The following is a 57,671-nucleotide window of genomic DNA, read 5'->3' as shown; positions in this document are numbered from 1 at the left end:
GGCGGGCCTCGTCAGATCGACAGCATCGCGTGGCAACGGTGGCCACCGCGGCCACCAAAGCCGCCACCGAAATCGGGACCGCGGTGAATGCGGCGGCAAACACCATCAACAAGACGATCGTGATCGCGGTCCAAGCACGTTCCGGTCGCCGGACGGCCCCCTGTTCGACCTGGCTGACCAAATAAAAATCGCGTGAAGTCTGTTGGCGATGCAGAAACGACGGCGAAGCTTCCAGCAACAGCACGTCGCCGACTTCCAAGCGGATATCCCCCAGTTTGCCTTCCACCCGTTTCCCGCCCCGTGCGACGGCGACCACGGCAGCGTTGTAACGCGATCGAAAACGACTTTCGCGAATCGATTTGCCCAGCGAACTGCAACGCGGACTGACGACCGCTTCGACCAAGGTCCGCCGCCAAGCGGGAACCTGTAGCTTGCGGGCCTGGTCATCGGGCGTGATCAAACCGCGGATTTTTTTCAGGTCGACAACGCTTTCCAACGCACCGACCAGAATCAAAACATCGTCGGCCCACAACCGTTCGCCGGGCCGTGCGGCGACGATCCGGCTTTCGCCCTGTTCATCGACACGCTGAATTTCCGCGACATACAAACCGGGCAGCCGACGCAATCCAGCCTGTTCAATCGTTTTGCCGACCAAGTTGCCGCCGCGTTCAACCTGCATTTCGACGGTGTATTGCTGCGGGTCATCGGCCAGGCTGACGCCGGGTTTGCGGTCGGGCAACAGCCGGCTGCCAAAGATCAAGTACACCAGGCCCACCAGCGTGGCGGGAACACCGATCCAAGCGGGCGAAAAGAATCCCAACTGTTGTCCGGTTTGGCCGACGTACAAATCGCGGATCACCATGTTGGTGCTGGTGCCGATCAGCGTGCACATCCCGCCCAGAATCGCGGCGTAGGACATCGGCATCAAAAATCGGCTGCTGCTGTCGCCAATCTTCTTCGAAAGGTCATTGACCACTGGCAGCATGCCGGCAACCACCGGCGTGTTGTTCAGAAATCCGCTAACCACAGCGACGGGAACCAGCAAACGCATCCGAGCGTCGACGGGTTTTCTTGCGCCGTTCAAAAACCAACCAGTCGCCAATTCGGCACCGCCGGTCAGTTCCAATCCCGCCACGACCACAAACAGCAACGCGATCGTGACCAGACTTTCACTGCCGAATCCCTGGAACGCTTCGGCCGGGGTGGGCAGGGCCGCCCCGGGAACCAAACTGCCCGCGACGACCAGAACCGCCAACGCAGCCAACGCCAACAACTCGGCGGCGGCGACGCGGAGCGCCAAACCGGCCATCAAGCCGATCACGACGGCGACGGTCAACAGGGATTCCCAATTCTGCATCGCTGAAGCCTAATTTCGCCGCCCTGACGACTCAACTACACTGCGGTTCCTTCCCCTGCATCCCTCGCCCCGGTATCCCCAACGGTGTCAGTCAATGGCGGATTCTTCCCCTCAGCCTTCGGGCCCGGATTCTTCCGGAACAACATCCAAAGGCCCGTGGATCATCACAGCCCTGGTGGTTTTGCTGTTGATCATCCATCAAGACAACTGGTTTTGGGACGACGACACGTTGGTTTTTGGGTTCATGCCGATCGGATTGCTTTACCACGCCTGTATTTCGATCGCGGCATCGGCGACTTGGTTTTTGACAACCAAGATCGCTTGGCCGCTGGATGATGCGGCTGAACTGACCGGCAAAGCTGATCAAGACGGAGGAACCCACTGATGCACCAGGGATTGCCTCAGCTGATCATCATCATCTGCTACCTGAGTCTGCTGTTGTTGCTGGGCGTGTTCTCCAGCCGCCTGTTCAAAGGCACGCGTGAAGATTACCAGGTTGCCAGCCATTCGATCGGCCCTTTCTTGCTGTTGATGAGTCTGTTCGGGACCACGATGACCGCGTTCGCGTTGGTCGGCAGCAGCGGCGAAGCTTTCAAGGAGGGCATCGGCGTTTATGGGATGCTGGCCAGCAGCAGCGGCATCGTTCATTCACTGTGCTTTTTCCTGATCGGGGTGAAAGTTTGGAAACTGGCCCGTCGGCACAACTACACAACCCAGATTGAATACTTTCGCGATCGCTTGGACAGCGATTTCGTCGGCCTGTTGCTGTTCCCGATCTTGGTCGGACTGATCATTCCCTATTTGCTGGTCGGTGTGATCAGCGCCGGTTCGGTGGTCCAATCGCTGACCGCGGGACTTTCGCCCGAATGGTTCCCCGCGACCGATGCGTCGGGCGAAATCAACCGAGCCCTGCATGGCGGGATTCCGCCGTGGCTGGGGTCGCTGGTGATCTGCATGGTCGTGCTGGTTTACGTGTTCTTTGGTGGCATGCGTGGCACCACCTGGGCCAACACCTTTCAAACCCTGGTTTTCATGGTCTTGGGCGTCGTGACGTTTTACGTCATCGCCAACCGACTCGGCGGCCAGGACAGCTTCTTGGCCAACCTGCAAGCCCTGGGCGAATCGGTTCCGCTGAATAAAGTCACGCGGATCGAGATGAGCCAGACGAAGTTTTTCACGTACCTATTGATTCCGCTGTCGGTGGGCATGTTCCCGCACTTGTTTCAACACTGGATGACGGCCAAGAGTGCCAATTCGTTCAAGGTGCCGGTCGTCTGTCACCCGCTGTTCATCATGATCGTTTGGGTGCCCTGCGTCTTGGTCGGAATCTGGGCGACCGGCAATTTGATCCCGGCCAAACCGCCGCTGCCCAGCAACCCGAATGCGATCCTGGCATTCCTGGTGAAAACCCAGACCGGCCAGATGCTTGGCGGTTTGCTGGCGGCGGGAATCCTGGCCGCAATCATGTCCAGTTTGGACAGCCAGTTTTTGTGCATCGGTACGATCTTTAGCAACGACGTGTACTGTCACTACAAGGGCGACGTCAGCGACAAGGAACAAGTGTTCCTGACACGCGTATTCATCATCGCCATTGTTGCGGTGACGTATTTGTTAAGCCTGGGTAATCCGACCAGCGTGTTCGCCCTCGGCGTCTGGTGTTTCAGTGGTTTCAGCGCCCTGTTCCCGATCGTCTTTGCGGCCCTGTACTGGCGTGGTCTGAGCGCCGCGGGAGCCATCAGCGGCATCTTTGCAGCGATCATCAGCTGGTGCATTCTGTTCTGGAACGGCCTGCAAACACCGGGCGGTCTGCGTGAATTTCACCTGGAATTGCCGCTGGGCGACCAGCGGTACGAAATCATGCCGGTCGTCGTGATGGTTGCCAGTTCGCTGGTCACCATGATCGTCGTTTCGTTGGTCACGCCCAAACCATCGGATGAACACCTGAAACGCTTCTTCTGAGCGGCGACTTTTCCTGATTGGCCCCCAAACCGTCACGAAACGAGGCGTCTCCGCCGATTCCCCCGACCGGCTGACCATCCGACCTAACCGACACTTGTTGTTCCCGAAGTTGATTGTCCGCTACCGTGATAGGACTTATCGACTTCTCTTCGGCGACAGGGTTTCGGGTTGGCGTGATGCAAAAGCACTTTCGATGGAGCTCATCCTCGCTGGGGTGGGTCCTGGCGATTCTCGGTGGACTGTTCGCGACGGACATTCCGGCGACGGACTGGCTGCAGTGGCGCGGCCCGACCAGCGATAACCACGCGCAACAGGACTGGACCTTGCCACTGCGGTGGAACGTCCAAACGGGCCAGAACATCCAATGGAAGACCGCGATCGACGGACGTGGACACAGCACACCGATTGTTGTCGGCGATTGGATCTATCTGACCACGCATGACCCATCAGCTGATGTCCAGGCCCTGGTTCGGCTGGATCGCAACACGGGCAGAATCCTGAATAAGTGGGCGATCCACCGAAACGTTGGCCCGATCCAAATGCATTCGAACAATTCCGGCGCGTCCCCCAGCCCCGCGTCCGATGGCCAGCACGTCTATGTCAGTTTTCACAACCGCAATGCGATCCACGTCACGGCGGTGACGCTGCAAGGCCGGCAAGTTTGGCAACGCCGGGTCTGCGATTTCGCACCCCAAGCGTTTGAATTCGGCTACGGCGCCAGCCCAATCATCGAAGGCGAACTGTTGATCGTTGCTGCGGAATTCGATGGCGACGACAGCGGCATCTATGCCTTGGACTTGGACACGGGCAAACCGGTCTGGAAAATCGAACGCCCGATCAACCTGAACTTTGCTTCCGCCATCGTCGCACCGATCGCCGGCGAACGTTTGCTGGTCATTGCAGGTGCCGAAACGATGGATGCGTACGATCCGGTCACCGGGCAACGCCGATGGAGTGTCCCGACGACAACCGAAGCGATCTGCGGAACGATCGTTTGGGACGATCGCCGTTTGTTGATCAGTGGCGGCAATCCGACACCGGGGACTTGGTGCATCAATGCCGCCGGCGAACATCGCGAACTGTGGTCCAACCGAGTAATGTGTTACGAACAATCGCTGCTGGCCAACAACGGCTATGTCTATGCCGTCGCTGACAGCGGCGTGGCGTACTGCTGGCGGACCCACGACGGCCGCGAGATGTGGAAAGAACGCCTGTTCGGCGGGGGCATCAGCGCATCGCCATTGCTGGTGGGCGACGAACTGCTGGTGGCCAGCGAACGAGGCGAGGTGTACGTGTTGGCGGCGAATCCAGACCGATTCGAAATGCGTGCCCAGAACCAGACCGGTGAATCGATCTTTGCCAGCCCGGTCGCGGTGGACGACACGCTGTACATCCGCAGCGGGATCCAGGAAGACGGCAAACGCCAAGAATATCTGATCGCGATCAGCGAGAAACCTTAGGGATGGGAAAGGGCCAAGAAAGCCATTCCCAGCGGGCGACCAGAACGCCGGAAAATCAACGGCGTCATAGAGACTGACAACCGGGCGGGACCAACACAGCGTGGACCGGCCCGGCGATCATGAATCGTCGATCAAGCGGAGATTTCTTCGACCTTGATCCGCGTGTGAACTTGGCGGTGGCCGGTACGACGACGGCTGTTCTTACGACGACGGAACTTTTGGACGTAGATCTTCTTGTCCTTGTGCGTTCCCAGGACCGAAGCGGTCACTTTGGCACCGTCGACCGTCGGCGCGCCCAGCTTCAACCCGTCGTCACCGCCGACGGCCAGCACCTTGTCAAAGGTCAGCGTTTCGCCTTCGGCAATTTCACGATAATCGACGTCCAATTCCATGCCGGGTTCGACGCGATATTGACGGCCGCCGTCGGTAAAGATGGCGTACATGTTCGTTGACTCCACAATTTTGCTGAATTTCGAGTCGCGTAAGATAGCGACCGGTCGCGTCGACCGATAGGGCTTTGTGGTCGTTTTTTGGCCGATCGGGCGGATCGCCCCACGCTCCGAGTCGTCATTTCCGACCGGGACGCAAATGTCGCCGCAAAAACCCGTCGGTCAGCCGGTTCAGGTGCCAACTTTGGTGGGGATCATGCACACTATGGGCGGCCCCGGGATAGATCATCAAATCAAACTGTTTGCCCGCCTTTTGTAGGGCGTGAGCCATCCGCATGGTGTTCGACGGATGCACGTTGTCGTCGACCTCGCCGTGAATCAGCAGCACGCGGCCGGTCAACTGGTCGGCTTTGTCCAACAAACCGTGCTGGGTATAGCCGTCGTCGTTTTCATCCGGCAGCCCCATGTACCGTTCGGTGTAAAACGAATCGTATTCACGCCAATCGGTCACCGATCCGCCGGCGATTCCCGCGGCGAAATCCGAACTGTGGATCATGCTGTACAGGGTCAGAAACCCTCCAAAACTCCAGCCGCGAATCGCCAAACGGTCGGAATCCACCCACGCCTGTTGCTTCAACCAATCGACCGCCGCCTGGACGTCGGCGAATTCGACTTGGCCCAATCGGCCGCGGACCGCCCAGGTGTCGGCGATCCCGCGTCCGCCGCTGGCCCGGTTGTCGACCATCAGCACGCTGATGCCGTCGCGAGCGAGCAATTCGTGGTACAGCGAACGATTGCCCGCCCATCGGTCGCGAACGATCGGTGCCCGAGGTCCGCCATAGACCTCGATGACGACCGGTCCCGGCTGAGCATCCGTCGCGGCAGGCGACCGTTTCAGCTGAGCCGGCAACTTGACACCGTCTTCGGTTTCAATCTGGAAAGTTTTGGGACGAATCCAATCGCCGGGCAAATCCAGTTGGCTTTCGTGCAAGGCAACCCTGGTGACCGGGCCGGCAGTGTCAGCGAGCGACCACAGCGATAAAGACGCCGGACGCTGGGCCGTGCTGTGGCTGACGACCACTCGCTTTCCCTGGGCATCCGCTTGGAAGTCGTACCATCCGTTGCCGTCGGTCAAGCGATGCAGCGTCGGCCCCTGATCGTCGGAACTCTGGCCTGTGTTGGGGTCTTCCGCATTGCCCCGCGAAGTCAATTCGGTGTGATAGATATCCTGGTGCCAAGTCGCGCCGTCTTGACCGGCGGTCAACCACAACGAACGTCCGCTCGGATCCACTTTGAATTCGTTGACGTTCATTGCCTGAGGCGTCAGCGGCGTCACTGTCTTGCCGCCCAAGGCCAGTCGAAACAGACGCGCCCTGCCGGTGGGCAGGTTGCTTTTCCAGATAATTCCGCCATCGGCCATGAACCCAGGCTTCTCCGGCGGTTCAACCCACGCGGGGCTTTCTTCGCGCAGCCAGCGTTTCTGGTTCTGGGTCCCACCAAACAGGTACCGGTGATCGACATACCGCAGTTCGCGCCACGTCTGCAGCCGATTGCTAATGCTGTAGACGAAACACTGGGAATACGGGTGCCACCACATCCCGGTGATGATCTGTGGATCCTGCTCGGTCGATTTGGCCAGCAAACGTGGCGGCGGCCAAACCCCGCGATCCATTTCCCGCAAATCCCACAAATACAGCTCCGCATGGGGAATCGGATCACCCGCTTTGCTGTACCGCCGGACCAAACCCGATCCGCGCTGGGTCCGCGAATCGCCCAGCGTGTAGGGCTGGATCGAATCAATGTGGATCCGCAACATTGCCAGCCAATTTCCGTCGGGACTGAACCGAAACCCTTTGTAGTTCCCGCGACCGAAGATCTCTTCTTGGTAAGTCCAATCCAATCGGCCATCCAAAATGGTCTCCGACGCGTCGTCGGTCATCCGGTGGGATCGCCCGCTGGACACATCCACGACGAACAAATCGCCGTCCTGGGTAAAAGCGACACGGCGATGACTTTGGTCCAGTGTTGCATCGTTCCAAGACGTTGCATCGCGAGTCAGCAACCGCGTTTCGCCTTGAGGATCCACGACGGCCAGTGATCCACCGACTCGCACCAAAACGGTCTGGCCGACATAGGACGTCGACCGCACGGCTTGGTCGACCGCCGAGTCGATCTGTTTGTCGGTGGCGGCATCGATCTGGGCGATTCGCTCACGCAGTCGTTGGGGATATTCCCACGGTGATTCGGTCCCATCGTCCGAACAAATCTTCCATTCGTCTTTGCGGCGAACGATCAGACGGCTGTCGCTATCGGTTCCGGGCCCCGCTTTGACCCAACGATAAACGGGCATTTTGCCGTCGTAGTCGTGCTTATCGTCGGGGTGAAACAGACTGCGCAGCGACAATTCCGGTGGCTGTTGCTTGCGTTCCACCGCGGTCTGGTCGTCTTGGCCCATCGACGTGTTGGCAGCACCGATGGCCAGCACCATGACGATTGCCATTCCGGCCGGCCAAACGCAGCGACCGAGCGATCCCGAAATCGTTCGACGCGACGTCGTTTCGGGACGACAGTTACAATACGTCCGGCGTTTTGTACGTCCCCGTCTTGCCACCCGTTCACCCAACATCACCAACCGACACCATGGATCGTTCATCTCGGATCGTTGCCTCACTGACTCGTTTGACTGTCTGTCTTGCATGCGGATGGATCACGCTGGGGATCACGTCGCGACCCGCTGGGGCAGAATCGTCTCGCCCAAACATCGTTTGGATTATGTCCGAGGATAACTCCAAACACTACTTGCGGCACTTCGACGATGACGGTGCACCGGCCCCCCACATCGAATCGATGGCCCAGCATGGCATCACATTCGACCGAGCGTTTTCCAACGCTCCGGTTTGCAGCGTTGCCAGAACAACGCTGATCACGTGCTGTTACGGTCCTCGTATCGGAACGCAGTACCATCGCCGCAGCAAGTTGGCCCAGTTGCCGACGGACGTCGAAATGTTTCCAGCTTATTTGCGTGCGGCGGGTTATTTCACGACCAATAACGCAAAAGAAGATTACAACGCCCAGCGACGCGACGAACCGTGGGACCAATCGGGACGCAACGCCAGTTGGAAAAACCGTCCCAACGCCCAGACGCCCTTTTTTCACGTCCAAACATTCACCGATTCGCATGAAAGTCGCTTGCACTTCAGCAAGTCCGACATGCAAAAGCCGAATCAGACGGCATCCGACGCGGTTCGCCTGCAACCATACTTTCCCGACACGGATCTGTTTCGCTACACCCGCGCCCGCTACCACGACCGGATGATGATCATCGATGACCTTGTCGGTGGCGTACTGGAGGAATTGAAGACGGCGGGAGAACTGGAAAACACCTTTGTCTTCTACTTCGGTGATCACGGCGGCGTCCTGCCACGTTCCAAAGGCTATGCGTATGAATCGGGTCTGCATGTGCCGCTGGTGGTTCGCGTCGGTGAAAACGTCCAATCGTTGGCCGGACGTGCCATAGGCACCCGCACCGACGGCTTTGTCGAATTCGTCGATTTCGGCGCAACGGTTTTGGCATTGGCGGGCGTCAACGTTCCCGATTCGATCGACGGCAAACCTTTCTTGGGCCCCGGTGTTGATGCAGCCGCCGTCGACCGTCGCGACGAAGCCTTCGGTTACGCCGACCGCTTTGACGAAAAATACGAGATGGTGCGGACGCTGCGTATCGGCGACTGGAAATACATGCGTTGCTTCGAAGGCTATTTGCCCGACGGATTACAAAACAACTATCGCTACAAGCAGTTGGCGTTCACCCAGTGGCGTCAATTGCATCAGGCCGGAAAACTGAACGATGTCCAGTCGCAATTTTTCGCCGCCAAACCTGCGGAGTTGTTGTTCGACCTGAGCCAAGATCCGCACGAGATCCAAAACCTGGCTGCGTCGCCAGAGCACCAAACCAAGCTGGCGGAAATGCGATCGCGATTGATGCAGCGTTTGACATCGATGCCCGATCTAAGCCTGATGCCCGAAGCGGTTTTGTATGAACAGGCGATGGACGCGCCGGTTCCGTTCGGCCAAGAACACCGGTCGGAAATCGCTTCGTTGTTGGACACCGCCAACTTGGCCCTGCAACCCTTTGACAAAGCACAGCCGTTGCTGGAGCAGCGCATGGCCGGTGACAACCCATGGCAGGCTTACTGGGCGTTGACGGCGGCATCCCAGTTTGGCAAGACGGCAGCATCGCTGGCCGACGCCGCCCGACCGTTGCTGAATTCCGATCAGCCGCTGGTGCAAACAAGAGCCGCGGAATTTTTGGCCATTGTCGACGACGGATTCAATCCCTGGCCGACACTGCGCGACGCTTTGGCCTCGGCGGATAACGATCCGGAAGCATCATCGATTCTGAACACGGCCGTCTACGTTCGCGACTTTTTGAATCGCCAAGACGGATCCGACGCGAAGCTCCGGGTGGGCTACAAAGTCGGCAAATCCGACCAAGCCCAGCGACGCTTGGACTATCTGAACGATCAGCTGTAAGCGACCGTCGATATCGTCAACATCTGAATTGGATCGGCCGCCACGACAGGTGCGCGGCCGATCCTTTGCTTGAGGCTATTTTTGCCGCACCGCGATCAACTGCTTTGGATGATGTCGTTGGCAAAGACAAATATCATCAATGCCAGGATCGCCAACACCCCGGCCAAGGTCAGCTTCATTTCCAACTGTTCGTCGACGCGTTTGCCGCGAATCAGTTCGGCCGTCAAAAACATCATGTGGCCGCCATCAAGCGCGGGGATCGGCAAGAAGTTCAGGATGGCCAAGTTCATGCTAAGCATCGTCAGGAACAACAGCTGTTTGGAAATGCCTTGTTCCGCTTGGGCACCAGCCATCTGAACAATGCGGATGGGACCGCCGACGTATTTGGCTTTGACCTTGCCTTGCACCAGCAAGCCCAGAAATCCAAACACGTCTTTCAAGCGTCGGCCGCCTTCACGCATCCCTAACTGAAACGCGCTGGCGATACCATCGGCACGTTGAACACCGGCGGTGGGCTGAAACACCAACCCGCGTTCATGCCAAAACAGATCGGTGGGGCCGACGACCAATTCCGTTTCAATGACTCGGCTGTCCTGAGCGGTTTTGGCGAACGCTTGGAAACGCGTGCCTTCGGGTAACCACTGGACCAGGGTGACGAAACTATTCAGCGAACTGGGGCTACCGAATTCCCAGCCTTCGGTCAGTCGCAACAACGCTTCATCGGACAACTGTTGCTGAACCGATTCCGGAACCTTGCCACCGGCCCACTGCACGCGGACCTCCTTCAATTCGTCGCCCGGTTTCAGTTGTTCATCGGCATCCGTTTGATCGGCGGACGCGACGAACGGGCGTGGCCGAAAGGCAATGCCCAGCGAACCGCTGGCAATGTCGCTGGCGGCCGGCGAAATGGGTGCCAAGCCGGCCGCATCGGAGTCGGCCTGCAATTCGAATTCCAAGGTTTCTTCGGCGGCACCCTGGCCGCGAACCACCGTCAGCGTGATCGGCGTTTGGATGACCGAATCCAAGGACGATCGCAACACCAAGTCATAGGCGTCGACGTTTTCGTTCCCGTCGACTGCGGTGATCACGTCGCCCACTTTTATGCCCGCCTTTTCCGCCGGACTGTCTTTGCGGACCGCGGTGATCGGCCCGGGACGGAACGAAACGCCAACTCCACGCATCGGCTGCGGCGCCAAAACCACATCGCGGGGTGAATCGTCACCGACCGGTTGCAACGTCAACTTCACGTCCTGGTCGGCATGCCGCAGCAACAATTGATCGATCAAGGTCGCCGGAGCAACGCTTTCCGAATCAACCGCTTGGCCATCGATCGCGACGACCGTCGCGCCGGCCAAGTCATCATCGATCACATCGGCGGCGACTGAACCGGGATAAACGGATTGGCCGGGCATCAACTGAGCCGACGATGCGTTGCTGATCCCGATCATCCGCATGTCGGGGTCGTCGGGGTAGGGCTGTGGCACCAACTTGTATTCGTTGACGTCATCGCCATAGCGGATCTGAACGCCGACGGCTTGATCGGGGTCGTCGAACGACTGTTCCATGATCTCCAACTTCATTTCGTTGAAATGCAGTTGGTCTTCGGATCGCAAATCCGCCACCGCGATCACTTCACCGCCGGGGCGAACCCCCGCGGTCCAGGCCGCGCCGCCGGGCGTCACGCCACCGACCACCGCGGGCGTGTAGGGAACCCCAAAGCCGTAGGCCATCGCGGCAAACAAGATGCCCGTGATGACGTTCACGATCACGCCGGCACTGATGATGATCATCCGCTGCCAAACCGGCTTGGCCGGATAACTGCGGGGATCAAACTGTGGTTCGGTCGCTTCGTCATCGCCGTCGACTTTGATTCGTTCGGCTTCCTTTTCCGCGTTCCGTGGATCGTCATCCTGGCCCAGCATTTTGACATAGCCACCCAGCGGCAAAATTCCGATGCCGTACTCCGTTTCACCGTACTGGAACTTGCCCAGCGTTCGGGGCAACTTGATCGGCCCCAATTGAATCGGGACGTCGAAACCGACATAGAACTTTTCGCACTTCACACCAAAGAACTTGGCCGCCAGAAAGTGGCCAAGCTCGTGCACGAAAATCACCAGCCCGATCCCGATCGCGACTTTGACCCACAACCAAACCTGAGACAACAGACCGGCCAAAAACCCGGGATCTTGGCCAGCAGCCAGCATCAACGACCAAGCATCGCAAAGTTCGGTCACGCTTATTCCTGTGAATGAAAACATCAAAGTCTCCGTGCCGCGGCATCGCCGACGGCGGGATCCGTTTCGGTCCGTCTTGCCCCTAAATCACTGGGACGCGGCGACGGGCCGGAAACGGGCATCAATTTGGATCGTGGGGGATGGGAACGGAAATCACGATAGCGGCGGGGCGACGGATCGCATCATTCCCCGGCGGGGGAACGGTCCAATCGCACGGTCCTTTCGTCAACCGCCGGTCGAATTCCTGGGATTGGTTTCGTGGTGTTCGATTTAGGTGTCAAAGCATCGGGTGTCATCGCATCGTCACTACGGTGCCGCGGGCCCCGCGGTTTCGGCCGGACCCGCGGGGCCTGCGGCACCACGTCGACGAAACGAATCACAGATCCGGCATCCGTCCCTTGTTAGCAACGGAAATATTAGCAACGCATATCACCCATGGTCGATTCGGCACACACCAGCCACCGGCCCGGCAACCGTTGGATCCGATTCACAGACCATCGGCAAACCGCAACGTTTCCCGACGGGCCCATTGGTCGATTTGAACCAGATCGGCCAGCGTCGGTGACGCGTCAAACTGGTGATGCTGAAGGACTTGGTGACAACTCTTGACGATGTCAGTAAAGCGAATTTGGCCGTCCAAGAACAGACCGACCGCCACCTCATTGGCCGCATTGACCACCGCCCCGGCGGTCCCCCCGACCCTGGCGACTTCGAAGCCCAAGTCCAGAGCGGGAAAACGTTCTCGGTCGGCCGGCAACATGTCCAGCTGACAGGGTTGTTGCCGGTTCCAACGTTTGGCCACGCCCGGCAGCCGACGCGGATAGGTCAGAGCGTACTGAATCGGCAACCGCATATCGGGCGGGCTCCACTGGCTGATCACGCTGTGATCGCGAAATTCCACCAGCGAATGCACGATCGACTGGGGGTGCACCACGACTTCGATCGTCTCGGCGGGCACATCGAACAGCCACCGGGCTTCGATGATTTCCAACGCCTTGTTCATCATCGTGGCCGAATCGATGGTGATTTTGGCCCCCATGTCCCACGTCGGATGATTCAGTGCCGACTGGACGCTGGCCTGACGCATCTGTTCGGTCGACCAGTCGCGGAACGGGCCACCGCTGGCGGTCAGGATCAGCTTTTCAACGTCGTCGGGGCGATCCCCCAGACACTGGAATAATGCGGAATGTTCGCTGTCGACCGGCAGCAATTCGGCTCCGCTTTTCTGAGCCGCTTGACGAACGATCGGCCCGGCGACGACCAGCGTTTCCTTGTTGGCCAACGCAACACGCTTGCCTTCCTGGACCGCCGCCAAAGTGCTTTCCAGCCCCGCACGTCCGACGATGGCCGCGACCAAGACGTCGATTTCGGGGTCCGTGGCGACACGCACCAATGCGTCGGGTCCGGCCAGAATTTCACCGCTGAATCGTGCAAGCGGCGATTCACCATTGCCACTGACGCGGGCGTGCGTCTGGGCACACGATGCGACCAGGCGGCGAGGCACCGGATCGGCCGACAAGGCGACTTCGGCCAAGGTGTCCAGGTTTCGATGCCCCGATGCCGCCCAGACTTGCCAACGGTATTCCGGGTCGACTTTGCGCAAGTGGGCCACCACCTCCATGGTGGATCGGCCGATGCTGCCGGTGGCCCCCAAGATGCAGACCCGGCGGGCGGGCGGATCGGAGGCTTCGCATTGCGTCGCGTCGATCATCGTGGCGGAATCAGGTTCTGAAAAAGCCATCGATCCTTACGGGGGAAAGTCTGGGCAAGTTGAAAATGCAGTGCGATCGCGGTCGTTTCCGATCGACCGGACGTCCACCGCCGGGCAAACTTTGGCCGAGATCGGTGAACGAACGCTTTGCGGCGCGGAAGTTGCCGACACCATCATGAACGATCGCCAAGACCGCTACGACCGTCCACCAAAAATCCGTGACGGCGGAATCGCTTGCCGATCGGGCCGTCCAGGCAAACAATGCCGGGTCAAAATGAAGACCGACCGGCGCCCCCGGCGTCCCCACCGATTCTGAACCTCTTGATCGCATCGCCCCAGAGTAGCACGCCATGGCCGACGACAAACGCCGCGGAAAGAACGATCGCAAGAACCAATCCAACGTCTGGCTGGTTCTACTGACGGTCACCGGGGCCATCCTGCTGAGCGCGATGCTGTTCGGCAATTCGCAGCATCAGATGAGCTATCGCGATCTGATGGAACTGCTCAGCAAGCAAGTCGCCCCGCCGGTCGATGCCGGCCAGGAATCGCAGGATGGACCGATTTCGATCCAAGCCAAACGCCCCAGCGGCGACCTGGTCGAATACAGCCAACTGCGTGAAATCAACGTGGCCGACGAAGAAATCACCGGCACGGTGCTGTACCGGTCACTGGGCGCCGACGGCAGTGATACCCAAAGCCAAGCCAAACGTGTCGACTTCGTCACCAACCGGACGCTGGACAGCGATGAAGAACAGGCGCGACTGATCTCCTTGCTGAACGACAGCGGCGTCGTTTGGACGACCGAACGCCCCAGCCGTTTCCTGGAAAACCAGTGGCCTCAACTGTTGATCCTGGGCGTGCTGATCGTGATGGGCATCATGATGCTGCGACGCGTCAGCGGGGTGGGGTCACCGATGCAGTTTTCACGTAGCAAGGGCAAGCTGTACGGCGAAGAAGAATTGCCGATTTCGTTCGAGGACGTCGCGGGGATCGACGAAGCCGTCGAAGAAGTCCGCGAAGTCGTCGACTTTCTGAAGAACAGCGAAAAATACCAGGCCTTGGGCGGACGCATTCCCAAAGGCGTGCTGTTGGTCGGGCCCCCCGGAACCGGCAAAACCCTGCTGGCTCGGGCGATCGCGGGCGAAGCCGGGGCACCGTTCTTCAGCCTGTCCGGCAGCGATTTTGTGGAAATGTACGTCGGCGTCGGCGCCGCCCGCGTCCGCGACATGTTCAGCCAAGCCACCAGCCGCGCGCCGTGCATCATTTTCATCGACGAACTGGACGCCCTGGGTAAAAGCCGCAGCGGAAATATCGTCGGCGGGCACGATGAACGCGAACAGACGCTGAACGCGCTGCTGGTCGAAATGGATGGTTTCGATTCCAACAGCGGCGTGATCGTCGTCGCGGCGACCAACCGGCCGGAAACCTTGGACCCGGCACTGCTGCGTCCCGGTCGTTTCGACCGCCACGTCTTGGTCGATCGCCCCGACGTCGCCGGTCGTGAAGAAATCTTGAAAGTCCATGTCAAATCGGTCCGCCTGGACGACAGCGTTGAACTGAAAGAAATCGCGTCGATCACCCCGGGCTTCGTCGGTGCCGACTTGGCCAACCTGGTCAACGAAGCCGCGTTGCTGGCGGCCCGAGCCGGAAAGACGGCCGTGGGACTGGAACAGTTCAACGAGGCTGTTGAACGGGTCACCGCCGGACTGGAAAAGAAGAAGCGGGTGATGAACGAGGACGAAAAGATCCGCGTCGCCTATCACGAAGCCGGCCACGCGCTGGTCGCCGCCGCGTTGCCCAACACCGATCCGGTTCACAAGGTCAGCATCATCCCCCGCGGCCTGGCCGCCCTGGGATACACGATGCAACGTCCCGAATCGGAACGCTATCTGATGACCAAGAGCGAATTGGAAAGTCAGATGCGGGTGCTGTTGGCCGGCACGCTGACCGAGGAAATGATCTTTCAAGACATCAGCACCGGCGCCCAAAACGACCTGGAACGCTGTACCGAAATCGCCCGCAGCATGGTCATGGATTACGGCATGAGCCGGTTGGGACGCATCAACCTGCGTCGCAGTACCCGGTCGCCGTTCCTGGCCGGTGGCGGTAACGACGGCTATCAGTCCAGCCACAGCGATGAAATGTCCAAGATGATCGACAAGGAAGTCTCGCGAATCATCGAGGACGCGCTTTCACACACCCGTGATATCCTGGAACAACGCCGCGAAGTCCTGGAAGCGGTCACCCAACGGTTGCTAGAAGTCGAATCGATCGACAACGAAGAACTGATCCGGTTGATCAAAGAAAACGCCACCGGACCATGGTTGGTGCCCGGCACTGTTTCCGAAAAGCCACGAGCCAAGCTGGCCCCGGCCAACCCCGGCGTCGACATCGCCCCGACCGGCGATAACCAGATCTAGTCCGACCGGTCACACCCCAAGCCCGCCAGCATGGCGGGCGAAGAAAAATTCCTGCAAGCCCGCCGACGCGCATTCCATTTGATGGCGCACCGAATCATCATGTTTTCCATCGGCTGCGGTTAGCCGAAGAGTCCGATCGTTAACCCTTAACGTTCTTTTGATGAAGGGCTACAAAATCGCTGGGCGGTGTTCGGCCCAAGTACGTGCTTCGGGAGGGAGTGCGAGGAAAGAACAGGAACGCAGCCGTTAATTGCATCCTCTCTAGACTCCTGCGCACCCCGTCCCGAAGCACGGACTTCTGTACATCGGTGTACCCAGGCAAGCCTAGTTCACCAAACTGCCTAGGCTACCCGTTGCATCACCAATTCGAGCGTCTTTCTTAATGACGCGCCGCTTTGTCGCAAGCCCTGGACTTCTTTCGGCCAAAGATCGATCTCCATCCGATCGACCACACCCTGACGTCCCAGGACCGTCGGCACCGAAAGAGCGACATCACGTATACCGTAACAACCATTTTGAATGCTGCTCACCGGCATGACGCGGTTTTGATTCAAAATGACCGCATCGATGCAGTCACGGATGGCAATCCCCACTGCGAATCCCGCGCCACCTTTTCTTTTGATCACTTCCGCGCCGCTGCCCCGGGTGCGTGTGAACAACTTGTTCGCCAACGCGGGGTTCCACCCCGGGTACTTGTCCAGCGGCAATCCGGCGATCGTCGCACTACTCCAGATCGGCACCATGGATTCGCCGTGTTCACCCAAAATCAGCGCCCGGGTCTGGGTCGGCGGTGCGTTCAATTCTTCTGCGATCAGACTGCAGAATCGAATCGTGTCCAGTTGCGTACCCAGCCCGATGACTTGTGATTCGGGCAGGTCCAGCATCTGAGCGGCGACGTAGGTCAGGATGTCGACCGGATTGCTGACGACCAACACGATGGCCGATGACTTGGGGCCGGCCGCCTTCACATCACGAACGATCTGGACGAACAGATCGGTGTTGCGATTGATCAGGTCCAAACGCGATTCATCGGGCTTTCGGCGCAAGCCCGCGGTGATGCAGATGATGTCGCTGTCGGGAATGTGCTCATAGCCTCCGCCGGCGATCCGTTGATCCGCCACGCTGGGGCCGCCGTGTTGCAGGTCCAACGCCTGACCAACCGCCAATTCTTGGTTGACGTCCAGCAAAGCGATTTCGCTGGCCAGGCCGCCGCATTGCAGAGCATACGCGGCGCAGGAACCGACCAAACCGCCGCCACCGATAATCGAAACTTTCATGGATACGTTGTGGGGGAATCAAAAGGATGAATGGATGCGACCGGGGCCGCGGATGGCATGCGCCGCCGCGAGCAGATGAACGATGCCACGACGCAGCCGGTGGCCGCGCGGCAGCACCGTGAATGTGACTAGGAAGCCGACTGCAATTGGCGGACAACTTCGTTGGTGATCAGTTGCACCAACTGGTCTTCGTCCATGCCGTTGGCATCGGCGACTTGTTTGGTCGTTTCCTTGATCGCCGGCGGTGCGGGGAACGCGCGACGCTGGACGTCGGATGCCGCCCACGATTCACGGAAGATGTCGTTGGCGCAAATGTCACAGTCTTTGTACTCGTCGGTGTTCCGTGGATCGGAGAACCCCCATTTGCCCTTCAGATCCAACAGTTCTTGGCTCTTGCCGGCGGTCAAGAACGAAACGTTGCCCAGTTGCTTGGCCAACATCAACATCCGGCAATAAGAATCCAAGATCTCAGTCCACCAGTAGGCCTGTTCGACCGTTTCGCCGTAGCTGACCGTACCGTGGTTGGCCAAGATGATGACGTTGGTCTTGCTGACGAACGGGATGATCGTGTCGGCAAACTCTTGACCACCGGGCGTTTCATACTTGGTGATCGGAACGTCACCCAGGAAGACTTCGACTTCCGGCAGGATGCACTGTGGAATCGGTTCGCGAGCGATCGCAAACGCGGTGGCGTGTGGCGGGTGACAGTGCACAACGCTCTTGATATCCGGACGGTTTTTATAGATTTCGATGTGCAACAACGCTTCGCTGGACCGCTTCTTGCGACCGGAAATTTGTTTGCCCGTCATGTCGACCGTGGCAATGTCATCAGGTTTCAGAAAACCTTTGCAGTGCAACGTCGGTGTACACAGCACTTCGTTTTCGCTGATACGCACCGTGATGTTGCCGTCGTTGGCCGCGGCGAATTGGCGGTTGTAGATGCGACGACCGATGTCGCAAATGTCTTGCTTGATTTTGTGAACGTTTTGCATGACGGGTGCCGGGGGTTGGTGAAACTCAGTGGTCAGTGATGATTGATTGGTATTGATGTGCGTCTACAAGTCGACTTCATCCAGGATCGCGACGATCGATGCGTCCAGCGGTTTGACGTCGGGCCGAAACGGCTGGGCGGCTTCGGGGCCTTCGGCCAGGGCGACCAGATCGCCGTCGCCACAGCCACATAAATCCCAAGCCACCACGGTGTCGCCACCCAGGGGCTGCGTTTCAATCCGCTGGACCGAATCGACGATCTCCACACAGCGAAGCCGCGCGGCCTTCATCGCCGGATGAGATCGCGAAAGCGTGACAGTGCCGATGGTTCGTGCCAGCTTCATGACGTCGCCTTTGCCTGATTTCCATTGGACGGGTCGCAACGGACCAGCTGTATCTGACGCTGCCGGGCGGTGTCTTTGGCCAGCGGTGTCAGGATCGCGTCGGGTCGGATGACCAATGTGGTTCCCACGGGTCGGGCGGCCACCGTTTCATCGGTGACAATCTTTTGATCGCACGAGGCTTGCGGCGGCGGGGCGGGGCGTGACGCGTCCGCAGCCGGCGCCGTCATGTCGGCCAACTGCATTTGGGCCAACCGACGAATCACCATCTGGGCGACCCGCTGTATGAACGCTTCGTCGATCGTGTTGACATGGGATTCAGTCATCGCAGATCCCCATCACGGTCCAGCGTGCCGGCGTCTGTTCGTGTCCGGTCACTTCGCGGGCATAGCTTCCGTCGCTGCAAATGATCACGCGATCGCCTTTGCGCGTCCCCATCGAATCGACCACCAACAGCGGCGGGCCGTCGCTGTCGCCGCCCGCTCCCAACGGCTGGACGATGACCAAACGCCGACCGGTCAAGCTGGAATGCTTGATCGTCGCGTGGGTCGATCCGAGGACGTTGGCGGTTTGCATATGGGTGGCAATTCAGGATGGCGTGGAACGGCTTGATCAGATGACGCGAAGTTCGTCGATCATGCTGCAGCGGCGCTCGCGGGTGAACGTGTTCGGGTTCGTGACGCCTTCGCCGGTCGGACCGGCAATGCTGAACGACAGATAGCCTTCACCGCCCAGTCCCAGCGAAGCCATGCTGGGGCCGTTCTTGATGTACAACGTCGTGTCCAGTTCGCGGCCCATCTTGGTCATGTTGCGAACGTTGCGACTGTGGATGATCGCGGTGTGACGGAAGCCGTGTTCGTAGTGCTTGGCCAGGGCGATCGCGTGGTCCACGTCACGGGCGCGAACGAATGGCACGAACGGCATCATCTGTTCGACGCTGACAAAGGGATGATTTTCATCCGTTTCGCCGTAGACCAGTTCCGTCGAATCGGGAACCTGGACTCCGGCGGCGGCGGCCAAAACGCTCGCGTTCTTGCCGATCAATTCCTTGGCGGCGACGTGGTGATGATCGTCACCGGCGGTGGTGATGGCTTTCGCGGTCAAGGCATCGATTTGTGCCGCGTCCAGCTGAACAGCACCGGCACGCCGCATTGCATCCATCATCGCGTCGAAAACGCTTTCGACGACGAAGACTTCCTTTTCAGCGATGCACAGCAAGTTGTTGTCATAGGATGCCCCTTGAATGATGCAGCGGGCGGCATTGTCCAAGTCGGCGGTTTCGTCGATCACCACCGGCGGGTTCCCCGGTCCGGCGACGATCGCCCGCTTGCCGCTGTTCAGCGCCGCACGACCGACGGCCGGTCCACCGGTGACACAGATCAAGGCGACATCACGATGCTTGAACAACGCATCGGCCGATTCCAACGTCGGTTCGGCGATGACGCAGATCAAGTTGTCGATACCGACTTCGCGAGCAATCGCTTCGTTGAATCGTCGAACTCCCTCGGCGGCGACCCGTTTGCCCGACGGGTGCGGGTTGACCACCACGGCGTTGCCGCCGGCGATCATGCTGACGGCGTTGCCCGTGATGGTGGGCAAGCTGTGCGTGACCGGGGTGATCGCGGCGATGACACCGAACGGGGCACGTTCGATGATGGCCAGCCCGTGGTCACCGCTGAACGCTTTGGTTTCCAACATTTCCACGCCCGGCGATCGTTCGCCCAGCGTGCGAAGCTTTTCGATCTTGTGCTCGGGACGCCCCACCTGGGTTTCGTCCATCTCCATCAGTCCCAGTTCTTCGCACTGGGCGATGCTGATCCGGCGAATGATTTCGATGATCTGCTTGCGGTCTTCCATCGTCCCGCGTCGCAGTTGTTCGAACGCTTCGCGAGCGGCTGCGACCGCGGATTCGGCGTCGTAAAAAACGCCGTGCTGTCCGGCCGATGCAGGGGCCGAATCGGGTCGCAAGGCAACGCTGCCATTGGCGGTCGGCATCGGGCCGACCTCCGCCAGCACCTGGGACACAACGTTGCGGATCAGGTTTTCGTCGAATTGCATGTCAGGAACTTGGGATTCGGTTTCGTGGTTGTGTCGGGTTCAAGAACGCCACCATCAGCGACCGATCGCGTCAATCGCGATCAACACTGACTTCGCGGTCGTCGATGTGCACCTTGTCGACGATGCCAATGATGACCGCGTCGATGGGTAAAGTTTTTGTCTCCGGCGTCAGACGTGCGCTGCTGCCTTGGGTGATCAGCACAAAGTCGTTCTCCCCGGCGCCGATCGTGTCGACGGCAATGAACGTCCGGCCGGTGGTGACCAGCGATTGCCGCTGGTCCGGTTCCAATCGATAGGGTTCAACGACCAGCAACTTGTGGCCGGTCATGGAACCGACCTTCTGTGTTGCGACGACCGAACCGGTGACTTTGGCGATGAACATTCCGTGACACGGGGATGCGGGGAACGGATGAAACAATTAAGTGGCGTGACGGCCCAAGGCTTTCATCGCACGTTTGGCGACGACCCATTCTTCGTTGGTCGGGACGGTCCAAATTTGCGTCGACGAACCATCGGAACTCAGCCGTGCTTCGCCGCCGGCCGATTCGTTCTTTGCGTCGTCCAGGACGATGCCAAAGCTATCCAAGTCGGCACAAACACCGCGACGAACGCGTCGACTGTTTTCGCCAATCCCACCGGTGAACACGATCGCATCGACGCCACCGAGCGCGACCATCATGCCGCCGAGGTGCCGGCGAATTTCTTCGACGTAAACGTCCAACGCCAACTGCGAATCGGTGTCGCCGGCATCCGCCGCCTGTTCCAAGTCGCGAATGTCACCGCTGCGTCCGCTGATGCCCAGCAATCCGCCTTCGCTGGCCAACCGCTGCAGCGTCACGTCCAGCGAATCGCCGGTGCGTTGCATGATCAGCGGCAGGGCAAATGGATCGAAATCGCCGACCCGGTTGTTTTGTGGCAGGCCCGTTTGGGGTGTCATGCCCATCGTCGTCATGACGCTTTGGCCGGCACGTACCGCGGTCAAACTGCTGCTGCCACCCAAGTGACAGGAAATCAGTTTCGCGTCGTCGCGTTGCAACAGTTCCGCCATCCGCTCGGCGATGTACTGATGACTGGCACCATGGAATCCCCAACGTCGGACCTGAAATTCATCGGTCCATGTTTTGGGAATTGCGTACGTCGATCGGGAATCGGGAATCGTGCGATGAAACTCGGTTTCAAACGCCGCCACCAAGGGCAGGTCGGGGAACCGCTGTCGCAACAACTTCATCGCCGCGATGTACGGCGGGTTATGCGCGGGCGCCGCCGCGTTCATTTCCGCCATCGCATCCAAAACGTCGTCGTCGACCACGAAAGTGCCCGACATTCGTCCGCCGTGAACGGCCTTGAATCCGATCGCCGCCACTTCCGAAGCGTCACGGATCGCGCCGTGCTGGGGATCGGTCAACTGTTGCAAACATGCGGCCACCGCGACGCCGTGATCGGGCACCGGCATGACCATCGTGTCGGACCAATCGCCGATCGTCACGCTACAGCGACTTTCATCGTCACCGATGCGTTCCACGGCACCACGGGCCAAGCAATCGCCGCTGTCCATGTTGAACAGGCGATACTTGAAACTGGTCGAACCCAAGTTGGCTACAAGGACAAGCACAGGAACCGTCTCGTCAATGGGATGTTGGAAAGACCCGAGCGAACCGGGCTCCGGTGCATCGACATGTGTTGGAATGCCGGCACGAATCGTCGGTTCAAAATCGCGACCGTCCCGGCCTACTTGAAAAAAGCGTCGGTCAACCCCGTGCTGGGCCGGGGAATGATGTGGCTGCTGATCAATTCGCCGATCTGCGAAGCGGCCGTTGCACCGGCTTCGACCGCGGCGCGAACGCTGCCGACGTCGCCGCTGACGACCGTGGTGACCAAGCCGCCACCCAAGTCGATGCGTTTGGTGATTTCGACGTTGGCGGCTTTGGCCATCGCGTCGGTGGCTTCGACCAGGGCGATCAGCCCACGAGTTTCAATCAATCCGATAGCGTCGTTCATGATGATCTTGATTTTGTTGTTGGCGTGAATGTTTTGGGAAAAGGGCAGGGCGTTGCCTTTGCCGTCTGTGACAGGGCCGGGCAACCGTGGTGAACCGCCGGAACGCCGTCAATCAGCGTCGGCGTCGTTCAAATCACTTCTTTGCTGCGGCGGGCAGCTTCAAAACCTTTTCCAGGTCTTCATGCGGACGTGGAATAACTTGGACGCTGACGACTTCGCCGACACGTCCGGCCGCACTTGCACCAGCGTCGGTGGCCGCTTTAACCGCAGCGACGTCGCCGGTGACGAACACGCTGGCCAGGCCGGATCCGACCTTGTCCCAACCGAGGAATTGGACGTTGGCCGCCTTCATCATTGCGTCGGTGGCTTCGACCAAGGACACAAAGCCCTTGGTTTCAATCATGCCGAGCGCTTCGCTGATTTTTGCCATGTTGTTGCCTTCAGGAACTTACGAAACGAGAGGGAAAAAGGGGTGAAAGATGGTTGTCGATCGGGGATCGACAATGGTGCCGTCGACCGGCCTCAGCCGCCGCAGCCACACGCACCGCCGCCTTGGCGGACGAGCTTGATTTCGGTCGCCGCATCCAAATGACAGGCATTGCCTTCATCGGTATCGATGTGGACTTCCAATTTGGCCGCTTCATCGGCCCGAACCAGAACGTCTTCGAAGACGACGCCACAGTCGGGGCTGCGGACGATCAAGTTCATCATGTCGCCGTTTTGCACACCGAAATGCTCGGCGTCGGCAAAGTTCATGTGGACGTGACGGGCCGCGCGAATGACGCCCTGGTCCAACTGGACCGTGCCGGCGGGTCCGACCAGCACGCAACCGGGCGTGCCATCGATCTTGCCGCTGTGGCGAACCGGTGCGTCGATGCCCAGCGAAATGGAATCCGTGAACGCCAATTCCACTTGCGATGCACCACGCGTTGGCCCCAGCACACGCACGTTGGGCAACATACGACGGCGGGGGCCGACGACCATCACGGTCTGCTTGGCCGCATAAAAGCCGTCTTGGTACAAATCTTTTTCGGGTTCCAGCACGCTGCCAGGGCCGAACAAGGTTTCCACATGTTCGTCGGTCAAGTGACAGTGCCGCGCGGAAATGCTGACACGCAGGTTCGGTTTGCCGTCGACCCAACCGGGCGGCTGATCCGCCACGGCAGCTCCGGTGCATTGACCTGTCGCCCCGGATGCACCGCGAATCGCGGCACGCACCATCGACTCAATTTGATTGCGATCGATTGTTGGATTGTTCATTCGTCCTGTCCGCTTCGTGAAACGCCACTAGCCAAGGCTAGTTCGACGCCGGCGGCTTTCAGCCAGCCTTTCCACTGTGAATTCAAGCCATCGTCGGTGACCACTCGGGCCACGTCCTGTAATCCGCACATCCGCGACAGGCTGACGCGACCGAACTTGCTGCTGTCGGCCACGACGATCGCTTCGTCGGCAGCCTTCAGCATCTGTTTCTCGCTTTCGACCAGCATCATGTCGCTGTTGAAGTAGCCTCGTTCGGTCACACCGGCGACCGACAAGAACGCCTTGGAAACGTTGATTTGCGCCAGCATCAAGTCGGCCAGTGGCCCGATCGCCACCGCCGTGCGTCCCCGGACACAGCCGCCGATCATGATCAAGTCGATCGAATCGCTGGCCGAAAGCAGGTAAGCCACCGGCAAACTGTTGGTCACCACCTGCAACGGTCGTCCGACCAAGTGCCGGGCGATCTCATAGGTCGTGCTGCCGCCGTCCAGCAGCACCGTTTCGTCGTCGTCGATCATCTCCGACGCCAACTTGCCGATCGCCCGTTTGGCCGCCCAGCGGTCATCCCGGCGGTTGGCAAAGACCGGCATCTTGTCGCCTTCGCCGGTCCAGAAAACACCGCCGTGGGTCCGGCGTGCCTGCCCCGCCTGTTCCAGCGATTCCAAGTCGCGGCGAACCGTCGATTCGCTGACCTCCAGCGTCGACGCCAAATCGCCCAGCGACACAAACCCCTGCGTCTGGACCAATTGGCGAAGCTTTTCGCGGCGATTCTGGGACAAGGTGGCCAAAACGGCGGGACCTCCGATGAAAGTTTTCTGCCTTCACATGAAAGAATGCTTCCAACGACATGACAAAGCAACAGCCCAACGACAATTCTTTTTCATTTTTGACGTTTTCCATCACAAGGTGCGACAATACTTCCACTATAGCGTCGCCGTTTCACTGCATTCCGGGTCGCGATCGCTGTCGCGAAGGCTGCACAGGGGCCATAATCCGAACCTGACGCGGGACTGTCTCCCGCCCGCCCCCTTACACCGCCTTGCAGGATTTCTGTCAAAATGCCCACGCCCGCCTACGAATTGCCTGCGATCGACCCGGCACGGCCGCTGGAGGGAAAGAAAGCACTGGTCACCGGTTCGTCCCGCGGGATCGGCCGGGGCATCGTCCAGCAGCTGGCCGCCGCCGGGTGCGAATGCGTGGTTCACTATCACCGGCACGCATCCGAGGCCGCCGAAGCGATTGAAGGCTGCCGGCGTCACGACGTCCCGGCTCATGCGGTCGGCGCCGACCTGGCCAGTCAGGAAGGTGCCGAAACGTTAATCAAACAATCGCTGGATCACTTGGGCCACCTGGACGTCTTCGTCAGCAACGCCGCCTACAGCGATCGCCAAACGATGATCGAAGCGGACCTGGACGGGTTTCGAAAAACCATCGACGTCAGCATGTGGGGCGCGTTTTACACGACCCGCGCGGCGGCCATATCGATGGTCCGACGTGGCCAGGGCGGCAACATCGTTGTCATCAGCAGCCCCCAAGCCCACAGCGGCATGCCCGGTTCGATGGCCTACAACATGGCCAAGGCGGCCAACGACCAGATGTCCAAGACGGCGGCGGTCGAACTGATCAGCCACAACATTCGCGTCAACACGATCCATCCGGGTTGGATCAATACGCCGGGCGAACGAAAGTTCTTCACCGAAGAAACGCTTCAACAGCAGGCCGAAACGCTGCCGGCCGGACGGCTGGGCGAACCCGCCGAAATCGGTCACGCGGTGGTCTTTCTGTGCCACCCGCACAGCCAGTACGTCACCGGCAGCACCCTGACGATCGACGGCGGCATTCAATTGCCGTGGCGCGAAATGTATCGGATCGAAGCTGCCCAGCAGGCATCGGAATAACGATCAACCGGCGTGAACCGAAACGAGCCGTCCCAGAATTTCTTCCGGCACGGCTCGCCTGTTGAAAGTCATTCACACCACTGGACCGGTCGCAACCGACCGGCAGGGCGACGGTTCGGACGGCTTAGCGCCACGGACCGCGGACGTAGTAGATGCCGAACTGGTCGGTATGGCTGGGCCAATTGGGCGTGTTCAAAAACTGGCCCGGCGCGGCGGCGCCAGGATAGCTGGCACTACGTCCGAACTGGTGATTCAGCGGGTACATCAGGTTTTGGCTGACGCCCCATGAATACGTCTGACGCATGTGGGCGGTCGGCGGAACGACCAGCGCGGTCGGTTGACCGTATTGCTGGTACTGATACGCGCCGTGCCAGGGGCGATTGGCCGCCTGGTTCATCTTCCAAATGTGCGTCATGCCGTACGGATCACCCGCTTGAGCGGATCCGCTGGTGGCGAACAGACCGCCCAACACGGCGACGGCGAAAAGAATGCGTTTGGTCATCGGTCGGTTCCCGATCAGATCACGTGGGTATTGGTTCTTTCAGTGAACAGTAGTTGGGGTCGGTGATGCGGTCCAACAACGGGCACCTGCCGTCACGATCCGCATCGTCCCAGGACGCCCCGATTTCGCGAGACGCCATCGCGGCACAACTCAATCGCGACGGGTCACCTCGGAACCGGGTCACCCAAAAGTCGGCATCAGCGGGGGATCCGCAGCACGTTCCAATAGAAGTTACTGGCCGCTTGGCGGACGGGCGGGCTGTAATAGACCGCTTTCGTACGATTCATGCCGCGACCGTTGTCATAGTTGTTGTGGTAACGGTCGACATGCCAATACAGGTAATGATGGGGATACCACGGCTGGTACGTATTGAACGTGTGTCCGACAAAAGCGGGCACCGGAACGGGCGACACGTACATTTGGGCGTTGGCCGAATTGGCGTTGCCCTGGGTGTAGTAGTTGTAAAACAGGTCGGGTTGGCCATAGTCGCGGCGTTGGGCGACCGAACCGCCGGCCATCGAGCCGTCGACGACCGTTCCGCCGTCGACCACGCCCCCATCGACGACCATGCCGTCGACCGAGCCGGTGGTGCCGACGACTTCGTCGCTGACCACGTGCGAGCTAATGATCTGGCCGTCGAACGATTGGGCCACGGCAACCGCGGACCAGCCGATCGAGCCGACGATCGCCGCGCCGACCGCAGCGAGATGTTTCCAAGAACGTTCCATCGTTCGTCTTTCCTTCCTTGTCGGTAACCGCTAAACGGACTGGCAGCCCAAGGTCACCAAACCAGCCTGTGCTCCGCTTCCGACACTCGCCTCCTGCGGCATCGATCGGACCCGGTCTGTCTCGGACTATCGACCTGTTTCGGACATCACGCGTGACGCCGATGACCTTTACAACCGGGCACGATGCGATCGACAAAACCCGGCGGCCCGCCCCAGGCACTGAATCCCGCCCAGCCGACGAATTCGACTCGACCGCGCGATCCCCCCTGCCAGTCGATCCTTGCCCACGCCCACCGGTCGGGGCGACGCAGACCACTTGCCCGATCGGCGGTTCCGCCGGAACGGGTCTGACCGCTATAAACCGCATCCATCCCGCAAACGATACAGATCCACATCTCCGCATCTGTGTCCGACCGCGGACCGACCGTCCCCCAACGCCCGTCAGGAACCCTCGCGAGTGGCGAAACGTCGATCTCAACGTAACAGCAAACGCAGCCAGACCGCGCAAGGCCCATCGGATGATGCCGAACTACAAATCGGCACGCCGCTGCGACAGGCGGCTCAGGCCCGCTATCTGAATTACAGTCTGTCGGTCATCACCAGCCGGGCGCTGCCCGATGTCCGCGACGGGCTGAAACCGGTCCAGCGGCGGATCCTGTACACGATGAGCCAACAGGGGCTGAATTCGACCGCCAAGCACCGCAAATGCGCCAAAGTCGTCGGCGACGTGATGGGTAACTTTCACCCCCACGGCGACAGCAGCATCTACGAAGCCTTGGTCCGCATGGCCCAGCCGTTCGCGATGCGTGTCCCGTTGATCGACGGCAGCGGCAACTTCGGCAGCATCGACGGCGACAATGCCGCGGCGATGCGATACACCGAATGCCGCATGACGGCGATTTCGTCGGAGATCTTGGCGGACTTGGCCAGCCGCACCGTCGCCTACAAACCCAACTATGACGGCAGCCGCGAAGAACCCGTCGTCCTGCCCAGCCGCGTGCCCAACCTGTTGGTCAACGGCGCGACGGGCATCGCCGTGGGGATGGCCACCAACATCCCGCCGCACAACCTGAAAGAAGTCTGCGGCGCGCTGCTGAAACTGTTGAAAGACCCGGAAATCAAGGACTACCAGCTGGTCGCCCGCGATGCCATCCAAGGCCCGGATTTCCCAACCGGCGGCCAAGTCATCAACACCAAGGAAGAACTCCGCGAGATCTACGCGACCGGTGGCGGCAGCATCAAATTGCGCGGCGTCGCCGCACCAGCCAAGACCACCAAGGCCGGCAAGATCCTGCAGATCACCGAGATCCCGTTTGGTGTCAATAAATCCACCCTGGTCGAACGCATCGGCGAACTGGTCTACAGCAGCAAGCTGCCGTTGGTCCAAGAGGTGCGTGACCTGTCGACCGCCGACATTTGCATTGAATTGCAATTGAAAAAGGACGCCGACGAAAACAAGGTCTTGGCGTACCTTTACAAACACACCCAACTGCAATCCAACTTCAACGTCAACTTGACCTGTCTGGTCCCGACCACCAACCCCGAAGTCGGCCAACCAGACAAGCTGTCGTTGAAAGAGATCCTGTGGTACTTCCTGAAGTTCCGCTTGGACGTCGTCACCGAACGGCTCACCAACGAACTGAAAGCCTTGGAGCGACGGATTCACATCCTGGAAGGCTTCGCGCTGATCTTCGACGCCTTGGATACGATCATCAAGATCATCCGCAACAGCGATGGCAAAGCCGACGCGGCGCAAAAGATCATGAAGCGGTTCCCCGCGTCCAAGGGCGGACTAGATGAGGAACAGACCGATGCGATTTTGGAACTGAAGCTGTATCGTCTTGCCCGGCTGGAAATCAATCTGATCTTGGACGAACTGAAGGACAAGAATCGTCGCGCCCGCCAAATCCGCAAGCTGTTGAAGGAAGACACACGCGACACCAATCAATCCGGCCGCTGGCAAATCATTCGCGATGAAATCAATGAACTGATCAAGAACCACGCCAGCGACGACGCCGCCAAACGACGCACTCGGATCGACGCCGACGTCGAAGAAGCCGAATACACCGAAGAAGACTTCATCGTCGCCGAAGATTGTCACGTGATGATCACCCGCGATGGTTGGATCAAACGACAAAAACAGATCGCCGACCCGACCAAAAGTCGCGTCCGCCAGGGCGACAGTGTGCTGACCGTCCTGGGCGGCAGCACGCGTGCGACCTTGGGTCTGTTTTCGTCCATGGGAGTTTGTTACACCACGCGACTGATCGACATCCCGGCGTCCACCGGATTCGGTGAACCGATCCAAAAGCTGTTCAAGATGAAAGACGGTGAACGAATCGTCGCCGCGGTGTCCTTTGACCCGCGGATGATCGGGGAAGTCAAAGAAGACCCCAAACATCCCGATTACTGCCCCGCGGCGCACGCCCTGGCGGCCACCAGTGCCGGGTTCGCCCTGCGATTCGGCTTGGAAAATTTCGTCGAACCATCCACGCGGTCCGGTCGCCGGTTCGCCCGAGTCCCCGCCGGTGCGGACGTCATCGATGTTCAAGTTATCGACGGAACCGAAGTCGTCTTGGCCGTCACACAACAATGCCGGGCAATGATCTGTGACGCCGAAGAAATCAACTACTTGTCCGGCCCCGGCAAAGGCGTGACGTTGATCCGTCTGGCCAAAGACGACCGCGTTCTGGGATTCAAGGCCAGCACGGGGGATCGTGATTTGATGACCGTAGTGACCAACCGTGGTGCCAAGAAAACGATCAGCACGGCGAAGTACCGCGTCACGTCGCGCGGCGGGCGTGGAACCGAAATCCAGAAGAACGGCCAGATCGCCGAAATCATCACCGCTTCGGTGCAACCACCCGTCTTGGAAGAAGACGCCGACGAGTGATTTTCGCCGCCGGTCATCACCGCCAAATCGTGTCGACGCCGATATCGTGCGGACGTCGCGTGTGCGGTTCCCCTTTTTCGTACCATCGCTGAACGAACTTTATGGGCATTGTCATTCCGCTGTTGGTGATTCTGTTGACCTGTCTGGTCATCTGGCGTGCCTGCGACGGGTTCGAAATCGCGTCGGAATACTTGGGACGCAACCTTTCCGAAGGCGTCCGCGGCGGCACCATCAATGCGATCAGCAGTTCCATTCCTGAATTGCTGACCACGTTCATCGCCTTGTTCTTCCTGAAAGACGAAGAAGGCTTTGCGATCGGGCTGGGAACCACCGCCGGCAGCGCCCTGTTCAACGGCATGATCATTCCCGCGGCGTGCATTTTTTCGGTCATCGGTGCCACGATCGCCGGTCGAAAAGTCACTTCCATCGATGTTCACAGCAAAGTGATCCTGCGTGACGGATTGGCATTGTTGATCTGCGAAGTCGCGGTTCTGATCCTGTTGACGCGCCCCACACTGGATTGGTGGCAAGGCGGCATTCTGATCCTGATGTACCTGGTTTACCTGGCGTACATGCTGTTATCGATGCGTCGCAATCCAAGCGGAAACGTCACGGCAACCGACGCGGACGAAGCTGAGGGTGATGACGACGAACAACCCGCCGGATGGATCGGTAAAGTCTTCTACTGGATTTCCGGCGGACCGCTATTGGATCTGGAACGCGCGTTCATTCGCGAAAAGCACACCCAGCGGATCCACAGCGAAACCTGGAACGCTTGGCCGATGTTATTGACGTCCGTCGCGGTGATCGGTGTCGCCTGTTACGTCTTGGTGATGGCCTGTCATTGGCTGGGCAGTGGCCCGGCCAACGCGGACAATCCGGGGTACTCGCTTCTTGGGTTTCAGTTCCAGGGCCTGGGCATGGCGTCGGTGTTCGTGGCAGTCATTTTTGCGTCGATGGCGACTAGTGTTCCCGACACCGTGATGTCGATCCGTGATGCCCGCGACGGCGACTATGACGACGCGGTGGCCAACGCCCTGGGCAGCAATGTGTTCGACATCGGTTTTGCACTCGGGTTGCCTTTGTTCGCTTACACGCTGGCTTTTGGACCGATCCAAATGCCGCCGGAAATCGCACAACCGACGTCGCAGATTTTGTCACTGTTGCTGATCCTGACGACGGCCGCGTTCCTGGTTTACTTCATCGGCCCCCGGACGACCGCCGACGACGGCGCCCGTCTGATCCGCATGGGCCGCCCCAAGGCGACTTGGTTGTTGGCGCTATACGCGACGTTCGTGTTGTACGTCGTCGGCAGCGTGTCCGAATGGGCGTGGACCGAAACGATCTCGTCCTGGCTGACCTACAAATAAGCCAAGCGGACCAACGCCGCGGCAACGAAGCTTCATCCTCCCTCCGGGAGGGTCGAGCCTTAGCGAGGGGAGGGCGCGATGGCTAATGAGCCCTCCCCGGGAACTCGTTCCTCGATTCCGACCCTTCCGCACAGCGGGAGGATGAAGCACTTTCGCTCAGCGACAGCCGATAAGAACGTGCGGACTCAGCGCACCTGTGAACCGAACACGTCAGCACCGGGGCGGCTCTGCAACTTCACCCTCCCTCCGGGTGGCCTGACGAATCGGTGATAACTTTCGTTTTCCATCATTGTTGTGCGAAAGCCTCTCGGTAGGCGGCATTTCGTCGGGCGGTGAGGGTATTCGGTAGCGTATCACGGATCCATTGCTGAACGTCGCCGGCTTGGACGTGTTTGAATCTGGAACGGACTCTGTCGGCGGTGACTCGCCTGCAGAGTGTCGGAAGGCAGGCCAACAAGCGAGTGAATCCTCCTTTGCTGTGTTGCCGTTCAAGCTGTTTGAACCGCCCGAAGAGCGATTCCAAGATCTCCGTCGAAAGCCACGCGCGAGAGCCCGCGGGAAGTTGCTGCTCGCTCGCGGCGACAAAGTCCACAAGCTTCTCGGCCATCTGCCGACCGGATTGACCTAACGGCAACTCTAACCACGACGCGAGCAGATCACGCAGCTCAGCAGTGCTATCACATCTCAGCCCGCTTTGATTGATCCACGACAGAGTTTCATTGATCACTTCCTGACACTGATTCCACTGCGCCAAGTCGTCAGCGAAGTCACGCAACCAACCAAGCTTCTCATCGATTCGCTCCTCGGTGACCCCTGCTCTCGAATCGCTTTCGGGATGATTCAGGTGGTGCATGACCATGGTCGACCAACGCAGCAGGGAGCCCAGATTCATAAAACGCGATTTCTGTTTCAGCGGTGGCGGCATAAAGTGACTCAGTTCGGTTTGTTGAACTCGGTTTCGTGTCAGCCCGACCTGCGTCATGAACGCTTTGAACCGCTCGGATCGCCCAACCTGTTTCTCGAGCAAGTTGGCCGCGTGGTGTTTGAGGTCTTGAAGAACGATGGCTTGTTTGCCGTCTTTGACGAGATTTTTCGCCGGATCGCGAAGTTCCACCGCACCATCGCAAAGAAGATAAACCGGCGGGCCGATCTTTTCGGCCAGTCGCTGATACTCGCGATCGACATCCTCCTTCTTCCATTTCTCCCCCGGCACAATCGCGAGCACTTTGAGTTTTTCCAGATCGAGTGTTTCGCCCGGCGGTGGCAAGTCGTCGACCCGCATCCCGATGATCAGCAGGACTTTCTCTTTACCGATTTGGCTGGAGTGATCGGCCATCCAGAGAACCTCCTGAGTGCTGTCAAATGTCTCGGCCAACTCGGCAACTCCCAACCGCATCGTCCACTGAGCGATGGCATCGTGGGAGGGAACCTTCTGATCGACACCCAAAAATTCAAACATCAACTTCACAACAAACGCCGTGGCGCGAAAACCGACCCGCTTTGCCAGCTCGATGCACAAGGCGATCAACCGAACTCCAAATTGATGTCCCCGAAGAGGTCGGTCGTTCGGAAGTGCTGCAACCGGATCGGAGGGCGTGGCCAAAGAGCGATAATGCTCCAACTCGGCTCGCAGTGAATGTAGTTCTCTTTGCAGCTGCTGAGTTTTCTTGCGGTCACACGAAGTCGAAGGGTCGGTTGCCGCTGGAATGCCCCCATTTCCTGATCCACGGTTATGAGAGTACGGGTTGGTTAAACGATTCCACAGTGGGCTGCTTCCGCGAAGGGAGCGCAGCGAACGAAGCGGAAGCAGCCCACTGTGAAGCAAACTCCGCTGGGGCCATTCCACCGATGCCGCTGTGCGGACGTCGATGGTTGTACGTTTGACGCCATGACTCAATGATCGACTGTGCCTCGGACAAGCTGCTGAACAGCTCGCACGATAAACACTCATCGCGAAGCCTGCTGTGGAAGCTTTCGACGTAGCCGTTCTGCCAGGGACTGCCCGGTTCGATGTAGGAAGTCCCCACCTCAATGAAGTCCAGAAAGGAGCGGACCGCCTTGCTGATGAACTCCGGGCCATTGTCGCTGCGGATGAACGACGGGATGCCGCGGCTGACGAATAAGTCGCTCAACAGCGCCACCAAATCGTCGCCGGTGAACTTTCGACCCACTTCCAGTGCAATGCACTCACGAGTGAACTCGTCGATCAGAGAGAGGATCTTCAACGAGCGACCGTCTTCGGTTCGATCAAAGATGAAGTCGACCGACCAAACGTGATTGGGGTACTCGGCCGATCGACGAATGACGCCGCCTTCGGAGTTACCCAATCGTCGCTTTTTCGCCTTTTTGACCGGCACCTTGAGACCTTGTTGTTTCCAGAGTCGGTGGATTCGTTTGAAGTTCACACGCCAGCCTTCCTGCCGCAGAAGACGAGTGATGCGTCGATAGCCATAGCGAGGAAACTCGCTGACGAGTTCCAGTATTCGAGCAACCAGACGTGGTTCGTCTTCTTTTGCGTTTGGCCGGTATCGTTGGCTACTTCGCGATTGGCCGAGCGTCCTGCAAGCCCGACGCTCCGAGACGCCGAAGCAACTCTGCAACTTGCAGGCTGCTTCACGGCGACGCGTCGGGCTTAGAAGTTTCCCTCGGCGATCACCTTGAGCATTCGCTTATCGAGTTCTGCTTCGGCCAGCAGTTCTTTGAGCTTCTGGTTCTCGATTTCGAGTTCGCGAAGCCGTCGAGCCTCATCGGACTTCATGCCGCCGTACTGCTTCTTCCATCGCATCCAGGTCGATTCAACAATCCCAAGCTTCTGGTACACCTCCGCCAGGCTCTTGCCGGCGGCCAACATGGCTTCACCCGCGGCGATCGCCTTGACGATCTGTTCGGGCTTACGTCGCTTTCGTGCTTGTTTCATCTCGAGAGTCTCCTTGGCCGTTATTGGCCAGTACACTCTCATAACTTATGGACCAGTTTTTGGGGAGCACGCCACCGCCCCCGGCTGACCACGCCGCGGGCTGACGACCTGCATGGCCCGATCGCCTCGAACTGATCTTCTCGCCGGAGCATTCCTATCGGATACTTGACTCATGGTTGCGTTCCTTCGCGGTAGTGATTTGGTAACCAATACCTAGCGAGGGGACGCAACCGTTTTCAATCCAGAAAAAGCCCCAGAACTCCCAGATTGCCACCGATTCGTCAGGCCACCCTCCGGGAGGGTCGAGCCTTAGCGAGGGGAGGGCGCGCCGGCTAAAGAACCCTCCCCGGAATCTCGTTCCTCGATTCCGACCCTCCCGCGGGGCGGGAAGGTGAAGCACTTTCGCTCAGCGACAACCGATACGAACGTGCAGACACAGCGAACTTCTGAACCGAACGCTCCAGCACCGGCACGACACCGTTTAAGATTCCAACTTGCCCAGGCGATCTTCGATGGCATCCAACTTGGCTTCCAAGTTGTCCAGCCTGGAAAGAATCTTCTCAACGACGCTTTGGTCGGGCGCGGCGGGCTTGGTATCGGCGGGCGTCGCGGAAGCGTTGGCACGCTTCTCCATCTTGGCTTCCAAGTACTGCCGTTCTTGCGGCGGGTACAGTTTGTGAGCAAACGTCTGCCCACGACCGGGCGGCGTCAATGGTTCGACCAGTCCCTTGGCGATCAACAAGTCGACCGCCGTCTGCGCGGCCGTCAAATCATCCAATGCATACATCCGCGACGCCCGGGTCCGCAATTCGCCAAGCGTTTGCGGGCCGCGCAACAGCAACTCCGTCAGCACGGCCGACGTCGGGTTGTCCAGATCCAGCCATTCATAGGCGGCATGGCGATACTTATTGACACGTCCGCTGCCCTGGATTTCGCGTGCCGCGCCGGCTTCACGCAAGTGATCCAAAGCCAACAGCACGTCGTCTTCGTCCATCGACATCTGCGGGTTGCGATTGGACTTTTGATTGCACGCGGTCACGATGGCGGCCAGCGTCATGGGGTAGCTGTCCGGGGTGGTCTTGGCTTTTTCGATCAAGACCCCCAGCACGCGACGGGCTTCGGCTGACAGTGGTGTCGGGACAGACTTGGCATCGTCGGAGGAATCGGTCATCGTTCGCCTTGCCATGGGGGAGTGGGGTTTTGCGTTAAGATAACGACTCGCCAAGCCAACTTGAAAGCAAGCCTGCCGAAACTTCGCTTGGCCCCCTTCCCACCCCAGGCCGCCCACCATGCATTCCACCTTTCATGCCGCCGTTTCCTTGGTCGTCTGCGCCGCAGCGATCGTCACGAACCTGTTCGTCGCCATTGATGGTCATGCCGACCAACGGCCACACATTGTCATGTGTTTCGCCGACGACTGGGGCGCGTACGCCAGTGCCTGTGCAAAGTTGTCACCGGGTGGTCCCAGCGATGTGATCCACACCCCCAATTTCGACAGGATTGCCGCCGAGGGCGTGCTGTTCACCAATGCTTACGTCAGCGCACCATCCTGCACACCATGCCGGAGTTCGCTGTTGTCGGGCCAGCATTTTTGGCGGTGCGATCGCGCGGCGATTCTTCAGGGTGCCATCTGGGACGGTTCGATTCCCAGCTATCCGCTGATGCTGGAAGCCGACGGCTATCGGATCGGTCACACGTACAAGGTGTGGTCGCCTGGGACGCCCAAAGACGAACCGCACGGTGGCGCGCGAACCGCATTCAATTCCGCCGGAAGACGCTTCAACGGCTTTTCACAAAACGCGATGAAGAATCCGGATCGCCAGGCGGGCAAGGCGGCATTGTTGCGTGAAGTCCGGGCGAACGTACGATCGTTCTTGGACGCCAACGATGACGGTCGCTTGGATGGCGATGAACCGATCTGTTACTGGTTCGGACCGACCAACACGCACCGCAAATGGATCGCCGGCAGTGGCAAAGAACTGTGGGGCATCGACCCGGATGAACTGAAAGGCAAATTGCCTTGGTTCTTGCCCGATGTCCCCGTCATCCGCCAAGACGTCGCCGATTACCTGGGCGAAGCGATGGCGTTTGACGCATCATTGGCCGTGGTGATGGATGAACTTCGTCGTGTCGGTATCGCCGACGACACCTTGCTGGTCGTCAGCGGTGACCACGGCATTCCCGGCGTGTCACGAGGCAAGTGCAACCTGTACGACTTGGGGACTCATGTCCCGTTGGCCATCCGCTGGCCCAAGGGCATCGACCATCCGGGGCGAGTCGTCAGCGATTTTGTCAGCTTGCCCGACTTGGCCGTCACGTTTCTGGATGCCGCCGGCGTGTCCCCAACGGAAAACATGACCGCCAACTCATTGAGCAACATTCTTCGCAGCGACCAAGACGGACGTATCGAATCGCAACGTGACGCCGTCTTTACCGGACGGGAACGACACGTCGCGGCGGCGAGGGAAGGCTTCCTGCCGTATCCCCAACGAGCGATCCGCACCGACCGATACCTTTACATCATCAATTTCGAACCGGACCGGACCCCGATGGGTGATGGCCCGATGGTGGCCGGATCGGATGCCGAGATTCCCGACGAAGAGAAGTTACGAGAGAACACGTTCGCGGCTTACCCCGACATGGACGCCAGTCCGACCAAAGCGTTCATTGTGACGCATCACGATCAGTATCCGGACGCCTTTCAAGCCGCCGTCGGCACACGCCCCAAGTTCGAACTTTATGACGTTGTTGCGGATCCGCACGGCAAGACGAATTTGGCGGATGCCCCGAGCATGAAAGCCCAGCGTGACGCACTGCATCAGCGTCTGATGGACGAATTGATCGCCACCGAAGATCCACGCGTGTCGCAAGATGTCATTTTTGAACGATCCCCGTGGACCGATCCCAATAAATAGGATGGATTGAGATCAAGGTCGTTTGAACTTCTTTCGCGCCGATTCGACTTTACGGTACGTTCGACAACCGATGATGTGATCGTTCACCATGCCCATCGACTGCATGAATGCGTAACAGGTGGTCGGACCGACGAATGTCCACCCGGCTTTCTTCAGCGTTTTCGCCATGGCTTTGGATTCGTCGGTGATCGCCGGAACTTCGTCGCGTCGTCGGATAGTGGCGGACCGCTCCGGTTCAAAGGACCAGAACCACTTGGCAAGCGAACCGTGATGGTCAACGGCCGCCACGGCTTGCCGAGCATTGTTGATGGCCGATCGGATCTTGCCGCGGTGCCGAACGATGCCGGCATCGCCGACCAGACGCTGCACATCGGCATCGTCGAAAGCGGCAACGCGATGGAAATCGAAATCCGCAAACGCGCGGCGAAAGTTGTCGCGTTTCCGCAGGATCGTCAGCCATGACAGCCCCGACTGAAAACCTTCCAGCACGATCTTTTCGAACAGCCGGCGATCGTCGTCCACCGGCATGCCCCATTCGTCGTCGTGATAGTGAACATAGTCCGGATCATCGCCGCACCACCAACACCGCGGTGTCGCGGTGTCGTCGGTGATCAGTCCGTCGTCGTTGGTTTGTTTCGTCATCAAATCATCGGCTGCATTATTCCCGTGGCACTCGGGACAAAAGGATTCGGTGGCTGACATCGACCGTTTTGATTGCATCGGCGGATCGCTTCGCCCACCGCCGGCCAGCCGGGCAAGATAAGATAACGTCAATCCAACCTGATTCGGCCACCGGTCGAATCCTATTCCCAGCGTTGGCCCACCAAAATCAGACACGGAAGGAGCTTCCATGATCGTGGCGGTGATTTGGACCTCGGGTGTGATCGCATCATTGGTTGCCTTGGCTTGGGCGTGGAAGTTTTATCGCCAAATGATGGCGGCCGACGAAGGCAACGATCAAATGCGATCGATCGCCCAAAGTGTCCGTGACGGCGCGGCGGCGTATCTGAACCAGCAGAACAAAGTGGTCACGATCGTCTTTTTGCTGGTCACGATCTTGTTGGTGTGGCTGTCCTTTGGGCTTCGCGTCCAAAGCGGCTTTGTCCCCGTGGCGTTTCTGACCGGCGGATTGTTCAGCGGTCTGTGCGGTTGGTTCGGCATGAAAACCGCCACGCAGGCCAGCAGTCGGACGGCCGCCGCAGCCCAGCGCTCGTTGAACGAAGGTCTGCAAGTGGCCTTCCGCAGCGGCGCGGTGATGGGCCTGTGCGTGGTCGGTATGGGATTGTTGTACATCTGTCTTTGGCTGGGCATTTTGTACTGGTTGGTCCCATGGATCGGCGGCGCCGACCAAGCGTTCAGCCTGTCGACGTTGTCGGTAACGATGCTTTCCTTCGGGATGGGGGCCAGCGCCCAAGCTTTGTTCGCACGGGTCGGCGGTGGGATCTTCACCAAAGCGGCCGACGTCGGTGCGGACTTGGTGGGCAAGGTGGAACAAAGCTTGAAAGAAGATTCGCCTCGCAATCCCGCCACGATCGCCGATAACGTCGGTGACAACGTCGGGGACGTGGCCGGCATGGGCGCGGATCTGTATGAGTCCTATTGCGGATCGATTCTTGCCGCCGCCGCGTTGGGTGTTGCCGCGTTCACATCATCGCGAACCGTTCCCGACGGGATGTCGACCGAAGAAGCCCAAGTCCGGGCATTGATGTTGCCGATCGCCATCGCGGCCGCGGGCATCTTGCTTTCGATCGTCGGCATTTATGCAGTACGCACCGATGGCGACACGTCGCAAAAATCATTGCTGCGCGCGTTGGATCGTGGCATCAACCGATCCACGCTATTGATCATCGCCGCGTCGCTGGTGCTTTCTTGGTTCTTGGTGCCGTGGGCGCCCGGCGGCGTTTGGCTGGGAGTGATCCCCGGCGTTTCGATCAGCATCATCGTCGGATTGGCCGCAGGTTGGCTGATCGGTAAGTGGACGGAATACTCCACCAGCGATGAATACCGGCCAACGCAACGATTGGCCGAACAAGCCGAAACGGGGCCCGCGACCATCATCATCGGCGGCGTCGCCGACGGCATGCAAAGCGTCTGGTTTCCCGTGGTCGTGATCTGCTTTGCGATGTTTGCCGCCTTTGGCGTGGCCAACGGATTCGAATTCGACGACGACCGCACCTTTCCGCTGGGCTTGTACGGCGTGGGAATCGCCGCGGTGGGCATGCTCAGTTCACTGGGCATCACGCTGGCGACGGACGCCTATGGCCCGATCGCCGACAACGCGGGTGGCAATGCCGAGATGTCGGGACTGGATCCGATGGTCCGCGACCGCACCGATGCCCTGGACAGTCTGGGCAACACGACCGCGGCGACCGGAAAGGGATTCGCGATCGGGTCGGCCGCACTGACCGCGTTGGCTTTGTTTGCCGCGTCGGTCGAAGCGGTTCGCGAAGGCATGGATCGCTGGGGGCGTGAGGTGACGTCGAATGCCACCGACGATGGTTTTTACAAGCTGTCGAACAAACTAGTGGTCGAAAAGGTCGGCACCGAATCGACGACGTATCTGGTCATGCCGAAACCCAATACGGATCCATCGGCAGACTGGCTTAGCGTTCCCGGCGGTGCGGCGATGGAAGCCGGTCAAGTCATTCGCCAAAGCGCGGCCGACGTGATTGATGCACCACCGACGGAATCGGGTGCATTGGTTTTGGCCGCATCGGCGGGCAACCCCATGGTGTCCACCGCCGATGCGTCACTGCGAGATTTCCTAACGTTCTTTGATGCCAACATCATCAACCCACGGGTGCTGATGGGCATTTTCCTGGGGGCGATGAGCACGTTTCTGTTTTGCGCTTTGACGATGAAATCCGTCGGACGCGCGGCGCGACAAATGATGTTGGAAGTCCGCCGACAATTCACCGAAAACCCGGGGATTCTGGATGGTTCGGCAACACCGGACTATCAAACGCCGATCCAAATCAGCACCAAAGCCGCGCAGCGTGAAATGGTCGTCCCAAGTCTGTTGGGTCTGCTGTTGCCGATCATCGTCGGCTTGTTGCTGGACGTCGCCGGTGTGTTGGGATTGCTGGCCGGGTGCCTGACCAGCGGATTCTGCTTGGCCGTGTTCATGGCCAACAGTGGCGGCAGTTGGGACAACGCCAAGAAGTACATCGAAGCCGGCCACCATGGCGGCAAAGGTCAGGAACCTCACAAAGCCGCTGTCGTCGGGGACACGGTCGGTGATCCGTTCAAAGACACCAGCGGCCCCAGTTTGAACATCTTGATCAAGCTGATGAGTATGGTCAGCGTCGTCGCCGCCGGACTGATCGTCCGCTATGCGTTGTGATCGTTGGGTCCGCGACCATAGCTCTGCAAGTCCAACGGGGCGCGAGTTCATCACGCATCGAAAAAGGAACGTAAAGCCACCGGCGTGTCAGCCGCCTTGACCGATATCGATCAGTTGCTGCAGTTTCTTCATTGCACCACCGTCATCGATCGCCGCAGCCGCTGTTTCGGCCGCTTCGCGAACATCGGTCATGCGACCGACCAACACCAAAGCCGCCGCGGCGCCGGCAACCACGGTATCCCGACGCGGTCCCGGTTGGCCTTCGAAGATCGCTCGGATGATTCGCGCACTTTCGGCCGGATCTTTGGCCGCCAAGGCTTCAACACCACAAGGCGGGAAGCCGAACGACGCAGCGGTCCACTGAAGCGGCTCGCTCGAATGATCTCTCACATCCACGACGTGCGTGACGCCTTCCAACGACACCTCGTCTTGGCCGTCCTCGGCATGGATCACAAACGCTCGCTGGGTTCCCAGCTGGGCAAGGGCCGCGGCGATCTTCTGTTGGGCAAGCGGCCTCGACGTGCCCAACAACTGGTGCGTCGCGCCCGCCGGATTGCACAGCGGGCCCAACAGATTGAACAACGTGGGAACCCCCAAACTGCGACGCACCGATACGACATGCTTCATCGCCGGATGCAGTTTGGCGGCGAAACAAAAACAGATGTCGATTTCGTCCAAACACTTTGCAACTGATTCGGCATCGCTTTCAATTTTGACGCCCAGTTCTTCCAAGACGTCGGCTGATCCGCTGTGGCTGGTCGCCTTGCGATTGCCATGCTTGGCAACCGGGACGCCACACGCGGCGGCAAGAATTGCCACGGCGGTGCTGATGTTGAAGGTGCCGCTGCCGCTGCCGCCGGTCCCGCAAGTGTCCAACAGGATCGGATGTCGGTGCGGGATCGGTGTCATGTGGCGACGCATCGCCCGAGCGGCGCCGACCAATTCGCTGACGGATTCGCCCTTTTTGCGAAGGGCCATCAACAAATCAGCGACCGATTGTGAATCTGCATCCCCCCGCAACATCGCATCGATCAGATTGCTGGTTTGGTCGGCGGACAGGTCTTCGCTGGCCGAAGCCTGGCGGATCGCGTCATCAAACGTCGTCATCGGTTCTCGTTTCGGTAATGTTTTGCTGGCCGAATCCGCTCGACCGACAGTTTGTTCGGCCCAACCATAGCAGATAGGATGAATGGACGTCTGGCCCCAATTCGTTGGTGGCGATCCACCCCGGATTTGACGTCCCGGCGTCGCCGGTGCCCGCCTTGCAGTCCCCGCCCACCTTTTGACGAAGTGCCCCTCGTGTTCGATCGACGTCAGCTGTTGAAACGCTGTGGTGCCGGTTTTGGCGCATTGGCGTTATCCGATTTGTTGGGACGCGAATCCTTTGCCGCCGGACAGGTCGTCCCGCAATTCGCCCCCAAGGCCAAGCGGGTCATTCACCTGTTCATGAACGGCGGCCCCAGCCACGTCGACACGTTCGATCCCAAACCGGCACTTACGAAGTTTCATGGCAAGACGGCACCCACCGGCAACCTGAAAACCGAACGCCCGACCGGCCATGTGATGCAGTCCCCGTATGCCTTCAAGTCTTATGGCGAATCGGGACTGCAAGTTAGCGAGCTGTTTGAAAAAACGGCCGCCCACATCGATGACATTTGTGTCATACGATCGATGCACGCCGACGTTCCCAATCATGAACCGTCGCTGATGCTGATGAACACCGGCGAATCGCGGCTGGTGCGTCCCAGCATGGGTTCATGGTTGACGTATGGTCTGGGAAGTGACAACGAGAACCTGCCGTCTTTCATCGCGATGTGTCCCGGCGGATACCCGATCAAAGAATCCCAAAATTGGCAGAACGCATTCCTGCCGGGCAAGTACCAAGGCACGTATGTCGACAGCAGCCACCGCCGCGTCGACCGGTTGATCGAAAACATCCGCTGCGAATCCGTCGCGCCGGCCGACCAACGTCAGCAGTTGGATCTACTGCGCCAGTTGAACTTGGCCCACGCAGCACAACGTGATCACGACCCACGATTGGAATCTCGTATCGAATCGTTTGAACTGGCGTACCGAATGCAAAGCGAGGCGGCCGATGCCTTTGACGTCTCCAGAGAAACCCAAGCCACCCTGGATCAATACGGCCCCGGCGACTTCGCCCGACAAACGTTGATCGCCCGTCGCTTGGTCGAACGCGGCGTCCGCTTTGTCCAGCTTTACACCGGTGCCGGTCAGCCTTGGGACAACCACGACGACTTGGAACCACGTCACCGTGACTTAGCCAAGAAAGTCGACCAGCCGATCGCCGCATTGTTGGCCGATTTGAAACGTTCCGGCTTGCTGGACGAAACCCTGGTGCTGTGGGGCGGCGAATTCGGACGCACCCCGGTCGTGGAAATGCCCAAGAAGGGCAGCAACCAGGGCAAAATGAACGGACGCGATCACAATCACTGGGGCTTCACCGTCTGGATGGCCGGCGGAGGCGTTCGGGGCGGCCAGGCCATCGGCAGCACCGACGAAATTGGGTTCCAGGCCGTCGAAAACCGTGTGCATGTGCACGATTTGCACGCCACGATTCTGCGTTTGATGGGATACGACCACGAACAATTGACGTACCGATACGCCGGTCGCGACTTTCGTTTGACCGATGTTCACGGCAAAATTGTGGACCAAGTGATCGCCTGATGCGTATCCATTGGCGGTCGATCGTTTGGCGGGGAAGCCCGCCGGAGTGCCCATTTCATTCACGACGACGATGTCGATTGCCGACGTCGCCTCACGCCTTTCTGGCCTTATTCACCAAGCTCTTGAAGATGCCCCTGAATTTCATCCAATCCTTGCCGGCGTTTCCCGCCGCGGTTATCGCCATCGCCGCATCGATGGTCGCCAACGGCGAACCCACCCCACTTTCGATCGGCGACAAGGCTCCGGCCCTGGCGATCGAACACTGGATCCAAGACGGCAATGGCTATTTCAAACCGGTCGAAAAATTCAATGACGGCACGGTCTATGTCGTCGAATTTTGGGCCACCTGGTGCCCACCGTGCGTCGCCAGCATGCCCCACTTGGCCGAACTGCAAGACAAGTATCGCGGCAGCGACGTGCAAATCATCAGCGTCAGCACCGAACCACTTTCAACGATCGAACCGTTCCTGGAACAAGAACATCCCCAGGTCGAATCAACCGTCGCTGAAATCACCTCACGCTACTGTCTGACAACCGACCCGGACGAATCGGTCTACACCGATTACATGCTGGCATCCAACCAGAACGGCATCCCGATGGCGTTCTTGGTGGGCAAAACTGGCCAGATCGAATGGATCGGCCATCCGATGCGATTGGATGAACCATTGCAAGCCGTGATCGATGGCGACTGGGACCGCAAGGCTTTCAAGCAGCAATTCGACGCCGAACAGCGTGGCCGCGAATTGGGCGTAGAACTTAGCCGGCTGTACAGCGCAAACAAAATCGATGAAGCCATCGAACTGCTGGATCGTGAAATCGAGGCGACGGAGTACGAGCCGTTTAAGGAATTGTTGATCAACCTGCGATACGAGATCCAATTTGAATCCGATCGTTTGGACGAAGACGTGCTGAAGTTCTATCGCCAACGACTGAAGGAAGCCAAAACGGACCCGAACTTGATGACGCAGTTGTCGTTGTCCACGCTGAACGCCCTTCGTCGCGAATCCGAACTGCAAGGCTTCGACGACGAAGTCATCGCGGCAATGCGGGACAGTCTGGGTGACCTGAGCCCCGCTGGTGTGGTTCAGACTCAACAAATTTTGACGCAGATGTATCTGGTTCGCGGCCAGAACGATCAAGCCCTTCAAGCCCTGCAACAAGCGGTCGACAAAGCCGAAGGCGGGGCCAAGGAACGCTTGCAGGTCCAACTGGAACGGCTGACCGAACAGCTGAATCCCACGGAACCGGAAGACGATTCGGCGGACGACGAAGACGAAGGTTCCTGATCGCACGCGACCGCCGTCGCGATTGATGATGCCGCCGACCTATTCCGGCGGCACATCGTCGGTCAAGTCGAAACGTACCCAGGCCCGGCGCGTGGTCCACAACGCCACCATGGCAACCGACCATGCCGCGGTCATCGCACCGGTCACAAAGGTGACTTGTTGGACGGGCCCAGACCACAGGGAACGGGTCAACATCGCCCAAGCCATCAACAGGGCGATCGCGGTCATCAAGATGACGGCTTTGCCGACGAATGCCAACTTCGTGCGGATCATGACGGCGATTCCCTGCGCACGCTCGTGGTGCGGATAGACCAGGAACATTGCGTTTTCACTGGCAAACGTAAACACAGCCCAAGCCGCCAGCAGTGCGGGCCACAACACCGCGCCGCTCCAGCTGAAACCCAACAAATTCGCGGCAATGATCAAGACGGTCCATTGAAACGCGATCGTGATCACCAGCGGCCAGGTCAATTGTCCCATGACCATCGCCGAGGGCGCAACCGGCAAGCTTTTCAGCAGCGCCATGCGTTTCAAGTCTCGTCGGAAATCCAATCGCAACGCCGGCGGTGCCAGCAAAGACGTGCACATGGCAATCCCGCCCAGCACAAACAGCCAAGGATGATGCCGATCGTTCAACACAATCGGCGACAAACACAACAGGGCGGGCAACAACAGAGTCCCCAAAATTTCCGCACGATATCGGCGAATGCTGATCGCTTGTCGTGATGCGATCGTGACCCACTGTCGCCCCCAATGGGAACGACGTACCCGAGCTGGAACGATTCCGCACCAATGTCCGACCGTCCAACGACGCGACGTCTTGGTTGCAGCGGGGACGCCATCGCGGGAACCTGCGACACCACCGTCGTCGATCGCAGATTTGACGTTCTTGATGTTCAACAGCCGCTGTCGCTCGTGACGAACGCCGCGTTCAATTGCCGATCGATCTACCATCACCAACAGCAAGACCGCCGCGGGTAACACCGCCAACGTTCCCGCCAACAACAAAACGGTCTGCCAAGTCCAAACGCTGACGATTGCCAGCTTGGAAACGCACCACCAGGGCAAACCAGCCCACTGGATCGCTGTTGATGAAGCAAGGTCACCAATGGCGGAAAACGAATTCAAGACATAAGCAATCGCAGGGCTGCCCGCGGGCGTTGTTGCCGCCAGGCGCGCAAGCACAAAGAATGCCACCGTGGCGGCAAGAGCCGTGACCCACACCCGCCAAAATATCAGCGATCGTCGTGACCGATTGGCCAAGCATCGCATCATGATCGCGCGCAACGTTTCCAAGACCATCAGCCCGGTAAACAACGCCAACGCGGTCAACAACGGTTGCCGAAGATCCACCCACAGGGCAACGCACAGCAAAGCGGTTTTTGCCAGCGAAGCCATCGAAACATCGGCCAAGTGATACACCGCCAATGATGACCGGCGAAACGGACCACCGGCCAACCAAAGTGCTTCAGCGGCACTGAATTCTAAGTCTTCCGACTTCGATGACCACACGCATTTGGTCAGATGATAGATCGCATAGATCACCATCCCGCCGGACAACCACAGTTGCAAACGAGCCGGATCGGCAGGTTCGCGACGTGACAGCACCACCACCCCGCCGATGAAATACAACGCCAGAAAGGCGATCATCGTGACGGTCGCCAACATCCGGCGTGGCGATCGAATTCGTTCGATCAAACGACTTGCGCGAAAACGGACCCGACGGCCCACCAGCCACAGCAAGTCAGTCAGCCGTGACGTCCCGTCCCAAAGCAACGCCCCATGGTGATCGACGTTGGGCGACGGCACGGTCATGTCGCCACCATTTCCAAGGGCGACGATTCGGTGGCTGCGAAAAACGCCGCTTCCAGTGACTCGGCACCAACCCCATCGCCCACCAACCCGCTCTTGGGTCCAAAGTAGACCGCTTGACCGGATTTCATGACCAACAGATGCGTGCAAACCTCGCTGATCATCGCCAGCAAATGGCTGCTAAGAATGACGGTCTTTCCGTTTTCGGCCATCTCGTGAACGGAATCCAGCAACGTGCGAATCGCCGGCGGGTCCAACCCCGTCAAAGGTTCGTCCAGCAACAGGATTTTTGGATCCGCCAGGTATGCACAACAGACCGCCAGTTTTTGCCGCATCCCGCGGGACAACGTCGTCGCACCCGCGTCATACTTTCCCGCCAAATCGAAACGGTTCAACCAATACGACGCCTTCGTCCTGGCGTCGGGAATGTCATAGATCTGTCCGATGAACTCCAGGTGATCACCGACCGTCAAATCATCAAACAACGGCGGATCATCGGGAACGTACGCGATCTGGCGTTTGACCGCCGCACTGTTCAGCGTCACGGGCAAATCGTTGACTTGGATCTCACCATCGCTTGATGCGATCAATCCGGCGATACAACGCAGGGTGCTGGTCTTGCCAGCGCCATTGGGCCCCACCAGACCACAAATCTGGCCCTGCTGTAATTGAAACGTGACCCCGGCAACGGCCAAATGATCGTCGTAGACTTTCGATAGCTCGTTGACAACAATCATTTCGAATTCGGTGGCGTGAGGATTTGAGGCACAAGAAACCTAGACGCGCCTGAAACACCGCCACCGAACCGATCACCGATTGCACAGCCGACTTTGACGACTGCCGTCGACTGTATCGGTTTTATGTTTTATTCCGCTGAAGCGGGCCCAATCGCTGAACCGTCCGCTCCGCTTCTTCCAGCGTCATGATCCGCGCGTATCGGTCACGCAGCGTTGCCAGTGACGCCTCATGCAGCTCTGGCGTCACGGTCGCACAACAGTCTTCGACCACCGTGACCAGGTACCCCAAGTCACAGGCATCCCGAACCGTTGTTTCGACACACTCGTTGGTGTAAACCCCGACGACGAATAACGATTCGATGCCAAGATTCTTCAGCACATAGTGGACGTTGGTGGATGAAAAGACGCCGCTGGCCGTCTTGTTGATCACAATTTCATCCAGTTCGTCTTGCGGGGCCACCGCCTCCAAGAAATCGGCTTCACGCGATCCCGGCGGTGCCAGCAAATCCAACCGGCGATGTCCCTTACTGCGGTCACGACCGTCACGCGTCAAGGACTGAATTCGTGTGTGGATCACTTCCATCTTGTGTTGACGAAACACGTCTTGCAGCTTGCGAACGCCCGGCAACACCATCTGGTCCAATCGGTCGAAATAGTACTGTTGGGCCTCCTGCGATACGCCGCTGTTTTCGACATCGGCAAACACGCCATGGCCGGGCGCCGCGTCCAAGTATTGAAGGTCGATGCACATCAGCGCCGTGTGGCCTTCCACCATGAAATCACGGTGGGCCGGGTTATCCACAAAGGAATGATGATAGACATCGCGCAGCGGATCTTCGTGCGACAGGTATCCATCGTCCGTTGCCCCGTCGTGGGGTCCCAATCCTCGATTCATTTCGATAATTCCAATAGTGCTTTCAACATCACGTTGGCCCCCGCTTCAATGTCCGACCATGCCGTCCATTCCGCGGGGGAATGGCTTTGGCCGTTCTTGCTGGGGACGAAAATCATCCCCGTCGGGACCATCGTGCCCATCACCTGGGCGTCGTGTGCCGCCCCGCTACACATCACGTGCGGCTCCATTTCCAGTTGTTTCGCCCCGTCCAGCAATGCCGCAACGACCTTCTGGTGACAAGAGACAGGTGGTAGATAGCTTCGTTGTTCGAATTCGAAGATCAAGTTGCGCCGTCGGGCAATTGCCGACAGTGCTTTTCGAAACGACGTCTGTAGCTCCTCCAAGACCATCGACGATGTGTCCCGAACGTCTAAAGAAAATTCGACCATTCCGGGCACGGTGTTCACCGCACCGGGCAAAATTTGAGCCTTCCCGACGGTCGCACGACTGCGTTCGCTGCCGTTTTCCGCCAGAATCCTGGGGATTTCGTGCGCAAAGTCGGCCAAGCCCATGAACGCATCGTTGCGCATCTCCATTGGCGTCGTACCGGCATGGTTGGCTTCACCACGAAAACTAACCGACCATGTGAACAGACCAGTGATTTCATCCACAATCCCGACCGGCCGATGCAGCGCGTCCAGTACCGGCCCTTGTTCGATGTGCAGTTCCAAATAGCAATCGATCGTGGAAGGATCCCGAGCCGCATCAAGGGCATCCATTGGTTGATATCCACATGCGGTCATGGCATCGGCGATCGCCACGCCGTCGGTATCCACATGCGTCTGGATCCATTCCGGGTGGATTTGGCCACAGATGGCTTGGGAACCAAACATGCCGCCGAAACGGCCTTCTTCGTCACTAAATGCGATCAGTTCCAACGTCCGCGACGGGGTGACGCCGGACGCACGCAGTGTCCGCAGGCATTCCAACCCCACGATCACACCCAGCGCACCATCCAACGCACCGGCGCACGGGACGGTATCGATGTGGCTGCCGATCAACACGCGAGGCTTGTCACCATCGTCGCCGGGCAAAGTGCCAGAAATGTTGGCCGCACCGTCGACGGATAACTGCAAACCGGCGTCTTCGATGCGCTCACTCAGCCATCGCTTTCCAGCCATGTCGGCTTCGGTGAACGCCATGCGATAGATCCCGTGATCCCCCGGATCGCGGCCGATCTTCGCCAGTGCCAAAACATCCGCCTTGATCCGTTCCAGGTCCACTTTCAAAGCCTGGACGTCTTGCGTTGCTGATTTTGAACCCACCATCAATCCACTGCCGGCAAAGGTAAATCTTCCACATACTGACCATGCAACATATGCAGTTGTAATGCATGGTTGATGATGATGTCGTTCCGTCTGGCAATGGTGGAATCCGTTTCCTGCCACGCATCGCTGACGAAATCACGGATGCTTTGCTGTTCCAGCAATCCGGCATCGGCCAGACGCTGGTCGGTCAACCAGTGGTCCAGCATCTCTTGCACCGCTTGTCGTTTGACCGGGTCGGTATGAGCGGGTGGAGCCATGAAGGCGAACTTTTCTCGCTCGTACAACTCACGCGGCAAGATATCGACCATCGCTTCGCGCACCACCCACTTTTCCACTCCGTCGCGGATGCGGACATCCGGCGGAATCTGAACCGCGTACTCGGCGACGTGATGATCCAAGAACGCCGGACGTGCCTCCATGCTGTTGGCCATGTCCATGCGGTCGCCTCCCCAGGTCAAGATCTGGCCTTCCAGCATGGTCTTGCTCCAAGTGTACTGCGAAATGTCCAAGCGATTGCGGCCTCGCACCTGTTCCGGATCAATCGCATTGGCGACCGCGGCGACCGGATCATACTCCTGCAACAGGTCGCGCATATTCTGACTCAGCAACGGTTTCACTCGCTCCAAAGTCATCATCCAAGGCTGAATCCAGGACGGAGTGTAGCCGCACAAGTCTTCCCAAGCCGGGTGCGAAAGTTCTTTCTCGGACAATGTCGCACCGGACAGAATCTGATCGCGATCTTCTTTGCCCAAGTAGTCTCGGCGGAAAAACGCATAGCCGCCGAACAACTCATCACTGCCTTCGCCGGTGATCACCGCCTTGTAATTGCAGGCGCGAACCCGTCGGCTCATGTGCCACTTGGCCACTGCCAATGTGTTGTAAAACGTCCGTTCGGCGTGCCAAGTCGCTCGTTCAAACGCGGGGCCGTACAGTTCCTTCTCCGTCAGACGCAACAACTCTTGCTCTGCACCAGTCCGCTTGGCCATCAACGCGGCAATATTCGATTCGTCGTACTCGTCGCTGTCAAAAGCGATCGTGAACGCCTTCACCGGCGATTGCTGTAAGTGGGTGGCCAATCCCAAAATTGAACAGCTATCGATTCCGCCCGACAAATAACATCCCACCGGAACGTCGGCTTCCAGTCGTGCGGCAACGGCATCGATCAGCCGATCCTGCACTCCCTGCACGTACTCCGCCGGATCGACGTTTGTTTCGTGCTGAACGGGGAAGTTCAGATCCCAGTATCGATGCGTTTTCGATTCGAAACGATTTTGTTCCAAGTCGATCACCATCATGTGCCCAGGCAAAAGCGCCTGCACGCCTTGGAACGCCGTCGATCCCGGGACCATCACCTGCATCATCTGATGGATGGCCGCTTTCGGGCACAAACGTGGCGGGTGGTCCGGGTGCCGCAAAATCGCTTTGACTTCCGACCCCCAAACAACACCGTCGGAATTGATCGCAAAGTAAAGCGGTTTGATTCCGAACCGGTCACGCACCAGAATCAAGCGATTCCGTTTGCCGTCAAACAACACCACGGCAAACTCACCGCGCAAATGATGCACGAAGTCCAGCCCGTATTTTTCGTACAACGGAATGGCAATCGCGCTGTCACTTTTTCCGTCACAGGATCGCGACTCACAAGCCAGCGATGCGCGGATCTTCTTGTACCCGTACAGTTCCCCGTTGACCGTGCCGACAATGGCACGATCCGATGATGCGATCGGTTGATGCCCGCAATCCAGCCCTACGATCGACAAACGCGTGTGCCCGATGGCCAATCCCCTGTCGACCGAAATATGACTTCCACGCTCATCCGGGCCGCGGTGATCCAACACATCCAACATCGGATCCAAGACCGATCGAAGATCGCGTTCGTTGGTCCGTTTGGGATTCCAAAAACCTGCGATTCCACACATATCACTTACTAGGGGTTGGTTGTTGCAAAGCCACTTGGCCAAGACATCGCGGTGCCGCCGCGGCACTGCGTGACGGCGCCACACACCGTCGCCGCGCTGAAGACGCGATTTCGAACGAAGGAGCGACCGGTCAGATCCCGGTCGAAGAAATTCGGTCCAGTCGACCCAAAACTGTCGCCAGCAAAGCCTGACGAACAAACACGGCGCCGGCTGCCTGAGCGAAGTACAGATTGTGGTTGGTCAAATCCAAGTCGACAGACAACTCGTCATTCCTGGCAAGCGGGTGCATCACCACGGCGTTTTCTTTCAATCCGCTTGACTGCTGCAACTTGTACCGATTGTCCATCCGTCGGTAATCGTCGCCCAAGAACGCAATGGAATTGACGTACACCACATCCAAATCGCCGATGACCTCTTGAACATCGTTCACGATTTCAATCGGAATCGGCGACTCTTCAATCGGTTCGGTCAGCTCCAAGCCGACGGGATCGGCCAATTCAGAAATCAACGTGATCTTCGACACGGCCCCGGTGAACATCAATGACAATCGCAGGAAGCTTTTGACCGCCCGCATCGAACCGGGCGTTCCGATGATTCCCAAGTGCACACGTTGATCGGGCGGGCAATCAGACGTGCACAATTGCGGTCGCCATTTCAACAGTGCGAACCAATCGATCAACGCCTGCGACGGATGGTGTCCGCTGCCATTTCCCGCATTGATCAAAGGCCGCTGCAAGTTTTGACGAATACGATCGACGCTGTCCGTATCGGGGTGTCGCATGATCACGACGTCCCCATAGGTATTGAACATCTCGCCGATATCCGCCAGCGATTCGCCCTTGGCGATTCCCGTCACCTGACCATCGGGAACCGAAAGCACCTTTCCGTCCAGCCGCAGCATCGCGCTTTCAAACGACAAACGCGTCCGAGTGCTGGCTTCAAAGAAAGCCGTGATCGCAATCTTCCCATCCAACGGCTTGTCGACTTCGACGTTCTTCGTTTCAAGCAATGCCGACAGTCGCGCGAGCGCAACCACGCTACGCCGAGTGAACTGTCGGGGATGCACAATCGATTCGCCGACCAATGGTTCCAGCGTCTCACGATCGATCACTTCGGCGACATTTTTCAACAGGCCATGCGGGTCCAACCGCAAACCTTTTGAATTCGTATGCATCGTCTGTTTATCCTCCCAACCTTGCTTCATGCATATCAGCCCCTGAAAACATCCAGAAGCATCACCACACCTACAAAGTCGTTTACCAAATCTGTCGATTCTTCTTATCGAACCACAACAAGACGATCAGCGCCGCCGTTCCAGCACCACAAAGCACCAGACCACCAATCACCAGCACCTGTAAAAACCACTCGGGGAACATCATGCCGAATCACCTTCGTACGACATCGTCGAAAAGTGGAACGTCGTCGGCATCATTGCGGTCACTGCCAAAAAGACAATGCCCGACACCGTCGCCCCCACCAACGATCCGACAAACCATCCAATTTGAAAGTAGGCGACCAACCCGACCAGGGTCCCAGAGACCATCGCGGATGCCGCCGCTATCGGCCCGGGTTGGCGGAAATACAGCCCGCCCAAGATCGGCCAAATACAACTTGCGACCATCGGGCCGGCGAAAAACAAAACGGTCGCAAGCGTCCCGACGTTCTGAAATGCTGCGACCCAGGCGATCGCACCGAGCAATAGAATCGTGAACGTGCTCCACCGTCGCTTGCCTGCATCATCCAAAGCGGTTCCACGCACAGCACGGACGGCGGGAGACCAAACATCCCCAACGATCAAATCAGCGGTCGCGGCAAGCAAACTGTCAATGCTGGATGCAAGCGAGCAAAAGACGACGACAAACACAAGCAATGCGCCGACGTTCCCAAGCAGTGTCGCCGCAACCAACGGGCCCACCGTATCGGGTTGACTGATTCCGATATCCAACGCGGGCGCGGCCAATCCCAAGAATCCGGCAACAATGGGAATGGGCAACCACAAAAAACCGGCCAGCAAATATGCCTTGGGACCGACACCCTCGCGCATCGCGAACGCACGACTCCACCACACATTGCTATGAAAAATTTCACCAAATCCGAACAACATGTTATTGAACAGGGACATCAACGCCGCGGGAAACAACACGCTTAATAACATCGGTCGCCGTTGCTGAAGTTCGGTGTGCACGTCCGAAATTTCAACGGTCGAAAGGATGGCCAACGCGACCAAGATCAACCCGACAATGATCACCAGACTTTGAATGAAGTCCGTTCCGATCACCGCATACATGCCACCAAACAGCGTGTACAGAACGCAAACGGCCAGCACGACCGACATGCCAACGGGATATGGAATTCCCGACAAGACTTCCAGCAATTTCCCGCCCGCCATCGACATGCTGATCAGCCAAGTCAATGCGTAAAACAAACTGATCAACAGGAACGGGACATAACCCCAGATCCCATAGCGACAACGAATGAACTCCACCGCCGTAAAGCCATGCGGCATCAGCGTGCGGATGCGTCCGCTGACCGGCGCAAAGGCAAACAATCCAAAACTGGCGGTCGCATATCCTAGCGCCCCCCAAACACCCAACTGAAGCGCAAACTGGGGTGCCAACATCGTCGTGTTGGACGTGATCCATGTGGCGACGGCGGTCGCTGTCCCCAGTGCCAAACCAACGTTCCGGCCCGCAACGGCAAACCCTTCGTAGGTCTTTGCACGCCTGCCCCACCAAAGCCCAAGGGCAATCCAAAGCACCCCGAAAATGGTCAGCAAGATATAGCCGTCGCGGGGATTCAATATAGGCTCGGCATCGGCCAACAACATCACTGGATTCACGACGCGTCTCCGCCCATCCGAGTCCCTGTCGCCGGAGTCATTGTCGTCCGGTGCCCCCAGACAATGACAGCCACAAACACAACGACGACCGTCAGTCCCGTACCGAAGGCCCAAAACGCATAAGCCAACGGCCAGTGTTCGACGCGAACCGAAACCGGCTGATCGGACTTTGCAACGACGCGACCTTCCTGATCAACGGCGGTGACCTGAAACGCGTGCTGACCGTCCGACAATCCAGAAACGAAAAACTGTGGCTGTCGACCGGCGTACACCAATCGGCCATCCTCATCGGTCACACGATATCCACCCGGTGCATCGACGCCGGACCATCGAATGGTGACGTAACCTTCACGAAAAACTTCCTGCCCCAACGGTTCGACAACCAATGAACCGGCATCCGACTGCGACGGATCTTGAGCGGAAACAGGCGAGGCCTGCGAGATAAAAGAGGCGACGATCACGCAAATCCATGTGCGGATCCAGTCGGCGAACGAGATGCCGGAACGGCGAAAAAGCACACTTCCTCCCGGGTTCAGAAAAGCCGTATCGCTCAGGGACCCTCCACTGAACCATCGATTGACTTCATCTGCGGCGGATTAGTGTAACAGACCCTCGAATCCGCGATACCCGCGTGACCGTGGTGCACCGGAGCGAAACGACGCACACAACGGCTTCACACCGTCGCACCACTGGTCACGGTCCCGCGCAGAATCGCGGCGAACGACGTCACCACAGCGCGGCGCCCGAACCGGCGTCGACGGGGACCCGACCTGCCACGCTGCACACCGCAGACTCTCGGTCGTCGATGTCGACCAACGTAGAAACAGCGAGCCCCTGATCCGCGAGGCCCACAATGCACACAGCAGCGAGGTTTCATCTCAACAGGCCGGTTGGGAACCACACAGAACCTTCACCCACACGCAACCGCGCCGACCAAATCCAACGGTTCCGGTCCCACTAGAAAAACACGCATTGGTAAAACGACTGAGGGCATTTCACATATAATGTTTCGATACTCCCTGTCTTTTCCCATCATCTGATCACCGGACGTTTCGAACTGATGAAGCTTTGCCTGCAACAAGCCATGGGATTCGTGCTGTCTTCCTTCGCCTGTTGTCTATCCTTGACAATCTGCGCTGCCGACGACCGGCCCAACCTATTGATCGTCCTGACCGATGACCACAGCGTTCCACACGTCGGTTGCTACGGAAACGCTGACATCCGGACGCCCAACCTTGACCGCTTTGCCGAACAGGGACTTCGTCTGGACCGGATGTATGTCACGGCGCCGCAGTGCGTCCCCGCACGGGCGACGATCATGACCGGCCAATCGTCTGTGGCAACGCGGATGACACGGTTTTCCGCACCATTAGATCGGGACATTCCAACGTTTCCAGAACGACTGCGACAAAGCGGCTATTACACCGGTGTCGCGGGACGCATTTACCACCTGGACGGCCACAACATCATCGGGTCAAAGGAAACCAAGCAGGTTTTCGCGGACAACAACCTCATAACATTTCATGATCGACTGGACCACGTCAACATTGCCGACGGTGGCGTGGGCCACATCGGTCAAATGGTGCAGTTCTTGGATGCGGTTCCGCATAACCAGCCATGGTTTCTGCAGCTTTCGTTCGATGATCCACACCGCCCACTGTCGGAAAACGCCATTGCTGCCCCACACGACCCAAATGCCATTTCGCTACCCAAGCATGTCCCCGACACCGATTTGGTACGCAAAGACTTTGCCAAGTATTACGATGAGATCGCGCGATTTGATACCGACTTTGGTCGTCTAATACAGATCCTGGAAGATCGGAACCTGACCCAACACACGCTCATTCTATTCATGGGCGATAACGGCGCCGCCATCCTACGCGGCAAAGGAACGCTTTATGAATGGGGACTACATGTTCCGGCATTGCTGCGATGGGACGGGGTGATCAAACCTGGATCGCAAAGCGACGCATTGATCACCAGCGAAGACATCGCCCCCACGTTCCTTCAGTTGGCCGGCGTCGCGTCCGACCCTGCAATGAATGGAATCAGCTTCGCCGCGTTGCTAGAAGGCGAATCCTTTGAAGGACGAGAGTACTTTTGTGCCGCGAGAGGCTCGCATGGATACAACCTTCCGCTGCACACCGCCGACTTTGACCTCAGTCGATGCGTTCGAACCTGTCGTTATAAGCTGATCTACAATCCGCTTTGGCAATTGCCTTTCCAGCCGGTTGATATGTTCGCACTGCCTTTGTGGACCGATCTGAAGATTCGCCACCAGACCGGTCGCCTGCCCGCACTGTATTCCCGCTTGTATTTCAGCCCCCAACGCCCCATCTTCGAACTGTACGATCTGCAGGACGATCCGGAAGAACTGGACAACCTGGTTGGCCAACCCCAGCTTGCGGCTATCGAGAACGAATTGAAGAGCAAGCTTCACGAATGGATGATCTTGCAGCAAGACTACGTGCCGCTTCCCATTGCAGATTTCAATCCGTATCTAGAACGTTGATGGATTTCGTTCCAGATATCAACAGATCTCGCATCTGCTGCTGAACCGATTCATAGGCCGGTCGCCCGGCCAAGTTGTTCTGTTCCCAAGGGTCCGAACGCATGTCATACAGTTCCACCGCATGTGGATCGCTCGCATTGGTCGGCGGTGCCGTATCGCGATGGTACTCCGCGTAGCGATAGTCCTTTGTCCGCACACTGCGTCCCAAGCCACCCAACGTGATGCAGCTATAAGCGGCCTTTTTCCACGGACGATTCGGAGATGCCAACAAAGGCATGAAGCTATCGCCTTCAAAGCGATCGTCTTTGGGAATACCCCACAGATCACAAAGGGTGGGCAGCACGTCGACCAATTCCACGATTTGTCCACAACGATCCCCAGCATGCCTCATTCCTGGAACGGCGACGATCATCGGAACTCGGGTGGATTGCTCGAACAGAGTGAACTTGCTCCAGCATCCGTGCTCGCCCAACTGGAATCCGTGATCGGCGAAGAAGACGACAATGGTGTTTTGATCCAATCCGGTTTCAGCCAGTTTGTCTAACAAAACACCAATCGACGCGTCGACATAATTGCTGCACGCATAATACGCCGCGACAGCCTCACGCTGACGTTGATCCGTCGGCCCGTACTCCGGGTACAATCCGTTGAAGATGTCATAGTTCTTGCCGCCCCGTCGCGCGACATCCGGCACCAGGTGATCACGGTTCCGTGTTGCTGCCGTCAACAGCATCTGCGACGGCGAGTAGGCTTCGACATACTTCTTCGGCGCCAACAGAGGTGTGTGCGTCGAATAGAGCCCGACATTCAGGAAAAACTTCTGCTTGGATGCCGCCAAATCACCCAATAGCTTCGCGGCGCTACGAACCAAGCGACCGTCCTCCATTGACGCTTCGTCGATTCCGCTGTCGCCCACCTGCTCCGCGAACAACTGTTGGAACGGCTTTCGCAGCGTCCAGCTATTCTCCGCCCCCGCGGCGAGCCTCTCTTCCCGCTCATCCCACAAACGTTTCAATCGCGTCGCAGCGTTTTTATCGGCGATTTCCAGACATTCCATTTCGACGTCATCAATGCCCGCCGGTCCGGCAGGCGAACGACGCAGCGTGCCTTCAAAGCCGGGTGGCTGATCGTAATCATGCGTGTATTCGATCAAGTCGAATCCTTT

General features: G+C 58.6%; 47 protein-coding genes (2 of these 47 only partly in view). 13 read left to right on the top strand and 34 right to left on the bottom strand.

All coding sequences use genetic code 11. The annotated features are described in order from the left end of the window. Positions 1–1,357, bottom strand: the 5' portion of a protein-coding gene (locus tag Mal65_RS02420) for an SLC13 family permease (protein WP_145293325.1). 443 nt of this gene lie to the left of the window's left edge; the window shows 1,357 of its 1,800 coding nt (coding positions 1–1,357); the start codon lies at positions 1,355–1,357; its stop codon lies off the left edge, out of view. Positions 1,358–1,451: 94 nt separating this feature from the next. Here Mal65_RS02420 and Mal65_RS02415 point away from each other — a divergent pair, with 94 nt between their 5' ends. From Mal65_RS02415 to Mal65_RS02405, 3 genes are all read left to right on the top strand, one after another. Then, positions 1,452–1,742 (top strand): DUF3311 domain-containing protein, encoded by a 291-nt coding sequence (locus Mal65_RS02415; RefSeq protein ID WP_145293323.1) that lies wholly within the window; start codon positions 1,452–1,454, stop codon positions 1,740–1,742. Next, on the top strand, positions 1,742–3,316 hold the full coding sequence (locus Mal65_RS02410; protein ID WP_145293321.1) for a sodium:solute symporter family protein: 1,575 nt from the start codon (positions 1,742–1,744) through the stop codon (positions 3,314–3,316). Before Mal65_RS02415 ends, Mal65_RS02410 begins: the two co-directional genes overlap by 1 nt. Before the next feature lie 176 nt (positions 3,317–3,492). After that, a complete protein-coding gene (locus Mal65_RS02405) occupies positions 3,493–4,776 on the top strand; it encodes a BamB-related PQQ repeat family beta-propellar protein (RefSeq protein WP_145293319.1) in 1,284 nt (427 codons plus the stop codon). A gap of 131 nt (positions 4,777–4,907) precedes the next feature. Here Mal65_RS02405 and rplU read toward each other — a convergent pair whose 3' ends face one another. Then, positions 4,908–5,219, bottom strand: a complete 312-nt coding sequence (gene rplU, locus Mal65_RS02400) for a 50S ribosomal protein L21 (RefSeq protein WP_145293317.1) — start codon at positions 5,217–5,219, stop codon at positions 4,908–4,910. A gap of 124 nt (positions 5,220–5,343) precedes the next feature. Further along, on the bottom strand, positions 5,344–7,665 hold the full coding sequence (locus Mal65_RS02395) for a S9 family peptidase (protein WP_165701014.1): 2,322 nt from the start codon (positions 7,663–7,665) through the stop codon (positions 5,344–5,346). A 140-nt stretch (positions 7,666–7,805) separates the two neighbouring features. Here Mal65_RS02395 and Mal65_RS02390 point away from each other — a divergent pair, with 140 nt between their 5' ends. Beyond that, positions 7,806–9,698: a sulfatase family protein gene (locus Mal65_RS02390; RefSeq protein WP_145293313.1), complete on the top strand. Its 1,893-nt coding sequence runs from the start codon at positions 7,806–7,808 to the stop codon at positions 9,696–9,698. A gap of 95 nt (positions 9,699–9,793) precedes the next feature. Here the strand turns inward: Mal65_RS02390 and Mal65_RS02385 are convergent, their stop codons facing one another. Both Mal65_RS02385 and dxr read right to left on the bottom strand, forming a co-directional pair. Then, entirely contained in the window at positions 9,794–11,956 is a 2,163-nt protein-coding gene (locus Mal65_RS02385; protein WP_145293311.1) for a site-2 protease family protein, read from the bottom strand. A 463-nt stretch (positions 11,957–12,419) separates the two neighbouring features. Further along, a complete protein-coding gene (dxr, locus tag Mal65_RS02380; protein WP_231131263.1) occupies positions 12,420–13,673 on the bottom strand; it encodes a 1-deoxy-D-xylulose-5-phosphate reductoisomerase in 1,254 nt (417 codons plus the stop codon). Between the two features lie 320 nt (positions 13,674–13,993). Between dxr and ftsH the strand changes: the two genes are divergently transcribed. Further along, entirely contained in the window at positions 13,994–16,063 is a 2,070-nt protein-coding gene (gene ftsH / locus Mal65_RS02375) for an ATP-dependent zinc metalloprotease FtsH (RefSeq protein ID WP_145293309.1), read from the top strand. 341 nt (positions 16,064–16,404) lie between these two features. Here the strand turns inward: ftsH and Mal65_RS02370 are convergent, their stop codons facing one another. From Mal65_RS02370 to Mal65_RS02315, 12 genes are all read right to left on the bottom strand, one after another. Continuing rightward, the gene (locus tag Mal65_RS02370) at positions 16,405–17,340 is read right to left on the bottom strand and encodes a lactate/malate dehydrogenase family protein (RefSeq protein ID WP_145293307.1); all 936 of its coding nucleotides are present in this window, start codon (positions 17,338–17,340) and stop codon (positions 16,405–16,407) included. Positions 17,341–17,468: 128 nt separating this feature from the next. Beyond that, a complete protein-coding gene (locus Mal65_RS02365; RefSeq protein WP_145293305.1) occupies positions 17,469–18,332 on the bottom strand; it encodes a class II aldolase/adducin family protein in 864 nt (287 codons plus the stop codon). A gap of 63 nt (positions 18,333–18,395) precedes the next feature. Next, positions 18,396–18,674, bottom strand: a complete 279-nt coding sequence (locus tag Mal65_RS02360) for a EutN/CcmL family microcompartment protein (protein ID WP_145293303.1) — start codon at positions 18,672–18,674, stop codon at positions 18,396–18,398. Then, positions 18,671–18,997, bottom strand: a complete 327-nt coding sequence (locus Mal65_RS02355) for a hypothetical protein (protein WP_145293301.1) — start codon at positions 18,995–18,997, stop codon at positions 18,671–18,673. Before Mal65_RS02355 ends, Mal65_RS02360 begins: the two co-directional genes overlap by 4 nt. Beyond that, positions 18,990–19,247 (bottom strand): EutN/CcmL family microcompartment protein, encoded by a 258-nt coding sequence (locus Mal65_RS02350; protein ID WP_145293299.1) that lies wholly within the window; start codon positions 19,245–19,247, stop codon positions 18,990–18,992. Before Mal65_RS02350 ends, Mal65_RS02355 begins: the two co-directional genes overlap by 8 nt. 36 nt (positions 19,248–19,283) lie before the next feature. Further along, positions 19,284–20,729 (bottom strand): aldehyde dehydrogenase family protein, encoded by a 1,446-nt coding sequence (locus Mal65_RS02345; RefSeq protein ID WP_145293297.1) that lies wholly within the window; start codon positions 20,727–20,729, stop codon positions 19,284–19,286. A 70-nt stretch (positions 20,730–20,799) separates the two neighbouring features. Further along, positions 20,800–21,111: a EutN/CcmL family microcompartment protein gene (locus Mal65_RS02340; protein WP_145293295.1), complete on the bottom strand. Its 312-nt coding sequence runs from the start codon at positions 21,109–21,111 to the stop codon at positions 20,800–20,802. A 36-nt stretch (positions 21,112–21,147) separates the two neighbouring features. Then, positions 21,148–22,341: an acetate/propionate family kinase gene (locus Mal65_RS02335; RefSeq protein ID WP_145293293.1), complete on the bottom strand. Its 1,194-nt coding sequence runs from the start codon at positions 22,339–22,341 to the stop codon at positions 21,148–21,150. Between the two features lie 116 nt (positions 22,342–22,457). After that, positions 22,458–22,727: a BMC domain-containing protein gene (locus tag Mal65_RS02330; protein WP_145293290.1), complete on the bottom strand. Its 270-nt coding sequence runs from the start codon at positions 22,725–22,727 to the stop codon at positions 22,458–22,460. Between the two features lie 133 nt (positions 22,728–22,860). Next, positions 22,861–23,157, bottom strand: coding sequence for a BMC domain-containing protein (locus tag Mal65_RS02325; protein ID WP_145293288.1), 297 nt, complete (start codon positions 23,155–23,157; stop codon positions 22,861–22,863). A 92-nt stretch (positions 23,158–23,249) separates the two neighbouring features. Then, complete coding sequence (pduL, locus tag Mal65_RS02320) at positions 23,250–23,987, bottom strand: phosphate propanoyltransferase (RefSeq protein WP_145293286.1); 738 nt, start codon at positions 23,985–23,987, stop codon at positions 23,250–23,252. Then, the gene (locus Mal65_RS02315) at positions 23,984–24,775 is read right to left on the bottom strand and encodes a DeoR/GlpR family DNA-binding transcription regulator (protein ID WP_231131262.1); all 792 of its coding nucleotides are present in this window, start codon (positions 24,773–24,775) and stop codon (positions 23,984–23,986) included. The genes pduL and Mal65_RS02315 overlap by 4 nt, the downstream gene beginning before the upstream one ends. Positions 24,776–25,045: 270 nt before the next feature. Here Mal65_RS02315 and Mal65_RS02310 point away from each other — a divergent pair, with 270 nt between their 5' ends. Then, entirely contained in the window at positions 25,046–25,885 is an 840-nt protein-coding gene (locus Mal65_RS02310) for an SDR family NAD(P)-dependent oxidoreductase (RefSeq protein WP_145293282.1), read from the top strand. A 124-nt stretch (positions 25,886–26,009) separates the two neighbouring features. Here the strand turns inward: Mal65_RS02310 and Mal65_RS02305 are convergent, their stop codons facing one another. After that, the gene (locus Mal65_RS02305) at positions 26,010–26,387 is read right to left on the bottom strand and encodes a hypothetical protein (protein WP_145293280.1); all 378 of its coding nucleotides are present in this window, start codon (positions 26,385–26,387) and stop codon (positions 26,010–26,012) included. 197 nt (positions 26,388–26,584) lie between these two features. Further along, the gene (locus tag Mal65_RS02300) at positions 26,585–27,115 is read right to left on the bottom strand and encodes a hypothetical protein (protein WP_196784508.1); all 531 of its coding nucleotides are present in this window, start codon (positions 27,113–27,115) and stop codon (positions 26,585–26,587) included. Positions 27,116–27,572: 457 nt separating this feature from the next. On the opposite strand from Mal65_RS02300, the gene Mal65_RS02295 reads away from it, so the two are divergent. Then, the gene (locus Mal65_RS02295) at positions 27,573–30,008 is read left to right on the top strand and encodes a DNA gyrase/topoisomerase IV subunit A (RefSeq protein WP_145293277.1); all 2,436 of its coding nucleotides are present in this window, start codon (positions 27,573–27,575) and stop codon (positions 30,006–30,008) included. A gap of 101 nt (positions 30,009–30,109) precedes the next feature. After that, on the top strand, positions 30,110–31,378 hold the full coding sequence (locus tag Mal65_RS02290; protein ID WP_145293275.1) for a sodium:calcium antiporter: 1,269 nt from the start codon (positions 30,110–30,112) through the stop codon (positions 31,376–31,378). Positions 31,379–31,664: 286 nt separating this feature from the next. Here Mal65_RS02290 and Mal65_RS02285 read toward each other — a convergent pair whose 3' ends face one another. The 3 genes from Mal65_RS02285 to Mal65_RS02275 form a co-directional block, all read right to left on the bottom strand. Continuing rightward, on the bottom strand, positions 31,665–32,837 hold the full coding sequence (locus tag Mal65_RS02285) for a hypothetical protein (protein ID WP_145293273.1): 1,173 nt from the start codon (positions 32,835–32,837) through the stop codon (positions 31,665–31,667). Between the two features lie 271 nt (positions 32,838–33,108). Then, positions 33,109–34,295 (bottom strand): IS3 family transposase gene (locus tag Mal65_RS02280; RefSeq protein ID WP_145293271.1). Its coding sequence is split into 2 segments (ribosomal slippage): positions 33,109–34,025 and positions 34,025–34,295, totalling 1,188 coding nucleotides; the frame shifts between segments, so codons are not numbered across the junction. A gap of 481 nt (positions 34,296–34,776) precedes the next feature. Further along, complete coding sequence (locus Mal65_RS02275; protein ID WP_145293269.1) at positions 34,777–35,466, bottom strand: YceH family protein; 690 nt, start codon at positions 35,464–35,466, stop codon at positions 34,777–34,779. A 118-nt stretch (positions 35,467–35,584) separates the two neighbouring features. On the opposite strand from Mal65_RS02275, the gene Mal65_RS02270 reads away from it, so the two are divergent. Beyond that, entirely contained in the window at positions 35,585–37,210 is a 1,626-nt protein-coding gene (locus Mal65_RS02270; RefSeq protein WP_145293267.1) for a sulfatase family protein, read from the top strand. 12 nt (positions 37,211–37,222) lie between these two features. Here the strand turns inward: Mal65_RS02270 and Mal65_RS02265 are convergent, their stop codons facing one another. Beyond that, positions 37,223–37,852, bottom strand: a complete 630-nt coding sequence (locus tag Mal65_RS02265; RefSeq protein ID WP_145293265.1) for a DNA-3-methyladenine glycosylase I — start codon at positions 37,850–37,852, stop codon at positions 37,223–37,225. Positions 37,853–38,060: 208 nt separating this feature from the next. Between Mal65_RS02265 and Mal65_RS02260 the strand changes: the two genes are divergently transcribed. After that, entirely contained in the window at positions 38,061–40,553 is a 2,493-nt protein-coding gene (locus tag Mal65_RS02260; RefSeq protein ID WP_145293262.1) for a sodium-translocating pyrophosphatase, read from the top strand. A gap of 87 nt (positions 40,554–40,640) precedes the next feature. Here Mal65_RS02260 and trpD read toward each other — a convergent pair whose 3' ends face one another. After that, a complete protein-coding gene (gene trpD / locus Mal65_RS02255; RefSeq protein ID WP_145293260.1) occupies positions 40,641–41,660 on the bottom strand; it encodes an anthranilate phosphoribosyltransferase in 1,020 nt (339 codons plus the stop codon). Positions 41,661–41,852: 192 nt separating this feature from the next. On the opposite strand from trpD, the gene Mal65_RS02250 reads away from it, so the two are divergent. Then, positions 41,853–43,238 (top strand): DUF1501 domain-containing protein, encoded by a 1,386-nt coding sequence (locus Mal65_RS02250; RefSeq protein ID WP_231131261.1) that lies wholly within the window; start codon positions 41,853–41,855, stop codon positions 43,236–43,238. 128 nt (positions 43,239–43,366) lie between these two features. Further along, positions 43,367–44,524 carry a TlpA family protein disulfide reductase gene (locus Mal65_RS02245; protein WP_165701013.1) on the top strand — a complete coding sequence of 386 codons (1,158 nt, stop codon included), beginning with the start codon at positions 43,367–43,369 and terminating at the stop codon, positions 44,522–44,524. A gap of 39 nt (positions 44,525–44,563) precedes the next feature. On the opposite strand, the gene Mal65_RS02240 is transcribed toward Mal65_RS02245, so the two are convergent. The 9 genes from Mal65_RS02240 to Mal65_RS02205 form a co-directional block, all read right to left on the bottom strand. Continuing rightward, positions 44,564–46,339: a hypothetical protein gene (locus tag Mal65_RS02240; RefSeq protein ID WP_145293254.1), complete on the bottom strand. Its 1,776-nt coding sequence runs from the start codon at positions 46,337–46,339 to the stop codon at positions 44,564–44,566. Then, positions 46,336–47,073 carry an ABC transporter ATP-binding protein gene (locus tag Mal65_RS02235; RefSeq protein WP_145293252.1) on the bottom strand — a complete coding sequence of 246 codons (738 nt, stop codon included), beginning with the start codon at positions 47,071–47,073 and terminating at the stop codon, positions 46,336–46,338. Before Mal65_RS02235 ends, Mal65_RS02240 begins: the two co-directional genes overlap by 4 nt. A 121-nt stretch (positions 47,074–47,194) precedes the next feature. Next, entirely contained in the window at positions 47,195–47,968 is a 774-nt protein-coding gene (locus Mal65_RS02230) for a cysteine hydrolase family protein (RefSeq protein WP_145293250.1), read from the bottom strand. Further along, positions 47,965–49,197 carry a Zn-dependent hydrolase gene (locus Mal65_RS02225; RefSeq protein WP_145304566.1) on the bottom strand — a complete coding sequence of 411 codons (1,233 nt, stop codon included), beginning with the start codon at positions 49,195–49,197 and terminating at the stop codon, positions 47,965–47,967. The genes Mal65_RS02230 and Mal65_RS02225 overlap by 4 nt, the downstream gene beginning before the upstream one ends. A 38-nt stretch (positions 49,198–49,235) precedes the next feature. After that, a complete protein-coding gene (asnB, locus tag Mal65_RS02220; protein WP_145293247.1) occupies positions 49,236–51,155 on the bottom strand; it encodes an asparagine synthase (glutamine-hydrolyzing) in 1,920 nt (639 codons plus the stop codon). Positions 51,156–51,285: 130 nt separating this feature from the next. Next, the gene (locus Mal65_RS02215; RefSeq protein WP_196784506.1) at positions 51,286–52,329 is read right to left on the bottom strand and encodes an aspartate/ornithine carbamoyltransferase family protein; all 1,044 of its coding nucleotides are present in this window, start codon (positions 52,327–52,329) and stop codon (positions 51,286–51,288) included. Positions 52,330–52,411: 82 nt separating this feature from the next. Beyond that, entirely contained in the window at positions 52,412–52,534 is a 123-nt protein-coding gene (locus Mal65_RS27280; protein WP_261343533.1) for a hypothetical protein, read from the bottom strand. Next, positions 52,531–53,982: a sodium:solute symporter family transporter gene (locus Mal65_RS02210; protein WP_145304564.1), complete on the bottom strand. Its 1,452-nt coding sequence runs from the start codon at positions 53,980–53,982 to the stop codon at positions 52,531–52,533. The genes Mal65_RS27280 and Mal65_RS02210 overlap by 4 nt, the downstream gene beginning before the upstream one ends. 8 nt (positions 53,983–53,990) lie before the next feature. Further along, positions 53,991–54,455 (bottom strand): hypothetical protein, encoded by a 465-nt coding sequence (locus Mal65_RS02205; protein ID WP_145293243.1) that lies wholly within the window; start codon positions 54,453–54,455, stop codon positions 53,991–53,993. A 662-nt stretch (positions 54,456–55,117) separates the two neighbouring features. On the opposite strand from Mal65_RS02205, the gene Mal65_RS02200 reads away from it, so the two are divergent. Further along, positions 55,118–56,506: a sulfatase family protein gene (locus Mal65_RS02200; RefSeq protein WP_165701011.1), complete on the top strand. Its 1,389-nt coding sequence runs from the start codon at positions 55,118–55,120 to the stop codon at positions 56,504–56,506. On the opposite strand, the gene Mal65_RS02195 is transcribed toward Mal65_RS02200, so the two are convergent. After that, on the bottom strand, positions 56,484–57,671 hold the 3' portion of the coding sequence (locus Mal65_RS02195) for a sulfatase (RefSeq protein WP_145293239.1). It continues 450 nt past the right edge of the window; only the last 1,188 of its 1,638 coding nucleotides appear in the window; its start codon lies beyond the right edge, outside the window — the gene reads right to left on this strand; its stop codon occupies positions 56,484–56,486. The genes Mal65_RS02200 and Mal65_RS02195 overlap by 23 nt on opposite strands.

This window comes from Crateriforma conspicua (assembly GCF_007752935.1).
Classification (GTDB): Bacteria; Planctomycetota; Planctomycetia; order Pirellulales; family Pirellulaceae; genus Crateriforma; species Crateriforma conspicua.
This window is presented reverse-complemented; position numbering and strand designations above follow the sequence as displayed.

Coding starts and splice junctions, on each gene's coding strand:
- Mal65_RS02415 (WP_145293323.1), top strand. CDS start 1,452: ATGGCGGATTCTTCCCCTCAGCCTTCGGGCCCGGATTCTTCCGGAACA.
- Mal65_RS02410 (WP_145293321.1), top strand. CDS start 1,742: ATGCACCAGGGATTGCCTCAGCTGATCATCATCATCTGCTACCTGAGT.
- Mal65_RS02405 (WP_145293319.1), top strand. CDS start 3,493: ATGCAAAAGCACTTTCGATGGAGCTCATCCTCGCTGGGGTGGGTCCTG.
- rplU (WP_145293317.1), bottom strand. CDS start 5,219: ATGTACGCCATCTTTACCGACGGCGGCCGTCAATATCGCGTCGAACCC.
- Mal65_RS02395 (WP_165701014.1), bottom strand. CDS start 7,665: ATGGCAATCGTCATGGTGCTGGCCATCGGTGCTGCCAACACGTCGATG.
- Mal65_RS02390 (WP_145293313.1), top strand. CDS start 7,806: ATGGATCGTTCATCTCGGATCGTTGCCTCACTGACTCGTTTGACTGTC.
- Mal65_RS02385 (WP_145293311.1), bottom strand. CDS start 11,956: ATGTTTTCATTCACAGGAATAAGCGTGACCGAACTTTGCGATGCTTGG.
- dxr (WP_231131263.1), bottom strand. CDS start 13,673: ATGGCTTTTTCAGAACCTGATTCCGCCACGATGATCGACGCGACGCAA.
- ftsH (WP_145293309.1), top strand. CDS start 13,994: ATGGCCGACGACAAACGCCGCGGAAAGAACGATCGCAAGAACCAATCC.
- Mal65_RS02370 (WP_145293307.1), bottom strand. CDS start 17,340: ATGAAAGTTTCGATTATCGGTGGCGGCGGTTTGGTCGGTTCCTGCGCC.
- Mal65_RS02365 (WP_145293305.1), bottom strand. CDS start 18,332: ATGCAAAACGTTCACAAAATCAAGCAAGACATTTGCGACATCGGTCGT.
- Mal65_RS02360 (WP_145293303.1), bottom strand. CDS start 18,674: ATGAAGCTGGCACGAACCATCGGCACTGTCACGCTTTCGCGATCTCAT.
- Mal65_RS02355 (WP_145293301.1), bottom strand. CDS start 18,997: ATGACTGAATCCCATGTCAACACGATCGACGAAGCGTTCATACAGCGG.
- Mal65_RS02350 (WP_145293299.1), bottom strand. CDS start 19,247: ATGCAAACCGCCAACGTCCTCGGATCGACCCACGCGACGATCAAGCAT.
- Mal65_RS02345 (WP_145293297.1), bottom strand. CDS start 20,729: ATGCAATTCGACGAAAACCTGATCCGCAACGTTGTGTCCCAGGTGCTG.
- Mal65_RS02340 (WP_145293295.1), bottom strand. CDS start 21,111: ATGTTCATCGCCAAAGTCACCGGTTCGGTCGTCGCAACACAGAAGGTC.
- Mal65_RS02330 (WP_145293290.1), bottom strand. CDS start 22,727: ATGAACGACGCTATCGGATTGATTGAAACTCGTGGGCTGATCGCCCTG.
- Mal65_RS02325 (WP_145293288.1), bottom strand. CDS start 23,157: ATGGCAAAAATCAGCGAAGCGCTCGGCATGATTGAAACCAAGGGCTTT.
- pduL (WP_145293286.1), bottom strand. CDS start 23,987: ATGAACAATCCAACAATCGATCGCAATCAAATTGAGTCGATGGTGCGT.
- Mal65_RS02310 (WP_145293282.1), top strand. CDS start 25,046: ATGCCCACGCCCGCCTACGAATTGCCTGCGATCGACCCGGCACGGCCG.
- Mal65_RS02305 (WP_145293280.1), bottom strand. CDS start 26,387: ATGACCAAACGCATTCTTTTCGCCGTCGCCGTGTTGGGCGGTCTGTTC.
- Mal65_RS02300 (WP_196784508.1), bottom strand. CDS start 27,115: ATGGAACGTTCTTGGAAACATCTCGCTGCGGTCGGCGCGGCGATCGTC.
- Mal65_RS02290 (WP_145293275.1), top strand. CDS start 30,110: ATGGGCATTGTCATTCCGCTGTTGGTGATTCTGTTGACCTGTCTGGTC.
- Mal65_RS02285 (WP_145293273.1), bottom strand. CDS start 32,837: ATGTTTGAATTTTTGGGTGTCGATCAGAAGGTTCCCTCCCACGATGCC.
- Mal65_RS02275 (WP_145293269.1), bottom strand. CDS start 35,466: ATGACCGATTCCTCCGACGATGCCAAGTCTGTCCCGACACCACTGTCA.
- Mal65_RS02270 (WP_145293267.1), top strand. CDS start 35,585: ATGCATTCCACCTTTCATGCCGCCGTTTCCTTGGTCGTCTGCGCCGCA.
- Mal65_RS02265 (WP_145293265.1), bottom strand. CDS start 37,852: ATGACGAAACAAACCAACGACGACGGACTGATCACCGACGACACCGCG.
- Mal65_RS02260 (WP_145293262.1), top strand. CDS start 38,061: ATGATCGTGGCGGTGATTTGGACCTCGGGTGTGATCGCATCATTGGTT.
- trpD (WP_145293260.1), bottom strand. CDS start 41,660: ATGACGACGTTTGATGACGCGATCCGCCAGGCTTCGGCCAGCGAAGAC.
- Mal65_RS02245 (WP_165701013.1), top strand. CDS start 43,367: ATGCCCCTGAATTTCATCCAATCCTTGCCGGCGTTTCCCGCCGCGGTT.
- Mal65_RS02240 (WP_145293254.1), bottom strand. CDS start 46,339: ATGACCGTGCCGTCGCCCAACGTCGATCACCATGGGGCGTTGCTTTGG.
- Mal65_RS02235 (WP_145293252.1), bottom strand. CDS start 47,073: ATGATTGTTGTCAACGAGCTATCGAAAGTCTACGACGATCATTTGGCC.
- Mal65_RS02230 (WP_145293250.1), bottom strand. CDS start 47,968: ATGAATCGAGGATTGGGACCCCACGACGGGGCAACGGACGATGGATAC.
- asnB (WP_145293247.1), bottom strand. CDS start 51,155: ATGTGTGGAATCGCAGGTTTTTGGAATCCCAAACGGACCAACGAACGC.
- Mal65_RS02215 (WP_196784506.1), bottom strand. CDS start 52,329: ATGCATACGAATTCAAAAGGTTTGCGGTTGGACCCGCATGGCCTGTTG.
- Mal65_RS27280 (WP_261343533.1), bottom strand. CDS start 52,534: ATGATGTTCCCCGAGTGGTTTTTACAGGTGCTGGTGATTGGTGGTCTG.
- Mal65_RS02210 (WP_145304564.1), bottom strand. CDS start 53,982: ATGTTGTTGGCCGATGCCGAGCCTATATTGAATCCCCGCGACGGCTAT.